This is a genomic window from Arthrobacter sp. B1805 (genome assembly GCF_002929745.1).
GTDB lineage: Bacteria > Actinomycetota > Actinomycetes > Actinomycetales > Micrococcaceae > Arthrobacter_D.
Genome location: NZ_PJIQ01000005.1, coordinates 1 through 57,374 on the forward strand (window position 1 = coordinate 1; position 57,374 = coordinate 57,374).

Genomic DNA, 57,374 nt, shown 5'->3' on the forward strand with positions numbered 1-57,374 from the left:
TCCTTGGAGAGCTTCGGGATGGTGCCGAACTGGCCTGTCGCGCGGGCTTCTGCCAGCTGCGCGAGGGCGTCGTTGGCACCCTTGACGTAGGTGGCCTGATGCTTGGAGTGGTGCAGCTCCATGATCCGGCCCGAGATGTGCGGCTCCAGGGCCGCGTAGTCATAGTCAAGATCCGGCAGTACGTATTCGCTCACGTAGTCCTCCATGTAGTGATCACAGCGCCCGCGCAGCCCGTAGCCCTTTCGGGGCCCGGACCGCAGGCGTCCCCGCTCGATCAGAAGCGGGCTTGTTGTTCCATCCTATGCACTCATTCACTCGTCGAGCATGTCCGGGGTCACATTCGCATCGGTTCCCGGGATGCCGATGTCCGACGCCCGCTTGTCGGCCATGGCCAGCAGCCGCCGGATCCGTCCGGCGATGGCGTCCTTGGTCATCACCGGGTCCGCGAGGCGGCCGAGTTCGTCGAGGCTCGCCTGTTTGTGGGCGACCCGCAGCTCCCCTGCGTAGCGCAGGTGCTCGGGCACCGTCTCGCCGAGGATCTCGAGCGCTCGTTCCACGCGTGCTCCGGCGGCGACTGCGGCCTGGGCCGACCGGCGGAGGTTCGCGTCGTCGAAGTTGGCGAGGCGGTTCGCCGTCGCGCGCACCTCCTTCCGCATGCGGCGTTCCTCCCACACCATCAGCGCGTCATGCGCACCCATGCGCGTCAGCAGTGCGGCGATGGTGTCGCCGTCCCGGATGACCACGCGATCGACTCCGCGGACCTCCCGCGCCTTCGCGGCGATGTCGAGCCGCCGGGCCGCCCCCACGAGCGCGAGCGCCGATTCCGGCCCGGGGCAGGTGACCTCGAGGGAGGATGAACGTCCCGGTTCGGTCAGCGAGCCATGTGCGAGGAAGGCTCCGCGCCAGACGGCCTCGGCGTCCGCCGTCGAACCGTTCACGACCGCCGAGGGCAGCCCGCGGACGGGACGGCCGCGACTGTCCAGCAGTCCGGTCTGGCGAGCCAGGGATTCGCCGTCACGCACGACGCGCACGACGTAGCGGTTGCCGCGCTTCAGGCCACCACCCGTGACGACGATGATCTCGCTGTTGTGGCCGTAGACCTCCGCGATGGCCGCGCGCAGGCGGCGCGCCGTCGACGCGAGGTCGACCTCCGCCTCGATCACGATCCTGCCGGAGATGATGTGGAGACCTCCGGCGAACCGCAGCAGCGCGGCCACCTCGGCCTTGCGGACCGAGGACTTCTTGACGTCGAGGTGGGAAAGCTCCTCTTTGACGTCGGCGGTCAGGGCCACAGATACACTCCTAGTTCTCCCCAAACATGTCGTTGTAGGACGTCGCCAGCCGCAGCGGATCATGCACGGGCTTACCGGTCGAAACCCCCACTGTACCGAAGACCGCGCGTCCGCCCATGCCCGCGACGGCGGTCTCGAACTCCGAACGGTCCCCGATGACGGCGGGGTCGGCGAGTACGACGTCGACCGTGAAGTCGGGCGCGTACCGCGAGATCACGTTGAGGTGGTCGACGGCGCTCATGCCATGGGTCTCCTTCGTGTCGTTGCTCAGGTTCATCGTGAGGCAGCGCTTGGCCGACGTACGGCACAGCGCACTGCGGAGCTCCGGAAGCAACAGGTGGGGTAGCACCGACGTGTACCAGGAGCCGGGCCCGAGGATCACCCAGTCCGCGAGCTCGATGGCTTCCAGGGCGTCCTGGCACGCGGGGGCGGCGGCGGGGAGCAGGCGCACATTGCTCACGTTGCCGGTCTCCGCCGCGACCGCGAGTTTCGCCTGCCCGGTGACCGTCCTGACGCGCAGTGAGCCCTGGACCTCGCTGAGCACGTCACCCTCGATCGTCAGGGGCACGCTGGCCATCGGGAGGACCCGGCCACGTGCTCCGAGCAGCGCACCCGCCCACTGCAGGCCGGCCACCGGATCACCGAGCAGTTCCCAGAGGGTGACGATCAGCAGGTTGCCCATCGCATGGTCGTCCAGCGAGCCCTCGATCCCCTCTCTGGACGTGAACCGGTGCTGCATCACGTCACGCCAGGTCCTGCCCCAATCGGTGTCGTCACACAGTGCGGCGAGAGCCATGCGGAGGTCTCCGGGAGGCAGCACCCCGAGCTCGTGGCGGAGCCGACCGGAGGAGCCGCCGTCGTCCGCGACTGTCACGACGGCCGTCAGCTCCTGCGTCAGGAGGCGCAGCGCGGACAGGGAGGCGGAGAGACCGTGCCCACCCCCGAGTGCCACGACGGACGGGGCAGCGCCCTGTCCCTCACCCCTCGTCCGGGCCGCCGGTGGGATGAGGGGCAACGGACCCGAGAAGAGGGCCACTACTCACGCCCGAGGTCGCGGTGGTGTGCGGCGACCTGCACTCCCGGCAGCTGGGCCAGCCGCTGCGCGATCTCCTCCGTCACCGCGACCGATCGGTGCTTTCCGCCCGTGCATCCCACCGCGATGGTGGCGTAGTGCTTGTTCTCCCGCCGGTAGCCGTCGAGGACAGGAACAAGGGCGTGCACGTAGCGGTCGATGAAGTCGCTCGCTCCCTGGGCACCCAGGACGTAGTCGCGCACCGGTGCGTCGAGTCCCGTCTGGGGCCGCAGGACGGGAACCCAGTGCGGATTGGGGATGAAACGGACGTCCGCCACGTAGTTGGCGTCCACCGGCAGCCCGTACTTGAACCCGAAGCTCATGACGTTGAGGCGGAGGACGATGGGGCCGGACTCGGAGAACAGCTCAGTGACGCTGGTCGCCAGGGCATGCACGTTGAGGTCGGAGGTGTCGATCACGACGTCGGACGATTGCTTCAGTTCCTTGAGCACCTCGCGTTCCGCTGCGATGCCGTCGAGGATGCGGCCGTCACCCTGCAGCGGATGCGGTCTGCGGCCCTGCTCGAAACGCCTCACGAGCACCGTGTCGTCCGCGTCGAGGAAGAGCACCCTGTAGTCGACGCCCGCGGCCCGGAGCCCGGCGAGGGAGGCCTTGATATCGCTGAAGAGCTCCTTGCCGCGCACGTCGATCACGACGGCAAGCTTCGGGATGGACTGTGGCGTCCGCGCCACGAGCTCGGTCAGCGTGGTGAGCATCTGCGGCGGCAGGTTCTCGACGACGTACCAGCCGTGGTCCTCGAGCGCGTTCGCGGCCGTGCTGCGCCCGGCACCCGACATGCCGGTCACCACCAGCAGCTCCGACTCGGTGGGCTTGACCGGAGTCAGGCTCGTGGCCTCAGTCATCGTGGTGCATCCGTTCCGGCTCGTCGGGGTGTCCCGGGTCTCCCGGGTGCCCTGGTGTGTGCGTCTCGACGGCGCGCCTGCGGCCGCGCCTTCAGCCTAGCTAATCTTCGATGATCTCGCCCGTGGTCATGTTCACGGCAGGGGCGGGTGCATCGGCGGATTCGACGGCGAGTGCGGCCCGGATGGTCTCGGCGAGGGCCGGACCCACCCCTGGAGCCTCGACGAGCTCCTCGACGGTGGCTGCACGGATCTTCTTGACGGAGCCGAACTGCTTGAGGAGGGCCTTGCGCCTGGCCGGACCCAGCCCTGGAATGTCGTCGAGCGCCGAGGCAGTCATCGACTTGCCGCGCTTCTGGCGGTGGAACGTGATCGCGAAGCGGTGCGCCTCGTCGCGGATCCGCTGCAGCATGAAGAGACCCTCGGAGGCCCTCGGCAGGATCACCGGGAACTCGCTGTCCTGCACCCACACCTCCTCGAGGCGCTTGGCCAGACCGATCACGAAGACATCGTCGATGCCGAGGTCCTCGAGCGCGCGGGCTGCGGCGGCCACCTGGGGCGGCCCGCCGTCGACGACGACCAGGTTCGGCGGGTAGGCGAACCGGTTGCGCGCGATAGCCGTCGTCGTGTCCTTCATCGGCTCCCCCTGCTCGTCCACGTCCGGGTGCTCGAGGACCGACGCCTCGTCATCGACGGGATCCACGTCGGGATCCGGCGCTGCGGCGTCGCGCTGCTCCCCCGACTTGCCGGCGAGGTAGTTGCGGAAGCGCCGGTAGATGACGTCGTACATGGAGGCGGTGTCGTCGCGCGCCGCGTCACCGGCGATGGAGAACTTCCGGTATTCGGACTTGCGCGGGAGGCCGTCCTCGACGACGACCATCGACGCCACGACATTGGTGCCCTGCACGTGCGAGATGTCGAAGCACTCGATGCGCATGAGGGGCTGCGGGAGGTCGAGCGCTTCCTGCAGCTCCTGGAGGGCGGCGGAGCGGGTCGTGATGTCGCCCGCACGGCGGCTCTTGTGGAGGCGGAGGGCGTCAGCGGCGTTCTGCTCCACGGTCCCGAGGAGCGTGGCCTTGTCACCCCGCTGCGGTACCCGCACATCGACCCTGGCGCCGCGCAGCCCCCGCAGCCACTCGAGCATCTGATCCTCGTTGCTGGGCATGACCGGGACGAGGACCTCGCGGGGAATCTGGTCGTTGCTGCTGCTGCCCTCGCCGTAGACCTGCTGGAGCAGGTGTTCCACGAGGTCCGCCGTGTCCATGTCCTCGACCTTCTCGACGACCCAGCCGCGCTGGCCGCGGATCCTGCCGCCGCGGACGTGGAAGACCTGGGCCGCGGCCTCGAGTTCGTCCTCCTTCAGCGCGAAGATGTCCGCGTCGGTGTCCTCGCTCAGCACGACGGTGTTGCGTTCGAACACCCGGCGGAGCGCGGCGATGTCGTCGCGCAGGCGCGCTGCGGACTCGTAGTCGAGCTCCGCGACCGCCTCGCCCATCTTCCTCTCGAGCCCGGAGATGAACTTCTTCGCCTCCCCGCCCATGAAGTCGCAGAAGTCGCTTGCGAGAGCTTTGTGGTCCTCAGGGCTGATACGACCGACGCACGGCGCGGAACACTTGTCGATGTAACCGAGCAGACACGGCCTCCCGGTCCGTTCGGCGCGCTTGAAGACGCCGGCGCTGCAGGTGCGGACGGGGAACACCCGGATCATGGTGTCGACCGTCTCGCGGATGGCCTTCGCGGGATAGAACGGGCCGAAGTAACGGGTGTCCTTCTTCTTGTCCCCACGCATGACCTGCACGCGCGGGTACTTCTCCCCCATCGTGACGGCCAGGTACGGGTAGGACTTGTCGTCACGGAACATGATGTTGAAGCGGGGATCGAATTCCTTGATCCACGTGTACTCGAGCTGGAGCGCTTCGAGTTCGCTTCCCACGACCGTCCACTCGACGCTCGCCGCGGTGAAGACCATGCTGCGTGTCTTGGCCAGCAGACCCTGGGGGTTCGCGAAGTACGAGTTCAGTCGGGACCGGAGGTTCTTGGCCTTGCCGACGTAGATGACCCGGCCGTGCTCGTCGCGGAAACGGTACACGCCGGGCTCGGTCGGGATCTCGCCTGTCTTCGGCCGGTATGTTACTGGGTTCGCCACACCTTCAATCCTAGGGCTGGGCAGTGACTCACCCTGACGCCCGAGTGGGTTTCCGCTCACCGCTGACGCAGCTTCCTGCCGGCTCGCGGACCGCCGTGCAGGGCGGCCTATTCGGCTGCAGGGCTCTGGTTGTAGTGCGGCACGCGCTCCTGGCGGGTCAGGGCAGCGATGCTGTCCATGATGGTGTCCGTGGCACTTCGGCGAGCGGGCAGCGGATGCCCGGGCCCCGTCTTCGCGAAGACGAGGGGCTCACCGATGCGCATCGTGAAGTGCTGCGGCCGGATGCCCTTCTTGCCCGCGGGTTGCAGGGCATCCGTTCCCACCAGTCCGACGGGCACCACGGGCGCACCTGTCGTCAGCGCGAGCCAGCCGACGCCTGTCCTCCCCCGGTACAGCCGACCGTCCCGCGACCGGGTGCCCTCCGGATAGATGCCGACGCCGTCACCCTGTTCCAGCAGATCGAGCAGCGTCTTCAGCGCCTGGACGCTCGCAGCCTGCTGGCCACGCTCCACGGGGATGGATCCGACGCCCTCGAAGAACGATCTCATGAGGGTGCCCTTCACCCCGGAGCCCGTGAAGTACTCCGCCTTTGCGAAGAACGCAACGGGACGAGGCATGAGTGCCTGTACCAGCACGCTGTCGAGGAAGGACAGGTGATTCGGCGCGACGATGAAGGGCCCGTCCACCGGCACGTTCTGCAGCCCTTCGACGGTGGGCCGGCAGAGACCGGCGATCAGGCCGCGCGTCGTGGTCCGCGTCAGGTCATAGACCCCCACGGAGCACCTCCAGCAGCTCATCCGCAGTGTGCACGACGGCGGTGGCTCCGGCGCGCTCCAGCTCGCCTGCGGCCGCGAACCCCCATCCGACACCGATGCACTCGAGGCCGTTCACGCGCGCACCCTCGACGTCGTGGTGCCGGTCGCCGACCATGATCGCTCGGTCGGTCGCCGCCCGGTGGTGCTCCAAGGCGGCGCGGATGATGGGTCCCTTTCCGCCGCCGGCTGCGGTCTCGTCGCGTGGGGAGCCGTGAACCGACGCGAAGAGGTGCCGGAGACCCTGCACCTCGAGCAGTTCCTCGGCGAGCCATTCGGGTTTCTGGGTAGCGACAGAGACCACGGCTCCGGCGTCCGCCAGGGCCTGCACGCACCGCGCGATACCCGGGTACGGACGACTCTGCGTCAGGCCCTCCGCGAGGTAGCCCGACCGGTAGGTCGTGACCACCTCGTTCACGCGCGACGACGGCACCCCGCCCAGCTTCGTCAATGATTCGAGCAGCGGTGGCCCGACCATCGCCTGCAACGATTCGTCATCGGGCACCGGGAAGCCGTGGCTCCGCAGCGCGGCGCTGATACCTCCGGTGATCGCTCCTGCGGGGTCGACGAGGGTCCCGTCGAGGTCGAAGAGTATCAGCGAATGCATATTTGCCACCGGGCAAGCTTGCCATAGCACCGGGAGGGCATGCATCACGCATGCCCTCCCGGTTATATTCGACGGGCGGCGGCAGCTAGACGGCAGCCTTCTCGAAGATTTCCCTGAGGAAGGTGCCGGTGTAGCTGCGCTCGTTCTTGGCCACCTGCTCCGGAGTGCCGGTCGCGATGATCCGCCCGCCGCCCGAACCGCCGTCCGGCCCCAGGTCGATGACCCAGTCCGCGCTCTTGATCACGTCGAGGTTGTGTTCGATGGTGATCACGGTGTTGCCCTTGTCCACGAGGCCCTGCAGGACCAGGAGGAGCTTGCGGATGTCCTCGAAGTGCAGACCCGTGGTCGGCTCGTCGAGTACGTAGATGCTGCGTCCGTTCGAACGCTTCTGCAGTTCGCTGGCGAGCTTCACGCGCTGCGCCTCGCCGCCCGAGAGGGTCGTAGCGGGCTGGCCGAGGCGCACATAGCCCAGGCCGACCTCCACGAGGGTGTTCAGGTGCCGGGCGATCGGGCTGAAGGCGGCGAAAAACTCGGCGCCCTCCTCGATCGGCATGTCGAGGACGTCGGCGATGGTCTTCCCCTTGTAGTGCACCTCGAGCGTCTCGCGGTTGTAGCGCGCGCCGTGGCACACCTCGCACGGGACGTAGACGTCGGGCAGGAAGTTCATCTCGATCTTCAGGGTCCCGTCGCCGGAACAGGCTTCACAGCGCCCGCCCTTGACGTTGAAGGAGAACCGGCCCGGCAGGTACCCGCGGACCTTCGCCTCGGTGGTCTCGGCAAAGAGCTTCCGGATGTTGTCGAACACACCCGTGTAGGTGGCCGGGTTCGACCGGGGCGTGCGGCCGATAGGGCTCTGGTCCACGTGGATGACCTTGTCCAGATGCTCGAGCCCGTCGATGCGCTTGTGCCGTCCGGCTACCTGCTTCGCGCCGTTGAGCTTGTTCGCCAGCACCTTGTACAGGATGTCGTTCACCAGGGTCGACTTGCCCGACCCGCTGACGCCGGTGACGGCGGTCATCACGCCGAGCGGGATCGTGGCATCGACGTTGGTCAGGTTGTGTTCGCGCGCGCCGACGACCTTGAGCTGGCGGGATCGGTCGATCTTGCGCCGCTTCGTCGGGATCTCGATCTTCCGCCGGCCGGAGAGGTAGTCGCCGGTCAGGGACTTCTCGTTGGTGAGGAGGTCCTCGAGGAGACCCGAATGCACCACCTCGCCGCCGTGCTCGCCGGCACCGGGTCCGATGTCGACAATCCAGTCGGCCTCGGCGATGGTGTCCTCGTCGTGCTCGACGACGATGAGCGTGTTGCCCAGGTTCCGCAGGCGCGTGAGGGTCTCGATGAGCCGCCGGTTGTCACGCTGGTGCAGGCCGATCGACGGCTCGTCGAGGACGTAGAGAACACCGACGAGGCCCGAGCCGATCTGCGTAGCGAGCCGGATGCGTTGCGCCTCTCCGCCGGACAGCGTTCCCGAGGCGCGCTCGAGGTTCAAGTACTCGAGCCCGACGTCGAGGAGGAAGGTCAGGCGCGCCTGGATCTCCTTGAGGACCTGGTTGGCGATCTGCGCCTCGCGACCGGTGAGCACGAGGTTGTCGAGGAACTCGGCGCAGTCGCGCATCGGCATCGCGGAAACCTCCGCGATGGAACGGCCGTTGATCAGCACCGACAGCGACGCCGGGTTGAGGCGCGCGCCGCCGCACGTGGGGCACGGGATCTCCCGCATGTACTCCTCGTAGCGGTCGCGCGCGTTGTCGGATTCCGTCTCCGCATGCTTGCGCTGGATGTACTGGATGGCACCCTCGAAGCCCGTGCTGTACTTCCGCTCGCGGCCGAACCGGTTCTTGTACTGCACGACCACCTTGTGGTCCTTGCCGTAGAGCGCCGCTTCCCGGGCACGGTCCGGCAGCTTGCGCCAGGGCGTGGTGATGTCGAAGTTCAGCTCGGAGGCGAGTCCCTCGAGCAGGCGGGTCCAGTACTCGAGCGTCGCCGTTCCGAGCGACCACGGCGCGATCGCGCCCTCGGCGAGGCTCAGGTCCGGGTTGGGAACCACGAGCTCCTCGTCGACCTCGAGCTTCGTGCCGATACCGGTGCAGGCCGGGCACGCACCGAAGGGATTGTTGAAGGAGAACGAGCGCGGCTCGATCTCGTCGATAGCCAGGGGATGCTCGTTGGGACACGCGAGGTGCTCGGAGAAGGCGTGCAGGCGCTTCGCGTCATCCTCCGGAAGGTCGACGAACTCGGCGAGGACGCGTCCGTCGGCGAGCTTGAGCGCGGTCTCGACGGAATCCGTGAGCCGCTGCCGGATGCCGCCCTTGACCACGAGGCGGTCGATGATGACCTCGATGGTGTGCTTGTACTGCTTGCCCAGCTTCGGGGGATCACTCAGCTGGACGAGCTTGCCGTCCACGCGGGCACGGGAATAGCCCTTGGCCGTGAGCTCCTGGAAGAGGTCCACGAACTCGCCCTTGCGCGCCCTGACCACCGGGGCGAGGACCTGGAACCGGGTACCCTCATCGAGTTCGAGCAGCTGGTCGACGATCTGCTGGGGAGTCTGCTTGGCAACGGGTTCGCCGCACACGGGGCAGTGGGGGCGGCCGACGCGCGCCCACAGGAGGCGCATGTAGTCGTAGATCTCGGTGATGGTACCGACGGTCGACCGCGGATTCTTGCTCGTCGACTTCTGGTCGATCGAGACGGCGGGTGAGAGACCCTCGATGAAGTCGACGTCGGGCTTGTCCACCTGCCCCAGGAACTGGCGGGCATAGGCGGAGAGCGACTCGACGTAGCGCCGCTGTCCCTCCGCGAAGATGGTGTCGAATGCGAGGGACGACTTGCCGGACCCGGACAGCCCGGTGAAGACGATCATGGCGTCCCGCGGGAGGTCGAGGTCGACGTTCCGCAGATTGTGTTCGCGTGCGCCCTTGACGATCAGCCGGGACAGGTCCTGGGGAGCGGGCTCCGGATTGCGGGCGTGCTGCTCAAGAGAATTTGCTATAGACACCAGACCACTGTAAGTGAAATGGCGTTCGAAGACATATTCGAATAGCGGCCCAGCCGCACCGTTCTGGCGCGCGCGCGGCTGCCGTTCACGCTCGGCGCAATGCCGCGCGCACTATCGCGACCGCGTCGCTCTCCGGAAGGCCGGTGGCAGCCACGACGGCGGCGAAGTCGGCAGCCGCGGCGGCGACCCGCAGACGGGCGTCGTCGCCCCCGGCGGTGATGATGGTTCCCGCTCTGCCCCTGGTCTCGACGGCACCGGCCTGCTCGAGTTCGCGGTAGGCGCGGGCCACGGTGTTGGCTGCGATACCGAGGTGTGCGGCCAAAGTCCGCACCGGCGGCAGCCGGGTGCCCGCGGCGGCCTTCCCCGAGTTCGCGGCGGCCAGGATCGACTGCTTGATCTGCTCGAACGGAGGAACGGAGCTCGTACCGTCGAGCCTCAGCCACCGCGGAACGTCCTGCTCCACGCCTCACCCCTCCCACGTCGTCGCACACCGGGCCGGGTGGTCCGGGTGTACCTGCACCCTACCGCCGTCCCGTTTTCCCGGGCGCCTGTGCCGGCGCGGGCTGTTGCAATCACGCGGCGTGCGGCACGGTCGCATTGCCTAGACTTGGCTCATGCATGACCTCAGCGAAGTCACCATCCGCAGTATCTCCGTGTCCGAGATGGACAACAACGTCTACGTGCTGACCTCCAAGTCGAGCGGTGCCCAGGTACTGATCGACGCCGCCGACGACGCCCCCGCGATCCTCTCGCTCCTCGCGGACGCTCAGGCGGACACCGATGCCGAGGCCCGCGTGGCGCTGATCGTCACGACGCACTCGCACTGGGACCACGTCCGGGCCCTCGCCGAGGTCAAGGACGTCACGAGGGCGCGCACCGCCGCCGGGGAGGACGACGTCGCGGACATCGAGGTTCCCACGGACGTCCCGCTGCGGCACCACGACGTCGGGTCCTTCGAGGGCTTCGAGCTCGAGGCGATCCACCTGCGCGGGCACACTCCGGGCTCCGTGGCGCTGCTCTACCGCGATCCGCACGGCCCGGCCCACCTCTTCACGGGCGATTCGCTGTTCCCCGGGGGCGTCGGCAACACGCAGGGCGATCCGGACCGCTTCGCGTCGCTCTACGACGACGTCGTGACCCGCGTCTTCGACTACCTACCGGACGACACCGTCGTCCACCCCGGTCACGGCAACGGGACCACGCTCGGAGCAGAACGCGGCTCCCTCGAGGAATGGAAGCAGCGCGGCTGGTAGGAGCACGGACGACGGCCAGGAGGGCCGGACGGGCCGTTCAGGCAGCCCGGTGCCCGACCGCGAAGATGCGGCGGAAGCCGAACACCGTGCCTATCGCCGTCCGGGGGTACGCGCGGCGCAGCATGTCCCCGTATCCGGCCTCGAACTCCTCCGCCTCCCCGGCTGACAGTACGTCCAGGATCGGACGCAACCCTGTACCGCGCACCCAGTCCAGCACGGCGTCCTCACCCTGGAGCACCTGCTGGTACGTCGTCTCCCAGACATCGGCGTCCAGACCGGCGGACAGCAGGATCCCGAGGTAGTCGGAGGGTTCGCCCACGGCATCGTCGTGACGCAGCACGCCCTGCAGGAGGGGCGCCCACCGGGCGCTCGCGGCATGCTCGCGCATCAGGGCGTGGGACGGGGCCGAGAAGTTGCCGGGAACCTGCAGCGCGAGCCATCCCCCCACCGGGAGCGCCTCCGCCCACGCGGCAATGAGTTCCTGATGTCCGGGGATCCACTGAAGGGCTGCGTTCGTCACGACGACGTCGTCGCCACCGGGCAGGTACTCCCGGAGGTCCTGCAGCTCGAACGTCAGGTTGGCGGGCGCCTGCCGCTGCCGGGCTGCGCCGATCATGTCGGCACTCGAATCGACGCCGACGACCGCGGCGTCCGGCCACCGCAGCGCGAGCGCCTCGGTCAATGCGCCGGTCCCGCACCCGAGGTCCACGACGCTCCGCGGCGACGGGTGGTCGATCCTCCCCACCAGGTCGAAGAACGGCCGGCCCCGAAGGCCAGCATGGCGGAGGTACGTTCCAGGGTCCCAGCGCATGATCCACCCTAACGCCGCCGGAGCGCGGCCGCGCCCCGGCCACCGGTAGGCTGAACGGACCATGAGGATTCAAGAGCACCTGCCCCGGCACGACGACGGCCGACTTCCAGCCGATGCCGTGTACGAAGCCTTCTCGGGCTGGGCGACGGCCCGTGGACTCGCGCTCTACCCCGCCCAGGACGAGGCGGCGATGGAGCTCGTGTCCGGCAACAACGTGATCCTGGCGACGCCCACCGGATCGGGCAAGTCCCTCGTCGCGATCGCAGCGCACCTGAAGTCCTTCGCCGAGGGCCGCACGAGCTACTACACCGCGCCGATCAAGGCCCTCGTGTCCGAGAAGTTCTTCGCGCTCTGCGACATCTTCGGGCCCGAGAACGTCGGCATGATCACCGGGGACTCCGGTGTGAACCAGGACGCACCGATCATCTGCTGCACCGCCGAGATCCTCGCGAACCTCGCCCTGCGCGAGGGCGCCCAAGCGGACGTCGACACCGTGGTGATGGACGAATTCCACTTCTATTCCGACCCGCAGCGGGGTTGGGCGTGGCAGGTCCCGTTGCTCGAACTGCCCCAGGCACAGTTCCTGCTGATGTCCGCGACCCTCGGCGACGTCACGCGCTTCGAGAAGGACCTCACGGACCGCACAGGACGTCCGACGGCGACCGTCACGTCCGTCGAACGCCCCATTCCGCTCCACTTCTACTACGTCGAGACGCCGGTGCAGGAATCCCTCGAGGAGTTGCTGTCCACCCGGCAGGCTCCTGTCTACGTGGTGCACTTCAGCCAGGCCGAGGCCATCGAGCGCGCCCAGAACCTGATGAGCGTCAACATCTGCACGCGCGAGGAGAAGGACCGTATCGCGGAGCTCATTGCGACGTTCCGGTTCTCGTCCGGGTTCGGCAAGACCCTCAACAGGCTGGTGCGTCACGGCATCGGCGTACACCACGCGGGCATGCTGCCGAAGTACAGGCGTCTGGTCGAGCAGCTCGCGCAGGCCGGTCTGCTGAAGGTCATCTGCGGTACCGACACTCTCGGGGTCGGGATCAATGTACCCATTCGCACAGTGCTCCTGACTGCCCTCAGCAAGTACGACGGCGTCCGCACCCGCCTGCTCAACTCCCGCGAGTTCCACCAGATCTCGGGCCGCGCGGGTCGTGCGGGCTACGACACCGCGGGCACTGTCGTCGTACAGGCCCCCGAGCACGTCGTGGAGAACGCCAAGGCCATGGCGAAGGCCGTGTCCAAGTTCGGCGACGACCAGAAGAAGCTGCGTCAGGTGGTGCGGAAGAAGCCCCAGCAGGGATTCGTCTCCTGGGGCAGGCCGACGTACGAACGGCTCGTCGAGAGCATCCCCGACCCCCTGACGTCGTCGTTCACCGTCAGCCACTCGATGCTCCTGAACCTCCTCGAGCGACCCGGCGATCCCTTAATGGCAGCGAAGCGGCTACTGACCGAGAACCACGAGACACGAGCCTCGCAGCTGCGCCTCATGCGCCGTGCGATCGGCATCTACCGCGAGCTCGTCGCGGCGGGGATCGTGGAGAAGCTGCCGGAACCGGAGCCGGACGGCCGGCAGGTCCGGCTCAAGGTGCATCTGCAGGCGAACTTCGCCCTCAATCAGCCGCTCTCGCCTTTCGCCCTGGCAAGCCTCGAGATCCTCGACCCCGAGGCTCCGGGCTACGCGCTCGACGTCGTGTCCGTCATCGAGGCCACGCTCGAGAAGCCACGCCAGGTCCTCAACGCGCAGGAGAAGAAGGCACGTGGCGAGGCCGTGGCGGCCATGAAGGCCGAGGGCATCGACTACGACGCCCGGATGGCCCGTCTCGAGGAGGTCACCTACCCGAAGCCGCTCGAGGAACTGCTGCAGCAGGCCTTCGACGTGTATCGAGCGTCCGCGCCATGGCTCGGCGACTTCGAACTCGCGCCCAAGTCCGTGGTGCGTGACATGTACGAGCGGGCGATGAGTTTCGGTGAGTACGTCGCGTTCTACGCACTGACCCGTTCCGAGGGCATCCTCCTGCGGTACCTCGCCGACTGCTACAAGGCGCTGCGTCACACCGTTCCGGTCGAGGCGCTCCGCGAGGACCTCAGCGACATCATGGAGTGGCTCGGCGAACTCGTGCGTCAGGTGGACAGCAGCCTCCTGGACGAGTGGACCCAGCTGGCGGCCGGAATACCACCGGGTGCAGCGGCGGACGCCGTCGACCTGCCGGAGGAGCCACCGTCGGTGACGTCCAACGAGCGGGCGTTCCGGGTCATGGTGCGCAACGAGATGTTCCAGCGCGTGAAGCTGTTCGCCGATGAGCAGGACGAGGCACTCGGTGCGCTCGACGCCGACTCGGGATGGACGGCGGACCGCTGGGCCGATGCCATGGACGGGTACTTCGGTGACTACGAGGACATCGACGACGGCCCCGAGGCGCGCGGCCCCGACCTGCTGCTGATCACCAAGGTGCCGGGAGCCTGGAAGGTGCGCCAGATCCTGAAGGACCCCGAGGGCAACGGCGACTGGGGTATCAACGCCGAGGTTGACCTCGCCGCCTCCGACGAGGCGGGCACTCCTGTGATCCGGATTCTCGGTGTCGGGGCGCCGGTCGCCGCCTGATTTCTCGAGTCGCTGCGCTGTCCGTCCCGTGGAGTCTGCAGACCCCTGACTAGGCTTGAGGCATGAACACTATTCGAGAAGCACGTCCCGCAGACGTACCGGTCATCCTCCAGCTCATCCATGATCTCGCGATCTACGAACACGAGCCGGACGCCGTGAAGAACACCGTCACCTCCCTGCAGGACGCGCTGTTCGGCGACCGGCCCACCATCTACGCGCACGTCGCCGAGGCACGGGGTCAGGTCCAGGGATTCGCCCTCTGGTTCCTCAACTACTCGACCTGGGAGGGCGTCAACGGCATCTATCTCGAGGACCTCTACGTCCGCCCGGAGGCGCGCGGAGCCGGCGTGGGCAAGGCGCTCCTCGCCAACCTCGCGAAGATCGCGACCACGCGCGGCTATGCCCGGGTCGAGTGGTCCGTGCTCAACTGGAACGAGCCATCGATCCGTTTCTACGAGAGCCTCGGCGCGCGCGCGCAGTCGGAGTGGAGCACCTTCAGGCTGACGGGTGATGCCCTCGCCGACGTAGCCGCCCTGTGAAGCCACCGGCGGCGCAGTCCGCGGACGAGACCCGAGCGGATCAGCATCGCGGCGGCGCGGCGGGTGACACGGACCCCTGCGAGGACCACATCATGGGCCGGACGGCGGTCATGCGCGGACTGCGCGCGACGGCGCACCGCTTCCGTGTGCCGCTGGACCATGCGGACCGCCACTCCCCCACGATCGAGGTGTTCGCCCGCGAGTACTCCTCCCTCGATCACAGCGACGACGACGTCGCAGCCCTCCCCTGGCTCCTGTTCCTCCAGGGCGGGCCGGGCGGGCGAGGCGTCCGCGCGACGCAGCTCTCCGGCTGGATGAAAGCGGCGGCGCGAGAGTTCCGCATCCTGATGCTCGACCAGCGGGGCACCGGTCTGTCGACGCCCGCCGATGCCGCGACGCTGGGCTCGCTGCCTTCGGCCGAGGCGCAGGCGGAGTACCTGACCCACTTCCGGGCGGATTCGATCGTGGCCGACGCAGAACTCATCCGGGAACGTCTCGGTATCGGCCGATGGACCGTCTTCGGTCAGAGCTACGGCGGCTTCTGCACACTCACCTACCTGTCGCTCGCGCCGCAGGGAATCGAGCGCGCACTGATCACAGGAGGGCTCGCGCCGCTGTCCGGGCGGCCGGACGAGGTCTACCGTGCGACGTTCGCCCGGGTCGAGGAACGCAACGACGAGTACTTCGCGATGTACCCGGAGGACCGTGAACTCGTCACCCGCATAGCCCGCCACCTGGACGGCGTCGAGGAATACCTACCCGGCGGGGAGCGGCTCACGGCGCGGCGGTTCCAGATGGTGGGTTCCTTCCTCGGCGGCAACACCAGGATCCACGGACTGCACTACCTGCTCGAGGACGCCTTCATCCGGACTGCCTACGGCCCCCGACTCTCAGCGGCGTTCCTCGAGCAGGTCCACGCGGTCGTCAGCAGGGCGTCGCAGCCGCTCTACGCCCTCCTGCACGAATCGATCTACTGCCAGGGCTTCGCCTCATCGTGGTCCGCGCAGCGTGTGCTCGGCGAGTACCCGCAGTTCCGCGAGGACGCCGGTCAGGTCCTGCTGACCGGCGAGATGGTCTACCCCTGGTACTTCGAGGAGGACCCCGCCCTGCGGCCCCTTCGGGCCGTCGCCGATATCCTCGCGGACAAGGACGACTGGGGCCCGCTCTACGACACCGATGTGCTGGTGACCAACACCGTTCCCGTTGCGGCCGCGGTCTACCGCCACGACATCTACGTGGACAGGGACCTGTCACTGACGACGACGGCGGCTGTTCGAAACCTCGAGGTATGGGAGACGGACGAGTTCCACCACGACGGCATCGCGGACGACGGCGAGGCGATCTTCGATCGCCTGCTCTCCATGACGCGCCGCTAGCGGCTCCTCAGCAGTCGCGCGGAGCACTCCAGAGACAGCCCCAGAGACAGAAGGACCCCGCACGATGTGCGGGGTCCTTCTGTCTCTCACGGCGAGGAAGGAACTCCTCGTCGGCGTCCACGACTAGTGACGCGGATCCTTCGCGCCTGCCTCGTCAGCAGCCTGGTCGAGCCCTTCGTCGACAGCGGAGGACGAGCCGTCAGTGGCCTTACCCGAGCGTGCCTCGGCCTGCTCGAGCGACCTGGACCGGATGAGGCTGGCGATGACGGCGACGACGATGGTCGCGATGATCACGGCGAGTGACACGAAGGTCGGGATCTCGGGAGCCCACCCGATGTGCTGGCCACCGTTGATGAAGGGCAGCTCGTTGACGTGCATCGCATGGAGGATGAGCTTCACGCCGATGAAGGCGAGGATGACGGAGAGGGCGTGCTTCAGGTAGATGAGGCGCGTCATCAGGCCGCCGAGCAGGAAGTACAGCTGGCGGAGTCCCATGAGGGCGAAGATGTTCGCGGTGAAGACGATGAAAGCGCTCTGGGTGAGGCCGAAGATCGCCGGGATGGAATCCACGGCGAAGAGCAGGTCGGTCAGGCCGATCGTCACGAAGACGATGAGCATCGGCGTGAAGACCTTCTTGCCGTCGACCACCGTGCGCACCTTGTTGCCGTCGTACGACTCGGACATCGGAAGCACCGAGCGGAGCTTCGAGATGAGCTTGTTGTCGCCCGCGTGTTCCTCGTCCTCGCCGGAGTCCGTGGCCTGCTTGTAGGCGGTGTACAGGAGGAAGGCGCCGAAGATGTAGAAGATCCAGCTGAAGTTCTCGATGACGGCGGCACCGAGTGCGATGAAGATCCCTCGCAGGATCAACGCGATGATGATGCCCACCATCAGCACCTCCTGCTGGTACTTCCTGGGTACCGAGAAGCGCGCCATGATGATGATGAAGACGAACAGGTTGTCGATACTCAGGCTGTACTCCGTGATCCAGCCTGCAACGAACTGCCCCCCGTATTCCGGTCCGGTGAAGGCGAACATCAGCGCCGCGAACACCAGCGCGAGGCCGACGTAGAACGCGACCCAGAGACCGGCTTCCTTCATCGAGGGCTCATGTGGCCGCTTGACCACGAGCAGCAGGTCGAACAGCAGGATGATCCCGAGCACGACGAACGTGCCGATCTCGAATGCGAGGGGTAATGCGGGCATGGAGTACCTTCCGAAGGGTGCCGAGAATTGCCGTAAGTCTCTCCGCCGCGGCTTCCAGCCGGCCGACCGCTATGTCCGGCAGGGCGACGATGCCCTGCGTGCTGACGTCCATAGCGCGTGGGATACTCCCCTACGTTCGGTCAATGGTACCCGGGCAGCACAGAAGCCGACGAATGTGCCTGACCGCTGGACACATTCGCCGGCTTCCTTGACCTTTCGGTCTGCTCCTCGCCCGGTCGGCGGCGAGGCGTGCTACCGCAACGGTCAGGCGTGCCCCGCGGACTGCATCTGCCGCAGTTCCTTCTTGAGGTCGCCGACCTCGTCGCGCAAGCGGGCTGCGAGCTCGAACTGCAGTTCGGCCGCTGCGGTGTGCATCTGGTCCGTGAGTTGCTGGATGAGGTCCGTCAGGTCCTCGGCGGGCACCGAGGCGAGCCCTTCGCGATGCCCCGCGCCCTTCTTCGGCTTCCGGCTCTTGCCGGCTTCCTCGAGAAGCGCACGCGTGTCGGCATCCTCCCGGTTGATGGTGTCCGTGATGTCAGCGATCCGCTTCCGCAGCGGCGTCGGATCAATCCCGTGCGCGAGGTTGTGGGCGACCTGGATGGCGCGACGCCGGTTCGTCTCGTCGATGGCACGCTCCATCGAATCGGTGATGCGGTCGGCGTACATGTGGACCTGCCCCGAGACGTTGCGGGCGGCACGGCCGATGGTCTGGATCAGCGACGTCGTGCTTCTCAGGAAGCCTTCCTTGTCCGCGTCCAAGATGCTGACCAGTGACACCTCGGGAAGATCGAGGCCCTCGCGGAGGAGGTTGATGCCGACGAGGACGTCGAACGTCCCCATGCGAAGCTCCCGCAGGAGCTCGACGCGGCGCAGCGTGTCCACGTCGGAGTGGAGGTACTCCACCTTGACGCCGTGTTCCAGGAGGTATCCCGTGAGGTCCTCGGCCATCCGCTTCGTGAGGGTGGTCACGAGTACCCGCTCGTTGACGGCGACGCGCTGGCGGATCTCCCCCAGCAGGTCGTCGATCTGTCCCTTCGTGGGCTTGACGACGATCTCCGGATCGACCAGACCGGTGGGCCGGATGATCTGCTGCACATAGCCGTCGGCCTTGCTGAGCTCGTACTTGCCCGGCGTTGCCGAGAGGTAGACCGTCTGGCCGATGCGCTCGAGGAACTCATCCCACTTCAGAGGCCGGTTGTCCATGGCGGAGGGGAGCCGGAACCCGTGGTCAACGAGCGTCCGCTTACGGGATGAGTCACCCTCGTACATCGCACCGATCTGCGGGATGGTCACGTGGGACTCGTCGACGACCAGCAGGAAGTCGTCCGGGAAGTAGTCGAGGAGGCAGTGCGGCGCGGAGGCCGGACCGCGCCCGTCGATGTGCCGCGAGTAGTTCTCGATGCCGTTGCAGAACCCCATCTGCTGCATCATCTCGAGGTCGTAGGTGACGCGCATACGCAGGCGCTGCGCCTCGACCAGCTTGTTCTGGGACTCGAGCTCGGCGAGCCGCTGCTGCAGCTCGTCCTCGATGTCCTTGATGGCTCGCGTCATGCGGTCCTGCCCCGCCACGTAGTGCGACGCCGGGAAGACGTACATCTCTTCTTCCTCACGGATCACGTTGCCCGTGAGGGGATCGAGGGTGTAGATGTTCTCCACCTCGTCCCCGAAGAACTCGATGCGGAGGGCGTGCTCCTCGTACATCGGGATGATCTCGACGGTGTCCCCGCGTACGCGGAACGTGCCACGGTGGAAGTCGATGTCATTGCGCGTGTACTGCATGCCGACGAACTGCCGGAGCAGCTCGTCCCTGTTCATCTGGTCACCGCGGCGCAGCGTGACCATCTTGTTGATGTACTCCTCCGGGGTCCCGAGACCGTAGATGCAGGAGACGGTGGCGACCACGATCACGTCGCGGCGCGTCAGGAGCGCGTTGGTGGCGGAGTGGCGCAGCCGCTCGACCTCCTCGTTGATGGAGGAGTCCTTCTCGATGAAGGTGTCCGTCTGGGGGACGTACGCCTCAGGCTGGTAGTAGTCGTAGTAGGAGACGAAGTACTCGACCGCGTTGTTGGGCAGCAGTTCCCGGAACTCATTGGCGAGCTGCGCCGCGAGTGTCTTGTTCTGCACCATGACCAGGGTGGGGCGCTGGACCTGCTCGATGAGCCACGCAGTCGTCGCGCTCTTGCCGGTACCGGTGGCGCCGAGCAGGACGACGTCCTTCTCCCCGGCGTTGATGCGTTCCGCCAGCTCCTTGATCGCCGTGGGCTGGTCACCCGCGGGCTGGTACTCGCTGATGACCTCGAACGGCGCCACGACACGCTTGATATCCTGCGCAAGACTCATGCGTTAAAGGTAGCCCGTGCCGGTGACACTTCTCCGCGGATTTGCTGGCGGCTGAAAGGCGCAGGCGGGCGCTCCTCCGGTCCTCAGTCCGCTGCGGAAGGAACGGCCACGAGCACCGTGACGTCGACCGCGGGATCGGCAGTCCTGTGGACGGCCCAGTCCCCCCGGTGGCCTTCGACAGCGTCGAGGACGCGCGGGAAACCTGCCGAGGTCACCGCCCTGCTCACGGTCACGACATCATCGGCTTCCCCCGGCATGACGCGGACCTCGGCTCGTGACGCGTCGTCGTCGCGCGGGCCGGCGGCGTCGTCACCGCCGAAGGACACACCGCTCGGAAGTGCTGCTGCGAGCTTGTACCGCACGCGGCGCCCGAGTCCGCTCGTACCCGCCAGGCCCGCCGCGTCCGTCGGGACACCGCGGCCGTGGGCAGGCCGGCCTGCGGCGAGGTTTGCCCGGAACGGCTCGATCCGCCCGCTCCACAGGGCATCCGTCGAGGCGAGGAGGTCGCCGAGTCGACGGTCGTTCGGAAGAACGGCGTCGGCTTCGCGCAGCCGCTGGTCGCGCGATGTCTGGGCCGCGACGCGCTGTTCGGCGTCAGGGCGCTCCATCCCCCGTTCGTGCACCATCCGCTCGATCCGCAGGGCATCGGGCGCATCCACGACGACGACGAGGTGGAAACGCGCTGCCTGACCCGTCTCGACCAGGAGCGGAATGTCCTCGACGACGACGGCATTCACGGGGGCCCGCTTGATGAGTTCCGCTGCGCCCCTCCTCACACGCGGGTGCACGATCGCGTTGAGGCGTTCGCGCGCGGCGGCGTCCGCGAAGACGAGTCGCCCGAGGGCAGGACGGTCGAGGGTTCCATCCGCTGCGAGGATCCCGGGACCGAAGGCTTCCATGATCTCGGCGAGACCGTCCGTTCCGGGCGCGACCACTGCGCGCGCCAGCAGGTCCGAATCCACGACGACGGCGCCGAGCTCCCCGAACCGACGCGCGACCACCGACTTCCCGGCAGCGATGCCCCCTGTGAGTCCTATGCGCAGCATGGAGCCAGACTAGTCCGATGCTCCGCTGCGACGTGTCAAGCAGCGGCTGTAGTGCGCTTGCTCCGCCTGATCGTCGTCACCCTTGAATACGCTAAGGGAACTTACCTTTCTCGAGGAGCACTGTGACCATAACCCTGCAGGACCTTCAGGACACCGCCGCTGCGACCTTCGGCTGGAGCGATCTGCGTGACGGTCAGGAGCGCGCCATGACATCGGTCCTGGAGGGCCGCAGCGTCCTGTGTGTCATGCCGACGGGCTCGGGCAAATCCGCGATCTACCAGGTTCCGGCCATGGCGCTACCCGGCGTCGCCGTCGTCATCTCGCCCCTGATCGCACTGCAGCACGACCAGGCGGAGTCCATCAACGAGAGCGCCGGTACCACCCGCGCCTACGTCATCAACTCCGGCATGAGGAAGAGCGAACTCGATGCCGCATGGGAGGCCTCGGCCGACGCGGACCAGACGAAGCGCGCGAAGTTCCTGTTCCTCGCCCCCGAACAGGTTGTGCGCGATGACGTCGCTGCACGGCTCCATGCGCTCGACGTCTCGCTCCTCGTCGTCGACGAGGCACATTGCGTCTCCTCCTGGGGGCACGACTTCCGGCCCGACTATCTTCAGCTCGGCCATCTCGTCAGGGACCTCGCCGTGCCGGTCGTCGCTCTCACGGCCACCGCGTCCAAACCCGTGCAGAAGGAGATCGTCGAGCGGCTGCACCTGTCGGATCCGGTTGTCATCGTCGAGGGTTTCGACCGCCCGAACCTCTCCCTCGATGTCGTCCATCATGTAGAGGGCGCGGACAAGGAGATCGCCGTCCGGGACCAGGTGCTCGACCTGGCCGGCCCGGGCCTCGTCTACGTCGCAACGAAGAAGGCGGCGGACACCCTCGCTGCTTCCCTGCAGGAGCGGGGGCGCAACGTTGACGTTTACCACGCCGGACGCCGGAAGAAGGAGCGCGAAGCCGTCCATGAGGGTTTCCTGGCGGGCAGTATCGACGTCGTCGTCGCCACGACCGCATTCGGGATGGGCATCGACAAGCCCGATGTGCGATTCGTCGTCCACGCGGACGTCGCCGATTCCCTCGACAGCTATTACCAGGAGATCGGCCGGGGCGGGCGCGACGGACTCGAGTCCCGGGCCGTCCTGCACTACCGACCGGAGGACCTCTCACTCAGGCGATTCTTCGCCGCGAAGTCCGCCAATCGCAAGCAGCTGAGCGAGCTGTTCGCCCTCCTGTCCGCCCAGGACAAGCCGATCAAGATGAAGAAGCTGAAAGAGCTCTCCGGTCTGTCGCCCCGGAACCTGACAGGACTCCTGAACCTCCTCGAAGCAGCCGGAGCCGTCAGCGACGGCGCGAAAGGTTACCGCGCCAGGAAGATGTCCGCGGAAGAAGCGGCCAACAGGGCGGTCGAGCAGGCAGAGAACCGCGAGAAGATCGACCAGTCCCGCGTGGAGATGGCGCGACGGTACGCCGAGACGCGAGGATGCCGCCGCCAGTTCCTGCTCGCATACTTCGGCGAGGAACTCCCCGAGCCCTGCGGGAACTGTGACAACTGCGCCCGTGAGGACACCGCGGGCGTGGATCCGCAGGCGGAGGACCGGCAACCGGAGCTGCCTGCGGACCTTCCGTTCGCGGTCGATGCCGGGGTCGAGCACCCGGAGTGGGGCCGGGGCACCGTCATGGGATACGAGGACGGAATCATCACGGTCCTGTTCGACACCGTGGGCTACAAGACGCTGTCGCTGGAGCTGATCGAGGAAAAAAACCTGCTCGCAGCTGTGCCGTCCGCTGATTGACGCGGACGGCACAGCCGGGTCGGGCCCGGGTGGAACTAGCGGGGCTGGGCGGGGTTGGTGGGGTCGCCCTGCGACGGAGGATTGATCGGCGGACCGGAGGTAGCCGGACTGACCGGTGAACCGCCGGCAGTGCTGCCGACCTCCGGCAGCGAGCCAGCCGCCCCGTCCGCGAGTTCCGCACCGCCCTGCACCGCCTCCAGACGCTGCTGCAGGACGAGTTTCACCGGCAGACGGTCGCCGTGGCCCTCCTCGTAGTCCAGGAGTGCCCTCAAACCGCCCTCGTCGAGACCCGTGATGCGGGTCGGCAGCGTGCCGAGCGGAATGTGGTCGTAGTCGGGCAGTGGCAGTTCGCCACGTCCTGGCGATCCGGTCATGTCAACTCCTAGCTTATTCAAAGTGTGCTTAGTAATCACACCCTAGGCAGGCCGGAGTCCGGCGAGCAACAGTGTCTTGACCTTGGAGGAGGGGTGGCAGCCGCGTGCGCCATCGCTACACCCTCCGGCCGGAGAGTTATACAGCCCGGAGCCGGCCGCCGCGCGTGTGTATCCTGATACTTTGATTCCGATGCACCCCCTGAATTCGACCCCGCTGCCGAGGCTGTGACCGTGACTTCACCGATGGAAGAGCTGACTTTCATCTTCGCCCAACTCAAAGGGCTCATGCTCACCGAAGTGAACGCCGGTCTGGCGGTGGAGGATCTCGCCGAAGCGGTGAAGAAGTCCGTTCCCGGATCGCTGGGGGCCGGCGTATCCCTCATCGACGATCAGGGGCGCAAGCGCAGCACCGGATACACCGACGACGTCGTAGCGGCAGCAGACGCGCTGCAGTACGAGCTCGGACAAGGCCCGTGCCTCACCGCGTGGGCCGCGGAGACGACCGTACAGGTCGACGACGACAGCGCCCTGCGGCGACTCCTGTCCGAGGCCTCGACCACGAAGAACGATCTGCGAGCCGTCGCCCTCCTTGTGATCGACGGCGCCACCGGTAGCTCGCGCTGAGGCCCAGCCGTGGAGAACCTTCCGAATCACGAGTATCAGCGGATCCACCTCCTCCGAGCCATCTGCCACGCCAAGATCGAGTCGAGTGAACTCTGGCTGCATTATTTCGGTCTCGGGGGCGACGCCGGCGAGTACGAGGTGGAAGCGTACCTCCATGGATCATTCACGCTCCCGCCGCTGCAGCGCGATCTCCTGGCTCAGGCGGCGAACGAACTCATCGACAGGATCCCACCACCGCCGCGGGCGCCCTACAGCACGGACCCGGAGGGCACCGGGACAACGCGTGAACCAGGCGGGCAGGTCGAAGAAGCGGCTCCGGACGGTGCTGGTTCCGCGCTGACATGGCTGTTCGACCACCGGCCCGCGAGCGAGTCCGGTGGTTCGGGCACCGACAGCGACGGCGCCAGCCCGCCGCACCCCACCGACTCGTGACGGTGCGTGACGACGGAACCGGGACTGCCAGGACCCCGGACACACCAGGAATGGCACACTTCCCATGTCCGGGACAGTGCGCATGATGCCGTTCGATCTCGGGTCCCTGCGCCGTGCTCCCGACGTCGAGACACCGGAACTGGTAGCGGTCGATGCCGCCGACCGCCTACTTCTCGACACCGTCACGGCACGTCTCGAGTCTCCGGGCGGCCTCGCCGTCATCAACGACTCCTACGGCGCCCTGACGCTCGGTGTCGCTCAGATCGCGGGCCGGACAGACATCAGGGTCTTCCAGGACGGTGTCGTCAATGAGCGGGCGCTCGCCCTGAATGCCGCAGCATCGGGCCTGCAGAACGTCTACCGGTCCTACCCGCTGGGCGCCTCCCTGCTCGAGGACGTCTCCACCGTTCTCGTACGGCTCCCCCGCTCATTGGACGAGCTCGACGAGATTGCGCGCACCGTTGCGGCTCATGCCCGTCCGGACGTGCAGGTGCTGGCAGGCGGGCGGCTCAAGCACATGTCCCTGTCCATGAACGGCGTCCTCGGCCGCTCTTTCGGAGAAGTGGCGGCAGGCCTCGCCCGGCAGAAGGCCAGGGTGCTCGTCGCCTCGCAGCCGCGTCTCGTGGATCCGCCCTCCTCCCCGCGCGCGGCCCGGTACGACGTCGGGCTCGGCGGACCGCTGGAGGTCAGGGCCTACGGCGCGACCTTCGGCGGTGCCGTACTCGATCCCGGAACCCGCTTGCTGCTTCCACAGCTGCGGGCACTGGCGCGTCGCGGTCCCTCCGCAGCCGGCCACGAGGTGATCGATCTCGGCTGCGGAAACGGCACTATCGCCGCTTTCATCGCCCTCAGCCATCCGGAGCTGAGGGTTCACGCCACGGACCAGTCAGCCTCGGCCGTCGCGTCGACGGCCGCGACGGCTGTGGCCAACGGGGTATCGGACCGCATCAGGGTGAGCAGGGATGACGCGCTGTCCGACGTGCCCGACGCGTCGTCGGATGTGATCGTCCTGAACCCACCGTTCCATATCGGCAGTACGGTGCACGCCGGCATCGCACGCAAACTGTTCCGCGAATGCGCTCGCGTCCTGGTGCCCGGCGGCGAGCTGTGGACGGTATGGAACAGCCACCTCGGCTACCGGCCGGTCCTGGAACGCGTGATCGGTCCGACGCGGCAACTCGACCGCTCCCCCCGCTTCACCGTCACCTGCTCTACCCGGAGGTAGGGCGTGGAGCCACTCGCTCACGTGTATCGGTGCGTGCGTCGGCATCCGAGCCCACATCGGTGAAGCCCCGCGACGCGTAGCTCGCGCGACCGGCCGGGTCCGCGGTGAGGCTTCCTGCATCGCGGGTGCTCATCGCGGTTCCGCATAGAGCGTGGCCATGCTGCTCCGCAGGATCGGTGCGATCTCCGCTGGGTGCGGAGCACTCGACGCGTGCAGGGCGATCTGGCGATTGAGATGAGCCCACAGTTGCCGGTCGTTCCCCAAGGCCGGCGGCCGGCGGACCAGCCACGTCCAGCCCCGCGGCGGCAGGGGAATCCCTGCGTCATCCAGGTAGTACTCGATCGCCTCGTCCACCGCCTCGCGATCGGCCTCGCTGAACGGTTCTGTCCAGGTCCGGACGGTGCCGCCGGGACCCGGCCCGCTGACACTGACGCTCCGGGTGCGATCGGCAGTCGGCGTCTTCCGTACATTGGCGGTTCCGGCCGCCCAAGCCGTCAACACGCCGAGGCCGTTCTCCGTGGTTTCCCACCACTCGGTTCCCGGCGACCCTTCGGCCACGTCGTCCCAGTCCGTGGTGTCCATGGAGTCCCCCCTGATCGTCGTGCCGGCATCGATCTTCCGGCCCGCGACGTCGGTCCTCATGTCGGCGTGCTGTCGACGCAGGGCTGCTTGTTGCAAGACTATCTCCGGTCGTCCGCTAGCGTCGCGTGCGGGTGCCGTCCATAAGTGCCATCAACAGGGAAAGCCCCCATCCGGCGGATAGGGGCTTCCTCTGGTAACGCGGTGATGCCGTGGACTACGCTCCGGTCAGCTTCTCGCGGAGAGCCGCGAGTGCCTCGTCGGACGCGAGCGTACCGGATCCGGTATCGGCGGCGACGGGCTCCGAGGAGTAGCTCGTCGCGTTCGACTCGACAGGCTCGTTCGCTGCAGCGGCGTCGTCGGACGCGTGCTGCACGACCTGCTTCTTGTGGGACTCCCAGCGTGACTGGGCCTCGGCGTACTGAGCTTCCCACGCGGCGCGCTGGGTCTCGTAGCCCTCGAGCCATTCGTTCGACTCGGGGTCGAAGCCCTCGGGGTACTTGTAGTTGCCCTCTTCGTCGTACTCGGCGGCCATGCCGTAGAGCGCGGGATCGAACTCGGTGCTGTCGGCGTCGACGCCCTCGTTGGCCTGCTTGAGGCTGAGCGAGATACGGCGGCGCTCGAGGTCGATGTCGATGACCTTGACGAAGAGCTCGTCACCCACGGAGACGACCTGCTCGGCCAGTTCGACGTGGCGGACAGCGAGCTCCGAGATGTGCACGAGGCCCTCGATGCCGTCCTCGACGCGGACGAACGCACCGAACGGAACGAGCTTGGTGACCTTGCCGGGGACGACCTGGCCGAGTGCGTGCGTACGGGCGAAGGTCTGCCAGGGATCTTCCTGCGTGGCCTTCAGCGACAGCGAGACGCGCTCGCGGTCGAGATCGACCTCGAGGACCTCGACAGTGACTTCCTGGCCGACCTCGACAACCTCGGACGGGTGGTCGATGTGCTTCCAGGAAAGCTCGGAGACGTGCACGAGGCCGTCGACGCCGCCGAGGTCCACGAACGCACCGAAGTTGACGATCGAGGAGACGACGCCCGGACGGACCTGGCCCTTCTCGAGCTTGTTGAGGAACGTGGAACGAACCTCGGACTGGGTCTGCTCGAGCCAGGCACGACGCGACAGAACGACATTGTTGCGGTTCTTGTCGAGCTCGATGATCTTCGCTTCGATCTGCTGGCCGATGTACGGAGCCAGGTCGCGGACGCGACGCATCTCGACGAGGGACGCGGGAAGGAAGCCGCGGAGACCGATGTCCAGGATGAGGCCACCCTTGACGACCTCGATGACGGTACCGGTGACGACGCCGTCCTCTTCCTTGACCTTCTCGATGTCGCCCCAGGCGCGCTCGTACTGCGCACGCTTCTTGGAGAGGATCAGCCGGCCTTCTTTGTCTTCCTTGGTGAGCACCAGAGCCTCGACCTGATCACCCACGGAGACGACGTCTCCGGGATCGACGTCGTGCTTGATGGAAAGCTCGCGGGAAGGAATGACACCCTCGGTCTTGTAACCGATGTCGAGCAGGACCTCATCGCGGTCGACCTTGACGACCGTACCCTCGACGAGATCTCCGTCGTTGAAGTACTTGATGGTGGCGTCGATCGCTGCGAGGAAGTCCTCAGCGGTGCCGATGTCGTTGATGGCGACGACGGGGGCACCTTGCTTCTCGGTGGTGGTGATGGTCATGTAGTTGGGGCTCCGTTGTGGATGATTACTTGCTCCGGTCATGGCGGACACCGCGGTTCCGACTGGGCCGGGAGCGGGTTCCGTAGTCCGGATGTGGACGAAATGGAAAGAACCTCGAAGAGATTCAGGAGTGGTATCGCACTCGGAAGACCGTCGGCTTGCACCGGGACCCGCCAGAGCGCACTACGCGCCTGTCTAGTCTAGCCTCGGGGTCCAACACCGTCAAAGTGCCGGGCCCACCTAGAAGTGCGTGATGCAGTACGGCTCCTGCGTGCGCCCGAAGAGCGCGTCCAATAGGCCGACGGCGTCGTCGTCGTGCGCGGTCAGTGCTCCCGCCGACCGGAGCACGGAAGCGGAGACACCGCCGAGGTACAAGGAACCGAGCGCGTTGACGGTGAGCGTGACATCCGGCGCCGTCGCTGCCTCTACGTGGGCAACCTCCTCCGCCACGCCCTCGACGACGGTCAGGACGTAGGAACCACCCACGATGTCGAGATCGTCGGTCACGCGCAGGACGATCCTCCCGGTACCTTCGTACGAACGTCTCGCGAGGGCGTCCTGCACATCGAGCATCCGGACCCACAGCACGTCATCGGTGCCCTTGACCTGGTAGCAGCGGCGGTCACGGAGCGCCCAGGGCAGCGGGTCGTCGCGCCGGGCCCCGTCCCACGTCACGAGCTGCACGAGGTCGAGCGAACCGAGGTAGCGCCACAATTCGAGGTACGCAGAGGGGGTCGCGGCGACGAGATCGACGATCTTCATGGTGTACGGCGTCGTCTCCCACCCGGCGAAGCGGTACGACACGTACCCCACGGGCGTCCCCCCGGCGTCGTAGTGGACGGCCATGCGGACGGCCCGGTCCTCGACGGGGCGCTCACGCCCCCACTCGCCGGAGGCCCGGCGCGGGTAGGCGTACTGACGATCGACGGAGCCGAACGTCGATGCCTGGAATCCGGCGAAGACCTGCTCGGCGAGGCGGACCGCGTGCTCGCGGGCCACCAGCGTCGTCGTGCCGGTCCTGGGCGCCGTGACCTCGAAGCGCTCACGCACGTCGACCTCCACCGACTGCGTGAACGTGGCGCATCCGAACCCGAACCGGCCGTAGATGGTGGCTTCCGAGGCCGTCAGGATCGCCAGGGGAAGGCCCCGCTCCTTCGCCTCCCGCAGGTCCCTCGTCATCATGGAACGGAGGATGCCGTTGCGTCGGTGGCTGGTTCGCACGGTCACGGCCGTGATCTGGTGGACGTCGATCTGCGCCGCACCGACATTGAGCGCGTGCACCATGGTGCCGTAGGTGGCGACAGGATGGTCCGCGCCGAGAGCTTCGGCGGGCTGGGCCCGGTCGTGGACGCCCCACAGGACGCGCTGATCGGCTTGATAGGCGGCCAGGTATCGCGGGACGTCCTCAGGATCGAACGTGCCCTCGTGGAATCCGATGCCTTCGGCGTCGAGCCACTTCACGAAGCGGCCGTCCGCTGTCGCGCTCTCCTCGGCGTCGAGGGAGAAGATCTCGGTGTGCAGGTCTGGGGTCGTGTAGTCGCTCACACCTCACCACCCTAGCCGGGGGCGTCCGGGGCGGACCAGGGTCGCGTCCCGGTCCGCCGAGTACCGAGGGGTAGAACGGCGTCGCGCCCCTCGTGCCTCCCGGTGCCCCTCGTGTCTTCTAGTGCGCGGCGTCGTGCCAGCTGGTACCCGTGCCCACGGAGACGTCCAGCGGCACGGAGAGGTCGGCCGCGCTGCCCATCTGTTCGCGGACCAGCGCCTCGACCTCCTCCGACTCCCCCTCCGCCACCTCGAGCACGAGTTCGTCGTGGACCTGCAGCAGCATGCGCGATGCAAGACCACGACGCGTGAGGGCGTCATCGACACCCAGCATCGCCTTCTTGATGATGTCCGCCGCTGATCCCTGGATGGGCGCGTTGAGGGCAGCCCGTTCGGCCATCTCACGCAGTTGCCTGTTGTCGCTGGACAGGTCCGGCAGGTAACGGCGCCGGCCCTCGATCGTGGAGGTGAAGCCGTCCTTCCGTGCCTGCTCGACGATGCCGCGAAGGTAGTCGCGCACGGCCCCGAAGCGCTCGAAGTAGTCGCGCATCAGCGTGCGCGCCTCGTCGACCGAGATGTTGAGCTGCTTCGAGAGGCCGAAGGAACTCAGCCCGTAGACCAGACCATAGGACATGGCCTTGACCTTGGAACGCATCGCATTGGTGACATCCTCCGGCGCGACACCGAAGATGTGCGAGCCCACGAAGCGGTGGAGGTCCTCGCCCTCCTGGAAGGCGGAGATCAGGCCCTCGTCGCCGGAGAGGTGCGCCATGATGCGCATCTCGATCTGCGAGTAGTCGGCCGTCATCAGGCTCTCGTACTTCTCCCCGTTGCGGCCCTGACCGACCACGAACACCTCGCGGATCCGGCGGCCCTCCTCGGAGCGCACGGGGATGTTCTGGAGGTTCGGGTTGGTGGAGGAGAGGCGGCCCGTCGCGGCGACCGTCTGGAGGTAGGTCGTGTGGATGCGGCCGTCATCACCCACGGACTTGCGGAGACCCTCCACGGTCTGCCGCAGCTTCAGCGCGTCACGGTACGAGAGGAGCTGCTCGAGGAAGGGGTGGCCGGTCTTCGTGATGAGATCAGTGAGGGCATCGGCGTCCGTGGAATAACCGGTCTTGATCTTCTTCGTCTTCGGCAGCCCCAGTTCGTCGAAGAGGACGGTCTGGAGCTGCTTCGGCGAACCGAGATTGATCTCCTTGCCGATGATCCGGTAGGCCTCGGCACCGGCGGCACTGATCGTCTTCGAGAAGTCGTCGAGCAGCCGGTCCAGTCCGTCGACCGAGACGGCCACCCCCGTGAGTTCCATCCGGGCGAGCACCTCCGCCAGTGGCAGCTCCAGTCCGCCGAGCAGCTGGTTCGCTCCCCGCTCCACGAGCTGGCCGGCGAAATGCTCGCTCAGGCGCAGCGCCGCATAGGCGGCGACCACGGCTGGTGACGCGACGTCGTTGCCCCCGAGGTCGAGGGCCTGCTGGCCGGAGGAATCGTTCGCGGACGCCGTGATGGACAGGCGCAGGTGGTACTGGGCGAGATCGGCGAGATCGTAGCTGCGGCGGTCCGGCTGGATGAGGTACCCCGAGATCGCTGTGTCGTCGACCTCGCCCGCTAGCAGGAAACCCCGGGCGGAGAGCAGTTTGAACGCGGCCTTGAAGTCGTGGACGATCTTCGGCGCATCCCTATCGCCGAGCCAGTTCCCCAGTACCTTCTCGGCCTCCGCATCCAGGGGTTCGAGCGGGATGTAGGCCGCGCTCAGGGTGGTGACGACGGCGATCCCGACGACGTCGGTGGCACCCCCGGTCGTCTCGGTCGCAAGGGCCACGGATGCCTGGGCCTGGTTCGTCGCCCTGAACCACTGCGACAGTTCCGCGGCGCTCCCGAGCAACGCGTGGGCAGGAGCGCTCTGCTCATCCCCTGTGTCCTCCGACTCCTCCTCAGGGAAGAGGTCGAACAGGCGCTTACGCAGCGTGTTGAACTGCAGCGAGTCGAACAGGTCCTCGACGGCGGCGCGGTCGGGGTGCTGCGAGACCATCGCCTCGAGGTCCACGGGCAGGTCCAGATCGGTCAGCAGCCGGTTCAGGCGCCGGTTGCGCTTCACGTCCTCGATGTTCGCCCGGAGCGAGTCTCCGACTTTGCCGCCGATCTTGTCGAGGTTCTCGAGGATGCCCTCGAGTCCCCCGTACTGCTTGATCCATTTCGCCGCTGTCTTGGGGCCGACCCCGGGCACGCCGGGCAGGTTGTCCGCGCTCTCCCCCACCAGTGCCGCCAGGTCGGAGTACTGGTGCGGCGGGACGAAGTACTTCTCCTCGATGGCCTGCGCGTCCATCTGCGGGATGTTGGTCACGCCCTGTTTGGGGTACAGCACCGTCACCCGGTCGTTGACGAGCTGGAAGGCGTCCCGGTCCCCGCTGACCACCTGCACGTCCCAGTCGGCGGCAGCGGCCTGGTAGGCCAGCGTCGCGAGGATGTCGTCCGCCTCGTAGCCGTCCAGGGATATGGTCGGGATGCGCATCGCCTCCATCACCTTGATGATCAGGTCCACCTGTCCGTGGAACTCCTCGGGCGTCTTCGAGCGGCCTCCCTTGTACTCCGTGTACTCCTCGGAGCGGAAGGTGGGGGTGTCGAGGTCGAACGCCACGGCGACGTGGCTCGGCTTCTGGTCCTTGATGAGGTTGATGAGCATGGCGGTGAAGCCGTAGACCGCGTTGGTGTGCTGGCCCGTGTCGGTCGAGAAGTTCTCCGGAGGAAGCGCGTAGAAGGCGCGGAACGCCATCGAGTGCCCGTCGATGATCAGGAGACTGTTGCGTGAGCCGTCGCTGCGCCGGGCCGGTGCCGGAGTGCCGGCAGGCGCCTCGGAACCCTCGGTGGTGCTCTCGGAAGACGGGGCCATGGTCAGGGTCGCGGCAGGTTTGGTTGTTTCACTCACAGGTGCCAGCCTAGTTGCCATGACAGACAACCGCACCCAGTCCGACGTCGTCCCGGCACCCGACGAGGAGACGCTGGCGGAGTTGCTCGCCGCCGGGATTCCGCCGGAGATGCATGGCTGGCTGGGCCGCTACGGCGTGGGGGCCCTGACCGTGAAGATGGGCATCGTGTTCCGGGAGATGAGCGCCGAGCGCATGGTCGCGACGATGCCCGTCGAGGGCAACCAGCAGGTTGCCGGTATCCTCCACGGCGGTGCACATGTGGTGCTGGCGGAGACACTCGGCTCCTTCGCTGCCGGGCTCCATGCGGGTCCCGGCCGCCAGGCCATGGGCATCGAAGTGGGCGCGACGCACCACCGCAGCATCTCCTCGGGTTCGGTGACGGGCACGGCGACGGCCATCCACCTGGGACGCACCCTCACGACCCACGAGGTGGTCATGACGGACGACCAGGGCCGGCGGCTCTCGACGGCCCGGATCACCAACATGATCAGGGACGCCCGCGACTGAGGTTCCCCTCCACCCGGACGCACGGGGCGCCCTCCCGCGGCTCGCCCAGATACCCCGCTGATCCCTGCAGGAAAGGACGGGGCGAATGCAAGCCCGCTCCCGCGCTCGTGCAGGTGTTGCCGCGTCGAACGGGCCCTGCCTACCGTGGACGGGACGGAAGCCGTCCAACCCACACCACCTGAGGGAGCACCACCATGGCCGACAAGAAGCTGAAGACCGTTGCCGCCCTCCTGGCCGCGAGCGCGCTGTTCCTCGGCGGCTGCGACCTCGGCAGCAAGGACAGCGACAATTCCGGGACAGACACCGGTAATTACGACGACAACAACGGGATCGACACCGACCTCGGTGACGACAGCCGAGGGAACGATCTCGACGACGCTCCCGAGGGCGGGGACCAGTGACGCGCCGCGGCCCAGCCCTGGCACGGGCTGCCCTCAGGGGCGCAGCGGCCGGCCTCGTGGGCACTGCGGCGATGACGGTGGGCGAACTCCTCGAGCAGCGCATCACGCACCGCCCGGACTCGCACATCCCGGCGAGGACCCTCCGGATCCTCGCGGGCAGGCCGACGGACAATGCCTCGCAGTATCCGCTCTGGAACCATGCGATGCACTGGCTGACGGGCGCTACCCTGGGAGCCCTCCGCGGTGTCTGGTCCGCGACGGGCATCCGCGGAGCGTCCGCGACGGCAGCTCATACCGTCGTTCGCCTCGCCTTCGACCAGACGCTCGAGAACGCGACCGGCGCGGGAGCAGCCCCTTCCCTCTGGCCCGCGGGCGAGAAGTCGGTCGACTATCTGCACAAAGGCGTCTTCGCGGTGGTCACGGGTATCGCCTCCGACAGGATGAATCCGCCCTCGCTGGTGAGCACGGCTGGAGCGAGGAGCCACTGACCCGGCGGCAGCGGGCACGGCGCGCTGTCAGGCGCCGGGCCTCACTGCGGAGCCCTCCTGGATGTAGCGCCGCAGCTCGGCGGGCCGGAAAGGCTTGCGCAGGTAACGGTCAGCGCCCGCGTCCAGCCCGTGGTGTTCATCGGACGGATCCGCCCGGGCCGTCAGCATTACGATGAAGGTCGTCGAGAACCGCCGGATGCGCTGGGCCACCTCGAACCCGTCGATGTCCGGTAGCCCGACGTCCAGCGTGACGACGTCCGGCATCAGCCTCCGCACCATCTCGACGCCGGCCAATCCTGCCGGTGCCGTGTGAACCCGGAATCCCGAGCCGGTCAGAACGGCATGCAGGAGATCACGGACATCGTCATCATCCTCGATGACAACTGCTGTCCGGGTGGGCTCCATGCTCGGCATAGCGCAAGTTTACTCCGCGGCATCGCTGCGCCCGCGCGGGATCTAGGACTCGGGGCGGGCCGTTGCCTCCACGGGCTCTCCGCCGCCGGAAGGTTGCACCGTCACCGTCGACACCGCATCCGGCACCTCGGGGAATGCCCCGATCATGAGCAGCTCGGTGGTCTCCCCCGGTAGTGCGCCTCCACTGTACTGTTCCAGGACACCCACGACCTCGGGCGACGGTTCGCCGCCGTTCGCCGCCGCCCCCCACTCACTGATCACCGTCGAAGCCGGCCGGAATTGCAGGTCCTGGCCTTCGGGTGTTGCGACGGTGACCGTGTCGAGGTCCAGCGGCATCGCCCCGTCCGGGTTCTGCACCGTCACGCTCGCGTAGGTCACCGCGTCCTGGCCGAGCTGGCTGCGCAGGGCCTCGACGTCCTCGGGCGCTTGCGCAGGGATCACGACCTCGCCCGTCGCCTCGTCGATGAGGAAGGAGAACGTCCCGCTGCTCGCATCCGTGAGTCCCTCGACCGACGGGGCCTCCGACGGAGCCGCAGCCTGCTCGCTGGCTGTCTCCCTGGGATCGGGGGTGGGGCCCGCCGGCTCGGCATCGGTGGCGGGGTTGCCACCGCAGCCCGTCAGGAGAAGCAGTAGCAGGGTCGATGACAGCACGGTCTTCTTCATGGGTCTCCCGGCGGCCGGCGCTGGGTCCGGCACGGAGTCAGGCCCGGCTCGTGCCGGGGTGCGGCGATGTTCTTTTTCCGTTCTACCAGCACGCGCTGGACTGCGCGGCTACCGCCTCCACCGGGGCCGGCCGTTGACAGTCCGGTTCAGTCACGGTTACGCGCGCGGCTCGGCTGCACCCTCATCGGCTCACCGGGCATCTTCGGGAAATCGGGCGGGAAGGGAAGCTCGCCAAGGCCGGATTCGGCGTCGCGGTCCCACCACTGGCGCAGGACGTCGATCCGGCCCGGTTCCGCATGCAGGTTCTCCCAGGGATCCCCCACGGTCCTGAGCCGCTCGGGCACCTTCGCGATGGTGAAGGACGCCGGGTCGACGCCGGTCAGCTCGTCCCATGCGAGCGGACAGGACACCGGGGCGTGAGGCAGGGCCCTCGGGCTGTACGCACCGGCCATAGTGCGGTCGCGATTCGCCTGGTTGTAGTCGACGAAGATCCGGGCGCCCCGCTCCTCCTTCCACCACGCGGTCGTCACACGGTCCGGCATCCGGCGTTCCAGTTCACGGGCGGCGGCAATCACGGCCCGGCGCACCTCGAGGAACTCGTGCGTCGGTTCGATCGGGGCGAAGACGTGCAGCCCCCGGTTGCCCGACGTCTTGACGAAGCACGAGAGGTCGGCATCGCGCAGGACAGAACGGAGTTCGTGAGCGGCAGCGACGACGTCGGCAAAGGTCGTACCCGGCTGCGGGTCGAGGTCGATCCTCAGCTCATCGGGGCGATCGGGGTCCGTGGCACGCGACGCCCACGGGTGGAAAACGACAGTATTCATCTGGATCGCCCAGACGGCCGAGGCCGGCTCGTCGAGGACCAGTTGCGGATGCGACCGCCCGCTCGGGTAGACGACGGTCACGCTGCGGACGTAGTCCGGTGCACCCTTGGGTGGGTTCTTGCTGAAGAAGAAGTCCCCGTCCACGTCGCCGCCGAAGCGCTGGAGGGAGACCGGTCTGCCGCCATTCGCGCGCAGGAAGGCCGGCGCGACGTCGACGAGGTACCGGGCGAGGTCCAGTTTCGTCAGCCCGGCCTGCGGCCAGAGCACGCGGGAAGGGCTGGACAGGCGGACCGGCCGTGAGCCGTCCGGACCGTCGACGTCGAGGATCATCGCTTCGCTGGCCATGGCTCAATGTACCCCGGCAACCCGCACGAGGGGTCCTGCCGTGCTCCGGAGACGGCAGCCCTGTCCGCATGCAAGCTCTGCGTGTGTGGGCCTGCATGCCGTGGTGCCCGAAGTGGGACTCGAACCCACACACCTCTCGATACTGCATTTTGAGTGCAGCGCGTCTGCCAATTCCGCCATTCGGGCCGAGCTGCCCCGACTTCCTCCGGGAAGACTGACTTCCCCGCCGGTGCGCGAATCCACTCTACATGCCGATAGGCTGTTTGCGGGAACGGGAGCGAAGCCTCCGCGGACCCATCGGAACGCCATCATCATCAAGGAGCAACAGTGTCTGAACCCACCGAATCCACGCCCACCGGACCTGCACGCCGGGTCATCGTGGCCGAGGACGAGACGCTCATCCGGCTCGACATCATCGAGATCCTGCGTGGGGAAGGGTACGAGGTCGTGGCGGAAGCCGACAACGGCGAGAAAGCCGTCGCTCTCGCGGAGGAACACAAGCCGGACCTCGTGCTCATGGACGTGAAGATGCCCGTCATGGACGGCATCACCGCCGCGGAGCAGATCGTCAAGGCCCGGATCGCGCCCGTCGTCCTGCTGACGGCCTTCAGTCAGAAGGAACTCATCGAGCGCGCGCGTGACGCCGGTGCGATGGCCTACGTCGTCAAGCCCTTCACCCCGGCGGATCTCATCCCCGCCATCGAGATCGCGATGTCGCGTCACGAGGAGATCAAGGCCCTCGAGGCCGAGGTGTCCGATCTCCAGGAGCAGTTCGCCACCCGCAAGCTGGTGGAGCGGGCCAAGAGCCTCCTGACAACGAAGATGGGGCTCACCGAACCCGAGGCCTTCCGATGGATCCAGAAGACCTCCATGGATCGCCGACTGAGCATGCGCGAGGTCGCGGAGACGATCATCAACCAGGTCAACTGAGCATCCCCTCAGCCCTCTCTCTACGAAGGAAGGCCCCCACCCGGTCGGGTGGGGGCCTTCCTGTCTGTCCGGCGGGTCAGGCTACTTCTTCTTGACGGGCCAGGGGCCGACGCCTTCCTTGATGTAGGACGTGTGGCCGTCCGGCAGCTGGCCGGCGTCCGTGATGTCACCGACGCGGTGGACCTTGATCGAATTGGTCGAGCCGGCCTGTCCGGGAGGGGAACCGGCCGCGATAACCACGAGGTCGTCGATCTCGACGAGACCCTGCTCGAACAGGACACGATCGACCTGCGCCGTCATCTGGTCCGTGTGCTCCACGAACTCGACGAGCTTGGGCTGGATTCCCCAGATGAGGGACATCGTATTGAGCGTCGACTGCACGGGGGTGAAGGCGAACACCGGCTTCTTCGGCCGAAGACGGGAGAGGCGACGCGCCGAGTCACCGGACTGGGTGAACGTGCAGATGTACTTGGCATCCAGCTGGTCCGAGATCTCGACGGCTGCGCGCGTGATCGCACCGCCGCGGGTCTTCGGCTTGCTGCCGAGCGGCGGAACGCGCTCGAGGCCGTGGCGCTCCGTGGACTCGATGATGTCCGCCATGGTGCGGACGGTCTCGATCGGGTACTTGCCGACGCTCGTCTCGCCCGAGAGCATCACGGCATCCGCACCGTCCAGGACGGCGTTCGCGCAGTCGGAAGCCTCGGCGCGCGTGGGCCGGGGATTGTCGATCATCGACTCGAGGACCTGCGTGGCGACGATGACCGGCTTGGCCCAGCGGCGCGCGAGCTCGACGGCGCGCTTCTGCACGATGGGCACGTCCTGCAGGGGAAGCTCGACGCCGAGGTCACCACGGGCAACCATGATGGCGTCGAAGGCGTCGATGATCTCCTCGAGGGCATCCACGGCCTGCGGCTTCTCGATCTTGGCGATGACCGGGACACGGCGGCCCTCCTCATCCATGATCTCGTGGACGCGCTTCACGTCTCCGGCGTCACGCACGAAGGACAGCGCGACCATGTCGACACCGATCTGGATCGCCCAGCGCAGGTCCGCCTCGTCCTTGTCGCTCAGCGCAGGCACGTTGACGGCGACGCCGGGCAGGTTGATGCCCTTGTTGTTCGACACCATTCCTCCGACGACGACCTCGGTCGTGACCTTGACGTCGTCGACCGCCGTGGCCCGCAGCGAGACCTTGCCGTCGTCGATGAGCAGCATGTCGCCCACGTTGACGTCCTGGGGCAGGCCCTTGAACGTGGTGGAGGAGATCTCCTGCGTACCCTCGATGTCGTCGATGGTGATAGTGAAGACGTCCCCCGGCGCCAGGGCGTGGGGACCATCGGCGAAGCGACCGAGGCGGATCTTCGGACCCTGCAGGTCGGCGAAGATACCGACGGGCTTCCCGAGCTCCTCGGAGGCACGGCGCACGTTCTCGTAGGTGGAACTGTGCACGGCGTAGTCACCATGGCTCATGTTCATCCGGGCTACGTCGACGCCCGCCTCGAGCACCGCTCGGGTGTTCTCATAGCTGGCAATCGCGGGGCCGAATGTTGCAACAATTTTTGCGCGTCTCATAAACCTAGCCTAGTCGTGTTTGGGTCGAGGAAATGGTTCGGGGGCCGGTCAGAGGACGGCGATGGAGCGATCGGTCGGAGCAACGGGTGCCGGCAGCTTCGTGGAACCCATGAGCCACTGGTCCACCGCTGCGGCACATGCACGGCCCTCCGCGATCGCCCAGACGATCAGCGACTGCCCTCGGCCGGCGTCACCCGCCGAGAAGACGCCCGGCGTGTTGGTCATGTAGTAGCCGTCACGCGCCAGGTTGCCGCGCTCGTCGAACTCGGCCTGCACCTGTTCGGTGATGCCGGCCGGCTCCGCGCCGGTGAACCCGAGCGAGAGGAAGACCAGGTCGGCGGGGATCTCGCGCTCGGTTCCAACCTTGGGCACCCGGCGGCCGTCCACGAACTCCGTCTCCGCGACCTTGATGCCGCGGAGCACGCCGTTGTCACCGACGAACTCGACCGTGGACGCCAGGTAGCGGCGCTCGCCACCCTCCTCGTGAGCGCTCGCGATGTCGAAGAGCGTCGGGAACGTGGGCCAGGGCTGGTCCGGGCGGCGTTCCGTGGGCGGCTGCTGACCGATCGCGAGCGTCGTGACGGACGCGGCCTTCTGGCGGTGCGCCGTGCCGAGGCAGTCCGCGCCGGTATCGCCGCCGCCGAGGATGACGACGTGCTTGCCCTCCGCGTGGATCTGGTCCTCGACCGCCTCGCCGGCCACCACGCGGTTGGCCTGGACGAGGTAGTCCATCGCGAAATGGACGCCCTCGAGGTCCCGCCCAGGAATGGGCAGGTCACGCGGCACGGTTGCACCGGTGGCGACGACGACGGCGTCGTAACGCCGCTTCAGCTGACCCCAGCTGATGTCCTTGCCGACGTCCACTCCCGTGCGGAAACGCGTGCCCTCGGCCTTCATCTGGTCGAGGCGCCGCTCGAGGTGGATCTTCTCCATCTTGAAGTCCGGGATGCCGTAGCGCAGCAGGCCACCGATGCGGTCGTCGCGTTCGTAGACGGCCACGGTGTGGCCCGCGCGTGTCAGCTGCTGGCCGGCGGCGAGCCCGGCAGGGCCAGACCCGACGACGGCGATGGTGCGGCCCGTCAGGCGCTCGGGCGGATGCGGCTCCACCCAGCCCTCCGCGAAGGCGAGGTCCGCGATGGACACCTCGACCTGCTTGATGGTGACGGGCGGCTGGTTGATGCCGAGCACGCACGAGGACTCACACGGGGCCGGGCAGAGCCGCCCGGTGAACTCCGGGAAGTTGTTCGTGGCATGCAGCCGCTCGATCGCCTCGTGGCCCTTGTCTCGGAACATGAGGTCGTTCCACTCGGGGATCAGGTTCCCGAGCGGGCAGCCCTGGTGGCAGAAGGGGATGCCGCAATCCATGCAGCGACCCGCCTGCGACTTCAGGACGCCCTTCTCCTGCGCCTCGTACACCTCTTTCCAGTCCATGATCCGTACCGGAACGGGACGGCGTGGCTGGGTCTGGCGCTCGCGCACCTTCATGAATCCGCGTGGGTCAGCCACCGGTAACCTCCAGGATCTTGGTCCACGCCTCTTCACCGTCGGGATCGAGTCCCTGTTCGACGGCTGTGGCACGGGCGTCCAGTACCGCAGCGTAATCGCGCGGCAGGACCTTGGTGAAACGCTTGATGGTGTCCTCGAAGGACTCGAGCAGGCTCTCCGCGAGGTTCGACTCGGTCTCCTCGACGTGCTGGATCAGCAGCCGCCGCACGATCTCGATGTCCTCGGCGTCGAGCTCCTCGAGCAGGAGTTCGCCGTTCTCGAGGCTCTGCTTGTTGACGCGGGCACGGTCGAGGTCGAGCACGAAGGCCGTTCCCCCGGACATCCCGGCGCCGAAGTTCCGGCCCGTACGCCCGAGGATCAGCGCCTGGCCGCCGGTCATGTACTCGCAACCGTGGTCTCCGATGCCCTCCGCTACCGCCGTGGCTCCGGAATTGCGAACGAGGAACCGCTCCCCGACCTGCCCTCGCAGGAACATCTCGCCGCTCGTGGCGCCGTAGCCGATGACGTTGCCCGCGATCACGTTGTGGTCCGCGCGGAAGACGTTCGCACGATCAGGACGCACGATGATGCGGCCGCCGGAGAGACCCTTGCCCACATAGTCGTTCGAGTCGCCGAGCAGCCGCAGCGTGATACCGGCGGGCAGGAAAGCGCCGAGCGACTGACCGGCCTGACCGGCGAGCGTCACGTCGATGGTGTTGGTGGCAAGCGTGTCCAACCCGAACGTGCGCGTGACCACATGGCCGAGCATGGTGCCCACGGAGCGATCGGTGTTCACGACGTCCACGGAGATCCGCACGGGTGAGCGGTGCTGCAGCGCTTCCGCACTCATCTCGATCAGCTTGTTGTCGAAGTGCTCGTCGAGGTCGTGGTTCTGCGGAAGCATGTTGCGCATCGGCTCGCCCGAGTCGAACTCATTGCCCCGCAGGATCGGATCGAGATCGAGCCCGTCGGCCTTCCAGTGCTCGATCGCCTCGCGGGCGTCGAGCAGCTCGCTGTGACCGATCGCCTCTTCGATGGACCTGAAGCCGAGTTCGGCCAGGATCTCCCGGACCTCCTCCGCGATGAACTCGAAGAAGTTGACGACGAATTCCGGCTTGCCCGTGAAGCGGCTGCGCAGCTCCGGGTTCTGCGTCGCGACGCCCACCGGACAGGTGTCGAGGTGGCACACGCGCATCATGATGCAGCCCGAGACCACGAGTGGCGCGGTGGCGAAACCGAACTCCTCACCGCCGAGCAGAGCCGCGATGACGACGTCGCGCCCGGTCTTGAGCTGGCCGTCCACCTGGACCACCACGCGGTCGCGAAGCCCGTTCAGCATGAGCGTCTGCTGCGTCTCGGCGAGACCGAGCTCCCACGGGATACCGGCGTGCTTGAGCGAGTTGAGCGGGCTCGCGCCGGTTCCGCCGTCGTGCCCGGACACGAGCACGACGTCGGCCTTCGCCTTCGTGACGCCCGCCGCGACCGTGCCGATCCCGACCTCCGATACGAGCTTGACGTGGACGCGTGCGCTCGGGTTCGACCTCTTGAGGTCGTAGATGAGCTGCGCGAGGTCCTCGATGGAATAGATGTCGTGGTGCGGCGGCGGCGAGATCAGGGCGACGCCCGGAGTGGAATGCCGTGTCCGGGCGATCCAGGGGTACACCTTCTGGCTCATGAGCTGACCGCCCTCGCCGGGCTTCGCTCCCTGTGCCATCTTGATCTGGATGTCGTCGGCGTTGGTCAGGTAGAGGCTCGTCACGCCGAAGCGGCCCGATGCGACCTGCTTGATGGCGGAGCGGCGCTCCGGATCCATCAGGCGCTCGACGTCCTCGCCGCCCTCACCGGTGTTCGACTTCGCGCCGAGGCGGTTCATCGCGATGGCGAGCGTCTCGTGCGCTTCCTTGGAGATGGAGCCGTAGCTCATCGCCCCCGTCGAAAAGCGCTTGACGATGGACGAGACGGGTTCGACCTCGTCGATGCTGATGGGCGCACGGGCGTCCCCGCGCAGCTTGAGCAGCCCGCGCAGCGTCATGAGTTCCTTCGACTGGTCGTCCACACCCTGCGTGTACGCCTTGAAGATGTCGTAGCGCCGCTCACGCGTGGCGTGCTGCAGGCGGAAGACGGTCTCGGGGTTGAAGAGGTGCGGCGGGCCCTCGCGGCGCCACTGGTACTCGCCGCCGTTGTCGAGGCCGCGGTGCGGATCCTCGATGCCGTCCTGCGGGTACGCGCTCTCGTGGCGTGCGGCGGTCTCCGCCGCGATGACATCCAGACCGACGCCGCCGAGTTGCGTCTGGGTGCCGTGGAAGTACTCGTCCACGAGTTCCTGCGACAGGCCGAGCGCCTCGAAGGTCTGCGCGCCACAGTAGGAGCTCACGGTCGAGATGCCCATCTTGGACATGATCTTCAGGACGCCCTTGCCGAGGCCCTTGATCAGGTGTGCGACGGCGGCCTCGGCGGTGACTCCGGTGATGTCACCGTTGCGGACCAGCTCCTCGCAGCTCTCCATCGCCAGGTAGGGGTTGACCGCGGAAGCGCCGTAGCCGATCAGCACCGCGACGTGGTGGACCTCGCGCACGTCGCCCGCTTCGACGACGAGGGACGTCTTGGTGCGGTTGGCGCTCTTGAGCAGGTGGTGGTGCACCGCACTGGTCAGGAGCAGGGACGGGATGGGAGCCCACTGCGCGTTCGAGTCGCGATCGGACAACACGACGTACTCGACCCCGCGGTTGAGTGCGCTCGACACCTGCTCGCAGATCTCGGCGAGGCGCGCCCGCAGGGCAGCCTCACCGCCGTCGTGACGATAGAGGCCACGGACACGGACCGTCAGCCGGTCGCCATCCTCGGTCTCGAGGTTCGCGATCTTGGCCAGCTCGTCATTCGTGATCACGGGGAACTTCAGGGCGATCTGCTTGGAGCGCACCTGTCCCATGGACAGCAGGTTGCCGTCGGGTCCGATCGTGACGCCCATCGACGTGACGAGCTCTTCGCGAATCGAGTCCAGCGGCGGATTGGTGACCTGGGCGAAGGACTGCACGAAATAGTCGAACAGCAGGCGCGGACGCTTGGACAGCACGGCGATCGGCGTATCCGATCCCATGGCGCCGAGTGGCTCGGCACCATTCTTCGCCATGGGGCCGAGCAAAATGCGCAGCTCCTCCTGCGTGTACCCGAAGGTGCGCTGGCGGCGGTTGATGGAGGCTTTCGTGTGGATCACGTGCTCGCGCTCGGGAAGGTCCTCGAGCTGGATCAGGTTCTCCTTGACCCACTCCCCCCACGGGTTGGCGGCAGCCACTTCCGCCTTGATCTCCTGGTCCTCGATGAGGCGGCCTTCCTCGGTGTCGACGAGGAACATCTTGCCGGGAGAGACGCGGCCCTTCCGGACCACCCGGGAGGGCTCGACCTCGAGCACGCCGACCTCCGATGCGAGGATGACGAGGCCGTCCTCCGTGACCCAGTAGCGGGCGGGGCGCAAGCCGTTGCGGTCGAGTACAGCGCCGACCAGGCGCCCGTCGGTGAAGGACACTGCGGCCGGTCCGTCCCAGGGCTCCATGAGCATCGAGTGGTACTGGTAGAAGGCGCGGCGGGCGGGATCCATGGTGGCGTGGTTCTCCCACGCCTCCGGGATCATCATCATGATCGAGTGGGTGATCGGTCGCCCCGACAGGGTCAGCAGTTCCGCGACCTCGTCGAAGGACGCCGAGTCGGAAGCACCCGGGGTGCAGATCGGGTACAGCTCCTCCGGCGCATCACCGAGCAGTGGATTGGACAGCTGCGACTGGCGCGCACGCATCCAGTTCCGGTTGCCCTTGACCGTGTTGATCTCGCCGTTGTGCGCGATCGTCCGGAATGGCTGGGCGAGGGGCCACGAGGGGAAGGTGTTCGTCGAGAAGCGCGAGTGGACGATGCCGAGGCGCGTCTTGAAGCGCTCGTCGGACAGGTCCGGGTAGAACGGCTCGAGCTGCGCGGTCGTCAGCATGCCCTTGTAGACGATGGTCTTCGAGGACAGGGAGGGGAAGTACACGCCGTACTTGTTCTGGGCGCGCTTGCGCACCCGGAAGGCTTTCGCGTCGAGATCCGACGCGTTGCCGTTCGCCGGTGCCAGGAAGAGCTGCACGAAGTGCGGCATGCAGGCACGCGCCATCGCACCGACGAGGTCGGCGACCACAGGCACGACACGCCAGCCGAGGACCTCGAGGCCCTCGGACTCGGCGATCGACTCGAGCCCGGCACGCGCGGTCTCCTCCTCCTTCGCCTCGGCCGGCAGGAACGCTGTTCCCACGACGTAGGACCCGACGGGCGGGAGCTGGAAGTCGACGACTGCGCGGAAGAACTCGTCGGGGATCTGCGTCAGCAGACCGGCGCCGTCGCCCGTACCCTCGTCGGCACCCACGGCACCGCGGTGCTCGAGGTTCCGCAGCGCCGTCAGTGCGGCGTCGACGATGTCGTGGCCGGGTTCACCGCGAAGGGTCGCGATCACGGCGAGACCGCATGCGTCCTTCTCGTTGTCCGGATTGTAGAGGCCTGTTGCTTCCGGGAGGGAGGCGAACCGCGTGAAGGGCGACTCCACGGCGGCTGCGGTGGATGGCGTCGTTTCCGGTTCTGTCCCGGTCGGCTTTCCTGGCATCAAAGCAGTCATCGAAAGGATCCTTCCCCCATGATGGAGCGTCGGGAGGGGACAGCCTTGGCCCCGCGGCACCGCTGTCTGGAAGCGGGCACCGTCTGTTGTTCTCTTGCACACCACCTGCACCGGCGCTGCCCGGCGCTCTTGGCGGGCAATCGCTGCAGTCATCCTGCGCCGGGTGGAGGTGGTGTCGGTGCGAGCAGGAAGGTGATCCGGCCGTCGCACCTGTGGTCCACAACTGTGTGGTGTTGCGTCCTTTAGGGGCGGTGGCCCGGGGACTGCTTTCGGGGACCGAATCCCGCGGCTCCGCTTTCGCGGGGTCCCAGGAACGCGGATCGTTACTCAGGAGCCGTTTGTTTCGGAAAGATTACCACGATCATTCCGCGGTCAATGACCCTTGTCCGCGGAGTGGCTGCCTGTGGCTGAAGCGTTATCGGTCGGGCTGCCCGCACCCGCTTCCGGCGCGGAATCCGGCTCCGACTTGGACGCCGTGGACGAGGCGGCCGACTGGTCCGCTTCTGTACTGGGGGTACCGTCCTTCGCCTCGCTGCCGGAACCGGCAGCGGCGGTGTTCTCGCCTTCGCTGTCCTCGGCATCCACCACTGGGTCCTCGTCCTTCGGTTCACGGCCGGGAAGGTACACCGAGGGCGCATCGACGGGACCGCGCTTCAGGGAGAGGAACACGAGGATGGCCAATGACACGAGGAACACCGCGATGCTCGTCCAGACGTTGAGCCGCTGCGTCACGCCGAAGAGCGTCACCATCTCGGCGTCGTCGATCCGGAGTGTCTCGATCCAGACGCGCCCGAGGGTGTAGTAGGCCGCGTAGAGCCAGAACATGCGCCCCCCGCGGAGGCGGAACTTCCGGGCGAGCAGGAGCAGGATGGCGACGCCCGCGAGGTTCCAGAGGAGCTCGTAGAGGAACGTCGGGTGGAACAGCGTGCCGGGTTCCTGGTCGAGCGGGAAGTTCGCATTGTCCGCGTCGATCTCGAGGCCCCACGGAAGGGAGGTGGGCGCACCGAAGAGTTCCTGGTTGAACCAGTTGCCCAGCCTTCCGACGGCTTGTGCCAGCAAGAGCCCGGGTGCGGCTGCATCGGCGAAGGCCGAGAGCTTGATACCCGCTCGACGTGCGCCGATCCACGCACCGACCGCTCCGAGTGCGACGGCGCCCCAGATACCGAGGCCGCCCTGCCAGATCTGCGGGATCCGCGCCAGATCCCCCTCCGGACCGAAGTACGCGTCCGGCGAGGAGAACACATGGTAGAGCCGTCCACCGATGATGCCGAACGGGATGGCCCAGATCGCGATGTCCCAGACAGCGTCAGCGTTGCCACCGAAGGAGACGAAGCGCTTCTGGGTGAGGATGAGTGCCAGGACGATGCCAGCGAGGATGCACAGCGCGTAGGCGTGGATGGTGATGGGGCCGAGGCTGAAGCTGGCCCATTCCGCGGGTGGGCTCGGGATAGCGGCCGCGAGGCTGCCGCCGATCATGCCGAGGCCTTCGCTGTTCCCGTGCTGAGCTCACGCGTCAGCTCGGCTACTGCTTCCACTCCGCCGTCGCGGAGCGCAGCGACCAGTGCGGTACCGACGATCACGCCGTCGGCGTACGCGCCGATCTCCCGGACCTGTGCCGAGGAGGACACGCCGAGCCCGACGCAGACGCGCTCGGCTCCGGCCTCATGGGCGGCGTCGACCACGGCCCGGGCAGCTGCTCCGACGGAGGACCTGGCGCCGGTCACGCCCATGACGGACACGGCATAGACGAAACCCCTGCTCGCGTCCACGGTGTTCTGCATGCGCTGCGGCGAGGTGGACGGGGCCACGAGGAACACCCTGTCGAGTCCGAGCTCCTCGGAGACCTCGAGCCATTCGGACGCCTCGTCCGGGATGAGGTCCGGTGTGATGAGTCCTGCGCCGCCCGCTGCCGCAAGGCGCTGGGCGAAGTCACGTACTCCCATGCGCATGACGGGATTCCAGTAGGTCATGACGAGCACGGCGGCGTCGCTCGCGCTGGTGATGCCTTCGACGACGTCGAAGATCTGCGGGACGGTGAAGCCGTTGGCCAATGCCTCGACCGTGGCTTCCTGGATCACGTGCCCGTCCATCACGGGGTCGGAGTAGGGAATCCCGATCTCGATCAGGTCGACGCCGTTCTCGGCCATGGCGATGCCGGCCTCGATCGTGGTCCGGACGTCGGGGAAACCGGCCGGAAGGTACCCGATGAGTGCCGCGCGGCCTTCGCTGCGCGCTTTCTCGATCGCGGCGGCGGCCTTGGAGACCGCTCCGCCTTGCCCGCTCGTGTCTCCGGCGGCATGCCTGCCGGTGGAATGTGTGATCACAGCTGTTCACCCTCCTGGGCGATTTCCTGCTCCGCGCTGTCATCGGGAAGCAGGTCGAAGTAGCCCGCGGCGGTCGCCACGTCCTTGTCGCCGCGACCGGAGAGGTTCACGATGACGATCTTGTCCGAGGCCTGCTCTCCGGGTGCGAGGCTGTCCGCAAGGCGCCGCCCGACCTTCATCGCGCCCGCGAGTGCGTGCGCGGTCTCGATGGCGGGGATGATGCCCTCGGTCTGGCTCAGGATCCTGAAAGCCTCCATCGCCTCCGCGTCGGTGATCGGCTCGTAGTTGGCGCGTCCGATGTCGGCCAGGTAGGCATGCTCGGGACCGACGCCGGGATAGTCCAGGCCGGCGGAGATGGAGTGGGACTCCATCGTCTGGCCGTCCTCGTCCTGCATGAGGTAGGAGCGCGCTCCGTGCAGCACTCCCGGGCGTCCCAGGGTGATCGTGGCGGCGTGGCGACCGCTCTCGACGCCGTCACCGCCGGCCTCGAAGCCGTACAGCGCGACGTCGCGGTCGTCGAGGAACCCGTGGAACAGGCCGATGGCGTTCGATCCGCCGCCCACGCACGCGCACACGGCGTCGGGGAGCCTGCCCGCCTGCTCCAGGATCTGCTCGCGCGCCTCCTCTCCGATGACCTCGTGGAAGTACCGCACCATCGCGGGAAACGGGTGGGCACCCGCGGCGGTCCCGAGGAGGTAGTGCGTGGTCTCGACATTGGCGACCCAGTCGCGAAGGGCGTCGTTAATGGCGTCCTTGAGCGTCTGGGACCCGTTGGTGACCGGGACGACCGTTGCCCCGAGCAGCTGCATGCGTGCGACGTTGAGTGCCTGCCGGCGCGTGTCCTCGGCGCCCATGTAGACGACGCATTCGAGACCGAGCAGGGCGGCTGCGGTCGCGCTTGCGACTCCGTGCTGGCCCGCGCCGGTCTCGGCGATGACGCGCGTCTTGCCCATGCGCTTGGCGAGCAGTGCCTGCCCCAGCACGTTGTTGATCTTGTGCGAACCGGTGTGGTTCAGGTCCTCGCGCTTGAGGAAGATCCGGACACCCCCGCAGTGCTCCGCGAAGCGCTGTGCCTCCGTGAGGAGGGAGGGCCTGCCCGCGTAGTTCCTGTTCAGGTCGGCGACCTGCGCGGTGAACTCCGGATCCGCCTTCGCCTTCTCGAACGTGTCCTGCAGTTCGTCGAGGGCGGCAATGAGCGACTCCGGCATCCAGCGCCCGCCGTAGGACCCGAAGTAGGGACCGGGCGCATGGCGGAGGCTCTCGTCGTGGCTGAGGAACGCCTCTGCCGTTCCGGTGTCGACGGCGTCCGCTGCTCCGGTGTCCGTGGCGTGGACGCCCGTGCCGTGGTGCGTATCGGTCATGACTTCAGCATTCCTGTCCTGTTGGTCCTGGCCCGGGCGGCGCTGCCGTCCGGTCCCTGGCGGACAGGTGGTGACCTGCCCGCTTCCTGCTCCGTGCCGAATCCGTGCTGCGGGTCCTGGCCCCGCCGGTGCCGGGCCGTCGTCGTCGGCCCGAGCGCACCGCGGCGTCAGCTGAGCGCTGGTGCGCCGACGCTGTGCCCACCGGTGAGCCCGGCCCGCTTGAACTCCTGGATCGTTCCCGCAGGATCACCGGACCGGACGAGGGCCTCCCCCACCAGAACCGCGTGCGCGCCGTTCCCCGCGTAGTCGGCGACATCAGCGGCGTCGCGCACTCCTGATTCTGCGATGACGACCGTCCCGGCCGGAACGAGGTGCGCGAGCCCTCCGAAGACGCCGCGGTCGATGTCGAGCGTCTTCAGGTTGCGCACGTTCACGCCGATGATCGGGGCCCGGGCGGCGACGGCCCGCCGAACCTCCTCCGCTGTGTGCGTCTCGACGATCGCGTTCATCCCGAGCTCGTGCGTCAGCGCGAGGAAGGAGGACAGCTCCTCGTCGGTGAGCGCCGCGACGATCAGCAGGACGACGTCGGCCCCGTGTGCGCGCGCCTCCCAGATCTGGTACTCGTCCACGGTGAAGTCCTTGCGGAGGACCGGGAGTCCGACGGCCGCACGGACGGCGTCGAGGTCGGCGAGGGAACCGCCGAAGCGCCGCTCCTCCGTCAGGACGGAGATGACGGAGGCTCCGCCGTCCTCGTAGGAAGCGGCAAGAGACGCCGGATCGGCGATGTCGGCAAGCGCGCCCTTCGACGGACTGCTCCGCTTGACCTCGGCGATGACGGCGAGGGTTCCGCCGCGTCCTGCGCCGAGCGCCTCGAAGGCATCGAGCGGGGCGGGAGCCGCGAGGGCAGCTGCGCGGACGTCCTCCAGGGATCGCCCACGGCGACGCTCCGCGAGATCCTCGCGGACGCCCTCGATGATGTCGTCGAGGACGGTCATCTAGTGTCCGTTGTTCTTGAGCTTCGAGCCACCCACGCCGTAGCCGATCTTGCGCAGGATGAACCCGACGATCAGGCCGACGAACATGATGCCGATGCCGACCCAGAAGAGGAGGGTACCGAAGTCGTGGTTGCCCTCGGTGCTGGCGAGGATGTACGCGAAGGAGGCGAGGGCTGCGCCGGCCAGCATGATGAGGACACACGTCCACGCTGCCGGGCTGTTGCCGTGGCCGATGGTCTCGTCACCCATCGACGCGTGGTTCTGGGGGGTGTTGCGGCTAGCGGAGGTGCTGGTCTCGGATGCCATGGTGAATCTCCTTCGAACGGGTCTCGTTCCATTCTGCCATTGATGGGACGGGCCAGCGGAACGCGGACGCGCCCAGTCCCGACTGGTGCTACCGAGGTCCGGGGTAGGCAGCAGCAGGCCCCGGTTCCGGCGTCAGCGCGTCGGGTCGTTGCCGCGCGACAGTTCGTCCCAGTTGTCGATCTCGTCGGCGTGGGCGCTCGCGCCGCTCCGTCCGCCTCGCGCTCCACCGGTGCCGCGGTCGGTGTAGCCGCCACGATCGGTGCCGCGGTCGGTGTAGCCGCCACGATCGGTGCCGCGGTCGGTGTAGACGTCACGATCGGTGTCGGTGTCGGTGTCGCTGTCACGGACGGAGTCGCCATCAACCGTGTCCGGCACGACACCGGGGGGCACATCGCCGATCGACGGCTCCGGCGCTCCCGGCTGCAGGCCGCCCTCCGGAGACCGGGCTGCACGGCCCGGCCGGGCTGCGCCGGCGTCGTAGCGCCTGTTCACTCCCCACGTGCGCCCCGCGAGAACCACCCAGGCGGCAGCGAGGACCAGCAGTACGCCGGCCACGACGGCGAGCCACGGCATGGCGGTGGCCGCCGCCCTGGCTCCGTCGAGACCGCTGACACCTATTGCCGCGCCGATCGCGGGCTCGGCTGCCGAAGCGGGATCGCTCGCCACCGACAGACTGGACAGCGCGATCCCCGTACCGGAGAGCACGAGGATCACTGCGATGACCCAGCGGGCTATCCTGCCGGCGATCGAGACCGCGAGGGCTGCAGCCAGCGCGACGAGCGCGAACGCAGTGACGGGGGTTGCCGCATCACTGCCCGCAACGGTGAGGTCCGGCGTCTGGACGGCCTCCTGGGGCAGTCGGACCGTGAGCCACGTCTGCGTCGTCGAACCGAAGGCGAGCAGCGCGAGAACCACGATGCCCATCACCACGATGCCGCGACGCGTGAAGCGGCCCGGGGTGGGCTGCCCGGCGCTCACGGGGATTCCGCCGTCACAGGACGCAGGCCTGCGGCCGTCAGGGCCGCCCGGAGCGGAGCAGCGGCCTTGTTGACGGTCTCGAGCGCTTCCGTCTCGAGGACCGAATCGGCGACGATCCCGCCACCGGACTGCACATACGCCGTTCCGTCCCGCAGCAGGGCGGAACGGATCGCGATCGCCATGTCCATGTCACCCGCGAAATCCAGGTACCCCACCACTCCTCCGTAGATGCCCCGCCGGTGCGGCTCCACCTCGTCGATGAGCCGCAGGGCCCGGGGCTTCGGCGCGCCGGAGAGCGTACCAGCGGGGAAGGTGGCGGCCAGGACGTCGTACGCGCTCTTCGAGGGCGACAGCGTGCCGACCACCGTGGACACGAGGTGCATGATGTGGCTGAACTTCTCCACCTCCATGAACTGCGTGACGTCGACGCTGCCCGGCAGGCAGACCTTCGACAGATCATTGCGGGCCAGGTCGACGAGCATGAGGTGCTCCGCCTTCTCCTTGGTGTCCGCGCGGAGTTCGACAGCGAGGTCGCGGTCCTCCTCGGTGGTCCTCCCGCGGGGCCTCGACCCGGCGATGGGGTGGGTGATCACCTCGTTCCCCGTCACGGTGACCAGGGCCTCCGGTGAGCTGCCCACGATCGAGTAGGCGCGCCCGTCGGCGTCCTCGAGGCTGAAGAGGTACATGTAGGGGCTGGGGTTGGTTGTACGGAGGATCCTGTACACGTCCAGGGCGGAGGCGTCGCACTCGATCTCGAAGCGGCGGCTGATCACGACCTGGAAGACATCGCCGTTGACGATCGCCCGCTTGCCGCGCTCGATCGCCGTCAGGTAGTCGGGTTCGAACCAGGACTCGCGGACCCGATGCATCGACTCCTCGGCACTCGGGGCGTCCGCGGCCATCACCGACACCGCCAGCTCGGCAGGCGCGACGAGTGTTGCCAGCATCGCACGGACCCGCGCGACGGCGTCGTGCCATGCCTCGTCCACCCGCTCGTCGGTGCCGTCGAAGTTGATCGCGTTCGCGACGAGGGTGAGCGAGCCCTCGGAGTTGTCGTGGATCGCGAGGTCCGAGACGAGGCACATCGCGAGCTCGGGCAGAAGGAGGTCGTCCTCGGGCGGGCTGGTCAGCCGCTCCCAGTGCCGCACCGCCTCCCATCCGACGAAACCCACCATGCCCGAGGTGAACGGAGGAAGTTCACCGAAGCGCTCGGTCCTCAGGGCTTCGACCGTCCGCCGCAGGGCCTCGACCGGATCGCCGTCCACGGGGACGCCCGCAGGCGGCTCGCCCAACCAGTGCGCCTGGCCGTTCCGCGTGGTCAGTGTCGCCCTCGAACGGGCGCCGATGAACGAGTAGCGCGACCAGACACCGCCGACGGCGGCGGATTCCATCAGGAACGTACCCGGCTGCCCCGCCGCGAGCTTCCGATAGACACCGATCGGCGTGTGCGAGTCGGCGAGGACCTTCAGGTGCACGGGGACGACGCGGCGGGCCTTGGCGAGCTCACGGAACTCCTCGAGGGTGGGGCTGATGGTGCCCAGTTGCTGCATGGAGTCAGAATCCTTCGGCATCGGAACGGTCGGCGGTGACTGCGGGCAGGTTCCGCCCGTCGAAGCATGTGCGCGTGCCGGTGTGACACGCTGCTCCTTCCTGGTCGACCGTGACGAGCAGGGCATCGCCGTCACAGTCGAGTGCCACACCCTTGACCCACTGACGGTGACCGGAGGTGTCACCCTTGCGCCAGTACTCGGAGCGTGACCGTGAGTAGAACGTCACGCGTCCGCTCGTGAGGGTCCGTCGGAGCGCTTCCTCGTCCATCCAGCCGAGCATCAGCACCTCGAGGGTGTCGTACTGCTGCACGACGGCGGCCACGAGGCCCGCGTCGTCCTTCTTGAGGGCATCCGCGATGGCCGGATCCAGGAATGGTTGCGCGTCTCCGGGTCCCTGCGGGGAGGAGGAGGCGGAGTTCTGCGGGGAGGAGGTGGAGGAAGGCATCCCTGCGATTCTAGTGCCGTCCCGGCGAACCGCGGCGCGCCTGCCCCAGCCACCGCGCGACATGCTAGTTTCAGCAGTGATGCGCTACGTAACCCCGTCCCGCGAGGTCCTGGCCGAGACACTGCTCGCAGCCGGCCCCGATGCCCCCACCCTGTGTGAGGGGTGGCTGACGCGCGACCTCGCCGCACACCTCTACCTCCGCGAGCACAAGCCCGCCCTGGGCCTCGGAATGGTCGTGAAGCGCTTCGCGCCACTGACCGAGCGCGCCACGAAGGAGGCGGCGGCCCGTGCGGCCTCCCCTGCGGGCTACGAGGCCCTGGTCAACCGCTTCCTCGCCGGTCCCCCGGCGCTCTCACCGATGAGGATCAATTCCATCGACAGGAGTGCCAACCTCACCGAGTACTTCGTGCACACGGAGGACGTCCGCCGGGCCACGACCCGCTGGGCACCCCGCGCGCTCGACGAGGACTATGCGAATGCCCTCTGGGAGGAGCTCGTCAAGCGAGCCGCGATCCTCTACCGCGGCGTGGACCTCGGGATCGTGCTCGTGCGCCCGGACGGTCCGCGGCATGTCGCCAAGCGTGCGCCGGTCTCGGTGGCGATCGTCGGCGACCCGGGCGAACTACTCCTGCACGCACACGGCCGACGACGGCAGGCCCTGGTCACGTTCGAGGGCCAGCCCGATGCCGTAGCGCTGCTGGAAAGTGCCGACGTCGGACTCTGAGCGCCTGTTCCTCTTCGTCACCCCGACGGGGCGGCACACCCGCACCAGCGCCGCACGTTCTCCGGCGCCGTTACCAGCGGCGGACGTTCTCCGCCCCGTCATCAGCGGCGTTACCGGCGCCGGAGAAACCGCCTCACACCCCCGCGGTCGCGCGACCCTTCAGCGGACTGGGAAGCCCGCGTCCCGGATGGCTGCCTTGACCTGGGCGATGGCGTCCACCGGTCCGAAGTGGAACACTGACGCCGCGAGCACGGCATCCGCGCCGGCCTCGACGGCTGGGGGGAAGTGCGACGGCTCGCCGGCTCCGCCCGAGGCGATCAGGGGCACACCCACGGCCGCGCGCACGGCGCGGATGAGTTCGAGGTCGAAGCCCTCCTTGGTGCCGTCCGCGTCGATCGAGTTGAGCAGGATCTCGCCCACACCCCGCTCGGCGGCTTCCCGAGCCCAGGCGACGGCGTCGATCCCGGTACCCTTGCGGCCGCCGTACGTCGTCACTTCGAAGCCCGAGGGCGTACTGGCGTCCCTCGTGCGGCGTGCGTCGAGGGAGAGCACGAGAACCTGGGCGCCGAAGTGCTTCGTGATCTCGTCGATGACGGCAGGGCGTGCCACGGCCGCGGTGTTGATGGACGCCTTATCGGCGCCGTAGCGCAGGAGGCGGTCGACGTCGGAGATCTCGCGCACGCCGCCGCCCACCGTCAGCGGGATGAAGACCTCCTCGGCCGTGCGGGCGACGACGTCGAAGGTCGTCTCCCGGTTGCCGGAGGAGGCGGTGACGTCGAGGAAGGTCAGCTCGTCGGCGCCCGCCCGGTCGTAGCGGTGCGCGAGCTCGACCGGATCTCCGGCGTCGCGCAGGTCCTCGAAGTTGACGCCCTTGACGACGCGACCGGCGTCGACGTCGAGGCAGGGGATGACGCGGATGGCGACCGACATGCCCCTCCCCCTAGATCCGGCAGGCGTGGATCGTGCTGACGAGGATGGCGCGCGCGCCGAGCTCGTACAGCTCGTCCATGATGCGGTTGGTCTGGTTGCGCTTGACCATCGAGCGGACGGCGACCCAGTCGGAATCCCGCAGCGGGGAGACCGTCGGGGACTCGAGCCCGGGGGTCAGGGCTGCGGCCTCGTCCACGAGGTCCTTGCGGATGTCGTAGTCCATCATCACGTACTGGCGGGCGACGAGGACGCCCTGCAGCCGTCGCAGCAGCACGTCGAGGCCCGCCGGAGCCTCCACTCCGACGCGACCGATCAACACGGCCTCGCTCTGCAGGATCGGGTCACCGAAGATCTCCATGCCGGCGGCACGGAGGGTATTTCCGGTCTCGACGACGTCGGCGATCGCATCGGCGACGCCCAGGCGGACCGAGGACTCCACGGCGCCGTCGAGCCTGACCACACTTGCGTCGATACCGCGCTCGGCGAGGTAGTCCTTGAGGAGTCCCTCGTAGCTCGTCGCGAGGCGCTTGCCCTCGAGCTGTTCGACGGAGGAGAAGTCGCCGACCGGTCCGGCGAAGCGGAAGGTCGAGGCGCCGAAGCCGAGCTGCATGAGCTCCTCGGCCTTCACCTGCGCATCGAGGAAGAGGTCGCGCCCCGTGATGCCGACGTCGAGCGTTCCGGATCCGACATACACCGCGATGTCGCGGGGACGGAGGAAGAAGAACTCGATCTCGTTCTCGGGGTCGACGAGCACGAGCTCGCGCGGGTCGCGGCGCTGGCGGTAGCCGGCCTCGGCGAGCATGGACGAGGCGGCCTCGGACAGGGCGCCCTTGTTGGGAACTGCTACACGGAGCATGGGAGAGTCTTTCGCTGGAGGGGGAAGGGCAAGCAGGGGCCGCGGGCTGGAGCGCCGGCGCGGCTACAGATGCTTGTAGACGTCCTCCAGGGTGAGACCCTTCGCGATCATGAGCACCTGCAGGTGGTAGAGCAGCTGGGAGATCTCCTCGGCGGCGTCCTCGGTGGACTCGTACTCGGCGGCCATCCAGACCTCGGCGGCCTCTTCGACGACCTTCTTGCCGATGCCGTGCACGCCTGAGTCCAGCTCCGCGACGGTCCGCGAACCGGCCGGCCGCTCCACGGCCTTCGCGCTGAGTTCCTCGAACAGGGAATCAAAGGTTTTCACACCCCCTAGGCTATCGGCTCGGGGGGCGGACCCGTTCCGCGGGTGCGCCTGTGTGACGGAAGCCTCCAGGCTCATCGCTTCCATGACCGGAGGACCCCGGCGGTGGCAAGCGCGGCCGAGACCGCCTCGTGCCCCTTGTCCTCGGAGGAGCCGGGCAATCCGGCGCGGTCCAGGCCCTGCTGCTCCGTGTCGCACGTCAGCACACCGAAGCCCACGGGTACGCCCGTGCGCACACTCACCTCCGTGAGGCCGGACGTCGCCGCCTGGCAGACGTACTCGAAGTGCGGAGTACCACCGCGGATGACGACGCCGAGGGCTGCGACGGCGTCGAAGTGTGGTGCGAGGCGCGCTGCGGCGACGGGCAGCTCGAAGCTGCCGGGGACGCGGATCTCGGTCACCTCGGCTCCGGCTTCGGCTGCAGCTCGGCGGGCGCCGTCGAGCAATCCGTCCATGATCTGGGTGTGCCAGCTCGCGGCGATGATCGCCAGGCGCAGCGGCGCCCCCTCCTGCGAGGTCAGTCCGCTGATGTCGATGCTGGGTGCTCCGTGGCCGCTCATGGTTCTCCTTCGGTCGTGCTCGTCGGTCGTGCTGGTCGGTCGTGCTGGTCGTCGTGGTGGTCGTCGAGGTGGTCGTCGGGGTGGTCCTCGAGGTGGGCGACGAGGTCCTTGATCGAGATGAGTGGAACCGCGTGGTCGTCCGCGAACCGGCGCAGCGCGGGCAGTCGCATCATGCTGCCGTCGTCGTGCACGAGTTCGGCGATGACCGCAGCGGGCCGTTTGCCCGCGAGGACGCTGAGTTCCACGCCCGCTTCCGTATGGCCGGGCCGTTCGCGGACCCCGCCGGCAACCGCCCGCAACGGGAAGACGTGACCGGGCCGGGTGAGGTCGGCGGGCACGCTGGACGCATCGGCGAGCACCCTCGCGGTGCGCGCGCGGTCCGCCGCGCTGATGCCCGTGCTGACACCCGTCGCGGCATCGCACGACACCGTGTACGCCGTGCCCTTGGCATCCTCGTTGACCGCTGTCATCGGCGGGAGGACGAGCCGCTCGGCGTCGGCGGCCTGCAGGGGCACGCACAGCACGCCCGATGTCCAGCGGACGGTCCAGCCGACCAGTTCCGGCGTCGCGTCCTCGGCGGCGAAGACGATGTCCCCCTCGTTCTCCCGGTCCTCGTCATCGACGACGATGACGGCCCGACCCGCGGCGATCGCGTCGACGGCGTCCTGGACCGGGTCGAGCGGGATGGTCCCCGTCATCGCGTACCGCCGGTGCCAGGGCCCTGGCGTGCGTCGACAGCAGCGAAGCCGAGGAGGCGCTCGGCGTACTTGGCGAGCACGTCCATCTCGAGGTTGACCGCATCGCCGATCGACTTCGCCCCGAGGCCGGTCTCCTTGAGCGTGGTGGGGATCAGCCCGACCTCGAACCACTGCTCCGGCTCGGCGGGGGGACTGACCGCGGTGACCGTCAGGGAGACGCCGTCGATCGCCACGGATCCCTTCTCCGCGGCATAGCGGCCGAGCTTCGCGGGCAGCCCGAAGCGGAGGCGGTGCCAGGCACCGAGATCCTCGCGCTCGAGCAGCACGCCGACGCCGTCCACGTGCCCCTGCACCACATGCCCGTCGAGCCTGCCGCCCGCCGGGACGCAGCGCTCGAGGTTGACGGGCGCCCCCGGCTGCAACTCGCCGGTAGTGGTCCGCCGGAGGGTCTCCCCCATGACGTCCACGCCGATGCGGGGCCCGTCGAGCGTGACGGCCGTCAGGCACACCCCGTTGACGGCGATCGAGGCTCCGGGTGCCAGGCCCTTCCCGGTCTCGGGCGCCTCGAAGACGAGGAGACCGCTCTCACCGTCGGGTGTGAGTTCGAGTGAGACGACGCTGCCCTGCTCGGACACGATTCCTGTGAACACGGGTACTTCCTTCGGACGATCGGGCTTCGGATGTGCCGACGCGTGCTGTCGGCGTGCAACGGGTGGTGGATCAGGGGGCGGATGGCGGGGGCCGCAGGTGCAGCCGGACATCCGCGCCCAGCTGCTGCACACCCGGACCGCCGGCGTCGTCGAGCATCCACCGGATGGCGTGGTCGAGCGTGGCCACGCCGAGTTCGGGGAAGGCGGGTGCGCCGTCCCCGAGGACCAGCGGGGCGACGAAACTGACGAGTTCGTCCACGACTCC

The 57,374-nt window shown here is 67.8% G+C and carries 51 protein-coding genes, 1 tRNA gene and 1 pseudogene (1 of these 53 running past the window's edge); 13 read left to right on the plus strand and 40 right to left on the minus strand.

The genetic code is table 11. The annotated features are described in order from the left end of the window. The 9 genes and pseudogenes from CXQ96_RS06880 to CXQ96_RS06920 all read right to left on the minus strand — a co-directional run. Positions 1 to 194, minus strand: a pseudogene (locus CXQ96_RS06880) (superoxide dismutase); the annotation flags it as partial. 117 nt (positions 195 to 311) lie between these two features. Beyond that, positions 312 to 1,292, minus strand: coding sequence for a DNA-binding protein WhiA (whiA, locus tag CXQ96_RS06885; protein WP_104117315.1), 981 nt, complete (start codon positions 1,290 to 1,292; stop codon positions 312 to 314). A gap of 10 nt (positions 1,293 to 1,302) precedes the next feature. After that, on the minus strand, positions 1,303 to 2,328 hold the full coding sequence (gene yvcK / locus CXQ96_RS06890) for a uridine diphosphate-N-acetylglucosamine-binding protein YvcK (RefSeq protein ID WP_104117316.1): 1,026 nt from the start codon (positions 2,326 to 2,328) through the stop codon (positions 1,303 to 1,305). Next, positions 2,328 to 3,227 carry an RNase adapter RapZ gene (gene rapZ, locus CXQ96_RS06895; RefSeq protein ID WP_104117317.1) on the minus strand — a complete coding sequence of 300 codons (900 nt, stop codon included), beginning with the start codon at positions 3,225 to 3,227 and terminating at the stop codon, positions 2,328 to 2,330. The genes yvcK and rapZ overlap by 1 nt, the downstream gene beginning before the upstream one ends. Positions 3,228 to 3,327: 100 nt before the next feature. Next, a complete protein-coding gene (gene uvrC / locus CXQ96_RS06900) occupies positions 3,328 to 5,370 on the minus strand; it encodes an excinuclease ABC subunit UvrC (protein ID WP_104117318.1) in 2,043 nt (680 codons plus the stop codon). Between the two features lie 107 nt (positions 5,371 to 5,477). Next, the gene (locus CXQ96_RS06905; protein ID WP_104117319.1) at positions 5,478 to 6,146 is read right to left on the minus strand and encodes a 1-acyl-sn-glycerol-3-phosphate acyltransferase; all 669 of its coding nucleotides are present in this window, start codon (positions 6,144 to 6,146) and stop codon (positions 5,478 to 5,480) included. Beyond that, positions 6,133 to 6,789 (minus strand): HAD hydrolase-like protein, encoded by a 657-nt coding sequence (locus CXQ96_RS06910; protein ID WP_258058952.1) that lies wholly within the window; start codon positions 6,787 to 6,789, stop codon positions 6,133 to 6,135. The genes CXQ96_RS06905 and CXQ96_RS06910 overlap by 14 nt, the downstream gene beginning before the upstream one ends. A gap of 85 nt (positions 6,790 to 6,874) precedes the next feature. Further along, on the minus strand, positions 6,875 to 9,787 hold the full coding sequence (gene uvrA / locus CXQ96_RS06915) for an excinuclease ABC subunit UvrA (RefSeq protein WP_104117321.1): 2,913 nt from the start codon (positions 9,785 to 9,787) through the stop codon (positions 6,875 to 6,877). 85 nt (positions 9,788 to 9,872) lie between these two features. Beyond that, positions 9,873 to 10,250 carry a GntR family transcriptional regulator gene (locus tag CXQ96_RS06920; protein WP_104117322.1) on the minus strand — a complete coding sequence of 126 codons (378 nt, stop codon included), beginning with the start codon at positions 10,248 to 10,250 and terminating at the stop codon, positions 9,873 to 9,875. A 151-nt stretch (positions 10,251 to 10,401) separates the two neighbouring features. On the opposite strand from CXQ96_RS06920, the gene CXQ96_RS06925 reads away from it, so the two are divergent. Then, the gene (locus CXQ96_RS06925; RefSeq protein ID WP_104117323.1) at positions 10,402 to 11,040 is read left to right on the plus strand and encodes an MBL fold metallo-hydrolase; all 639 of its coding nucleotides are present in this window, start codon (positions 10,402 to 10,404) and stop codon (positions 11,038 to 11,040) included. A gap of 37 nt (positions 11,041 to 11,077) precedes the next feature. On the opposite strand, the gene CXQ96_RS06930 is transcribed toward CXQ96_RS06925, so the two are convergent. Beyond that, positions 11,078 to 11,851 (minus strand): trans-aconitate 2-methyltransferase, encoded by a 774-nt coding sequence (locus tag CXQ96_RS06930; protein ID WP_104117324.1) that lies wholly within the window; start codon positions 11,849 to 11,851, stop codon positions 11,078 to 11,080. A gap of 61 nt (positions 11,852 to 11,912) precedes the next feature. Here CXQ96_RS06930 and CXQ96_RS06935 point away from each other — a divergent pair, with 61 nt between their 5' ends. From CXQ96_RS06935 to CXQ96_RS06945, 3 genes are all read left to right on the plus strand, one after another. Then, entirely contained in the window at positions 11,913 to 14,456 is a 2,544-nt protein-coding gene (locus CXQ96_RS06935; protein ID WP_104117325.1) for an RNA helicase, read from the plus strand. 62 nt (positions 14,457 to 14,518) lie between these two features. Continuing rightward, complete coding sequence (locus CXQ96_RS06940; protein ID WP_104117326.1) at positions 14,519 to 14,995, plus strand: GNAT family N-acetyltransferase; 477 nt, start codon at positions 14,519 to 14,521, stop codon at positions 14,993 to 14,995. 92 nt (positions 14,996 to 15,087) lie between these two features. After that, positions 15,088 to 16,371 carry an alpha/beta fold hydrolase gene (locus tag CXQ96_RS06945; RefSeq protein WP_104117519.1) on the plus strand — a complete coding sequence of 428 codons (1,284 nt, stop codon included), beginning with the start codon at positions 15,088 to 15,090 and terminating at the stop codon, positions 16,369 to 16,371. A gap of 123 nt (positions 16,372 to 16,494) precedes the next feature. Here the strand turns inward: CXQ96_RS06945 and CXQ96_RS06950 are convergent, their stop codons facing one another. The 3 genes from CXQ96_RS06950 to coaE form a co-directional block, all read right to left on the minus strand. After that, the gene (locus CXQ96_RS06950) at positions 16,495 to 17,574 is read right to left on the minus strand and encodes a TerC family protein (protein ID WP_104117327.1); all 1,080 of its coding nucleotides are present in this window, start codon (positions 17,572 to 17,574) and stop codon (positions 16,495 to 16,497) included. Positions 17,575 to 17,838: 264 nt separating this feature from the next. Beyond that, a complete protein-coding gene (gene uvrB, locus CXQ96_RS06955) occupies positions 17,839 to 19,914 on the minus strand; it encodes an excinuclease ABC subunit UvrB (RefSeq protein ID WP_104117328.1) in 2,076 nt (691 codons plus the stop codon). Between the two features lie 83 nt (positions 19,915 to 19,997). After that, a complete protein-coding gene (gene coaE / locus CXQ96_RS06960; RefSeq protein WP_104117329.1) occupies positions 19,998 to 20,960 on the minus strand; it encodes a dephospho-CoA kinase in 963 nt (320 codons plus the stop codon). A gap of 122 nt (positions 20,961 to 21,082) precedes the next feature. Between coaE and CXQ96_RS06965 the strand changes: the two genes are divergently transcribed. After that, positions 21,083 to 22,753: an ATP-dependent DNA helicase RecQ gene (locus tag CXQ96_RS06965; protein WP_258058926.1), complete on the plus strand. Its 1,671-nt coding sequence runs from the start codon at positions 21,083 to 21,085 to the stop codon at positions 22,751 to 22,753. 35 nt (positions 22,754 to 22,788) lie between these two features. Here CXQ96_RS06965 and CXQ96_RS06970 read toward each other — a convergent pair whose 3' ends face one another. Next, positions 22,789 to 23,127, minus strand: a complete 339-nt coding sequence (locus tag CXQ96_RS06970; RefSeq protein WP_104117330.1) for a hypothetical protein — start codon at positions 23,125 to 23,127, stop codon at positions 22,789 to 22,791. 243 nt (positions 23,128 to 23,370) lie between these two features. Between CXQ96_RS06970 and CXQ96_RS06975 the strand changes: the two genes are divergently transcribed. The 3 genes from CXQ96_RS06975 (at position 23,371) to CXQ96_RS06985 (ending at position 25,408) form a co-directional block, all read left to right on the plus strand. Further along, positions 23,371 to 23,751: a hypothetical protein gene (locus CXQ96_RS06975; protein WP_104117331.1), complete on the plus strand. Its 381-nt coding sequence runs from the start codon at positions 23,371 to 23,373 to the stop codon at positions 23,749 to 23,751. A 9-nt stretch (positions 23,752 to 23,760) separates the two neighbouring features. Then, positions 23,761 to 24,183 (plus strand): hypothetical protein, encoded by a 423-nt coding sequence (locus CXQ96_RS06980; protein WP_104117332.1) that lies wholly within the window; start codon positions 23,761 to 23,763, stop codon positions 24,181 to 24,183. 64 nt (positions 24,184 to 24,247) lie between these two features. Beyond that, positions 24,248 to 25,408, plus strand: coding sequence for a class I SAM-dependent methyltransferase (locus CXQ96_RS06985; protein WP_258058927.1), 1,161 nt, complete (start codon positions 24,248 to 24,250; stop codon positions 25,406 to 25,408). Between the two features lie 129 nt (positions 25,409 to 25,537). Here CXQ96_RS06985 and CXQ96_RS06990 read toward each other — a convergent pair whose 3' ends face one another. The 4 genes from CXQ96_RS06990 to polA form a co-directional block, all read right to left on the minus strand. Further along, entirely contained in the window at positions 25,538 to 26,050 is a 513-nt protein-coding gene (locus CXQ96_RS06990) for a DUF5956 family protein (protein WP_104117333.1), read from the minus strand. A 154-nt stretch (positions 26,051 to 26,204) separates the two neighbouring features. Next, positions 26,205 to 27,677, minus strand: coding sequence for a 30S ribosomal protein S1 (gene rpsA, locus CXQ96_RS06995; RefSeq protein ID WP_104117334.1), 1,473 nt, complete (start codon positions 27,675 to 27,677; stop codon positions 26,205 to 26,207). Positions 27,678 to 27,917: 240 nt separating this feature from the next. Next, positions 27,918 to 29,222 carry a GNAT family N-acetyltransferase gene (locus CXQ96_RS07000; protein ID WP_104117335.1) on the minus strand — a complete coding sequence of 435 codons (1,305 nt, stop codon included), beginning with the start codon at positions 29,220 to 29,222 and terminating at the stop codon, positions 27,918 to 27,920. 118 nt (positions 29,223 to 29,340) lie between these two features. Then, positions 29,341 to 32,163, minus strand: coding sequence for a DNA polymerase I (gene polA / locus CXQ96_RS07005; RefSeq protein WP_181036390.1), 2,823 nt, complete (start codon positions 32,161 to 32,163; stop codon positions 29,341 to 29,343). On the opposite strand from polA, the gene CXQ96_RS07010 reads away from it, so the two are divergent. The 3 genes from CXQ96_RS07010 to CXQ96_RS07020 all read left to right on the plus strand — a co-directional run bounded on the left by CXQ96_RS07010 (position 32,162) and on the right by CXQ96_RS07020 (position 33,539). Next, positions 32,162 to 32,650 carry a hotdog fold thioesterase gene (locus CXQ96_RS07010; RefSeq protein ID WP_181036391.1) on the plus strand — a complete coding sequence of 163 codons (489 nt, stop codon included), beginning with the start codon at positions 32,162 to 32,164 and terminating at the stop codon, positions 32,648 to 32,650. The two genes, polA and CXQ96_RS07010, sit on opposite strands and share 2 nt — an antisense overlap. A 194-nt stretch (positions 32,651 to 32,844) precedes the next feature. Next, positions 32,845 to 33,051, plus strand: coding sequence for a hypothetical protein (locus CXQ96_RS07015; RefSeq protein WP_104117337.1), 207 nt, complete (start codon positions 32,845 to 32,847; stop codon positions 33,049 to 33,051). Next, entirely contained in the window at positions 33,048 to 33,539 is a 492-nt protein-coding gene (locus CXQ96_RS07020; protein ID WP_219816105.1) for a hypothetical protein, read from the plus strand. Before CXQ96_RS07015 ends, CXQ96_RS07020 begins: the two co-directional genes overlap by 4 nt. Before the next feature lie 27 nt (positions 33,540 to 33,566). Here the strand turns inward: CXQ96_RS07020 and CXQ96_RS07025 are convergent, their stop codons facing one another. From CXQ96_RS07025 to CXQ96_RS07040, 4 genes are all read right to left on the minus strand, one after another. Beyond that, positions 33,567 to 33,953, minus strand: a complete 387-nt coding sequence (locus CXQ96_RS07025; protein ID WP_104117338.1) for a response regulator transcription factor — start codon at positions 33,951 to 33,953, stop codon at positions 33,567 to 33,569. A gap of 42 nt (positions 33,954 to 33,995) precedes the next feature. After that, a complete protein-coding gene (locus CXQ96_RS07030; RefSeq protein ID WP_104117339.1) occupies positions 33,996 to 34,616 on the minus strand; it encodes a hypothetical protein in 621 nt (206 codons plus the stop codon). A gap of 146 nt (positions 34,617 to 34,762) precedes the next feature. After that, a complete protein-coding gene (ligD, locus tag CXQ96_RS07035) occupies positions 34,763 to 35,785 on the minus strand; it encodes a non-homologous end-joining DNA ligase (protein WP_104117340.1) in 1,023 nt (340 codons plus the stop codon). Between the two features lie 101 nt (positions 35,786 to 35,886). Continuing rightward, positions 35,887 to 35,971 (minus strand) — tRNA-Leu (locus CXQ96_RS07040). Positions 35,972 to 36,112: 141 nt separating this feature from the next. Here CXQ96_RS07040 and CXQ96_RS07045 point away from each other — a divergent pair. Next, positions 36,113 to 36,715 carry an ANTAR domain-containing response regulator gene (locus tag CXQ96_RS07045; RefSeq protein ID WP_104117341.1) on the plus strand — a complete coding sequence of 201 codons (603 nt, stop codon included), beginning with the start codon at positions 36,113 to 36,115 and terminating at the stop codon, positions 36,713 to 36,715. Positions 36,716 to 36,796: 81 nt separating this feature from the next. Here the strand turns inward: CXQ96_RS07045 and pyk are convergent, their stop codons facing one another. The 11 genes from pyk to hisI form a co-directional block, all read right to left on the minus strand. After that, on the minus strand, positions 36,797 to 38,287 hold the full coding sequence (gene pyk / locus CXQ96_RS07050; RefSeq protein WP_104117342.1) for a pyruvate kinase: 1,491 nt from the start codon (positions 38,285 to 38,287) through the stop codon (positions 36,797 to 36,799). Between the two features lie 48 nt (positions 38,288 to 38,335). Continuing rightward, positions 38,336 to 39,793 (minus strand): glutamate synthase subunit beta, encoded by a 1,458-nt coding sequence (locus CXQ96_RS07055; protein WP_104117343.1) that lies wholly within the window; start codon positions 39,791 to 39,793, stop codon positions 38,336 to 38,338. Beyond that, positions 39,786 to 44,408: a glutamate synthase large subunit gene (gene gltB, locus CXQ96_RS07060; protein ID WP_104117344.1), complete on the minus strand. Its 4,623-nt coding sequence runs from the start codon at positions 44,406 to 44,408 to the stop codon at positions 39,786 to 39,788. Before gltB ends, CXQ96_RS07055 begins: the two co-directional genes overlap by 8 nt. Before the next feature lie 372 nt (positions 44,409 to 44,780). Beyond that, positions 44,781 to 45,884: a prolipoprotein diacylglyceryl transferase gene (gene lgt / locus CXQ96_RS07065; protein WP_104117345.1), complete on the minus strand. Its 1,104-nt coding sequence runs from the start codon at positions 45,882 to 45,884 to the stop codon at positions 44,781 to 44,783. Next, positions 45,881 to 46,729 carry a tryptophan synthase subunit alpha gene (gene trpA, locus CXQ96_RS07070; RefSeq protein WP_104117524.1) on the minus strand — a complete coding sequence of 283 codons (849 nt, stop codon included), beginning with the start codon at positions 46,727 to 46,729 and terminating at the stop codon, positions 45,881 to 45,883. The genes lgt and trpA overlap by 4 nt, the downstream gene beginning before the upstream one ends. Further along, entirely contained in the window at positions 46,729 to 48,093 is a 1,365-nt protein-coding gene (gene trpB / locus CXQ96_RS07075; RefSeq protein WP_104117346.1) for a tryptophan synthase subunit beta, read from the minus strand. Before trpB ends, trpA begins: the two co-directional genes overlap by 1 nt. A 167-nt stretch (positions 48,094 to 48,260) precedes the next feature. Further along, a complete protein-coding gene (trpC, locus tag CXQ96_RS07080; RefSeq protein WP_104117347.1) occupies positions 48,261 to 49,088 on the minus strand; it encodes an indole-3-glycerol phosphate synthase TrpC in 828 nt (275 codons plus the stop codon). Continuing rightward, on the minus strand, positions 49,089 to 49,337 hold the full coding sequence (locus CXQ96_RS07085) for an HGxxPAAW family protein (RefSeq protein ID WP_104117525.1): 249 nt from the start codon (positions 49,335 to 49,337) through the stop codon (positions 49,089 to 49,091). 189 nt (positions 49,338 to 49,526) lie between these two features. Continuing rightward, a complete protein-coding gene (locus CXQ96_RS07090) occupies positions 49,527 to 50,372 on the minus strand; it encodes a Trp biosynthesis-associated membrane protein (protein ID WP_104117348.1) in 846 nt (281 codons plus the stop codon). After that, entirely contained in the window at positions 50,369 to 51,922 is a 1,554-nt protein-coding gene (locus CXQ96_RS07095) for an anthranilate synthase component I (protein WP_104117349.1), read from the minus strand. Before CXQ96_RS07095 ends, CXQ96_RS07090 begins: the two co-directional genes overlap by 4 nt. A gap of 4 nt (positions 51,923 to 51,926) precedes the next feature. Further along, positions 51,927 to 52,367: a phosphoribosyl-AMP cyclohydrolase gene (gene hisI, locus CXQ96_RS07100; RefSeq protein ID WP_104117350.1), complete on the minus strand. Its 441-nt coding sequence runs from the start codon at positions 52,365 to 52,367 to the stop codon at positions 51,927 to 51,929. A gap of 79 nt (positions 52,368 to 52,446) precedes the next feature. Here hisI and CXQ96_RS07105 point away from each other — a divergent pair, with 79 nt between their 5' ends. Continuing rightward, positions 52,447 to 53,091 (plus strand): TIGR03085 family metal-binding protein, encoded by a 645-nt coding sequence (locus tag CXQ96_RS07105; protein ID WP_104117351.1) that lies wholly within the window; start codon positions 52,447 to 52,449, stop codon positions 53,089 to 53,091. 159 nt (positions 53,092 to 53,250) lie between these two features. Here the strand turns inward: CXQ96_RS07105 and hisF are convergent, their stop codons facing one another. From hisF to ribD, 7 genes are all read right to left on the minus strand, one after another. After that, positions 53,251 to 54,021, minus strand: coding sequence for an imidazole glycerol phosphate synthase subunit HisF (gene hisF / locus CXQ96_RS07110; protein ID WP_104117352.1), 771 nt, complete (start codon positions 54,019 to 54,021; stop codon positions 53,251 to 53,253). A 10-nt stretch (positions 54,022 to 54,031) separates the two neighbouring features. After that, a complete protein-coding gene (hisG, locus tag CXQ96_RS07115) occupies positions 54,032 to 54,877 on the minus strand; it encodes an ATP phosphoribosyltransferase (RefSeq protein ID WP_104117353.1) in 846 nt (281 codons plus the stop codon). A gap of 63 nt (positions 54,878 to 54,940) precedes the next feature. Continuing rightward, entirely contained in the window at positions 54,941 to 55,204 is a 264-nt protein-coding gene (locus CXQ96_RS07120) for a phosphoribosyl-ATP diphosphatase (RefSeq protein WP_087073332.1), read from the minus strand. A 71-nt stretch (positions 55,205 to 55,275) separates the two neighbouring features. Next, entirely contained in the window at positions 55,276 to 55,761 is a 486-nt protein-coding gene (gene ribH / locus CXQ96_RS07125) for a 6,7-dimethyl-8-ribityllumazine synthase (RefSeq protein ID WP_104117354.1), read from the minus strand. Then, complete coding sequence (gene ribB / locus CXQ96_RS07130; protein WP_104117355.1) at positions 55,758 to 56,459, minus strand: 3,4-dihydroxy-2-butanone-4-phosphate synthase; 702 nt, start codon at positions 56,457 to 56,459, stop codon at positions 55,758 to 55,760. The genes ribH and ribB overlap by 4 nt, the downstream gene beginning before the upstream one ends. Continuing rightward, positions 56,456 to 57,109 carry a riboflavin synthase gene (locus tag CXQ96_RS07135; protein WP_104117356.1) on the minus strand — a complete coding sequence of 218 codons (654 nt, stop codon included), beginning with the start codon at positions 57,107 to 57,109 and terminating at the stop codon, positions 56,456 to 56,458. Before CXQ96_RS07135 ends, ribB begins: the two co-directional genes overlap by 4 nt. Before the next feature lie 70 nt (positions 57,110 to 57,179). Continuing rightward, positions 57,180 to 57,374, minus strand: partial view of a bifunctional diaminohydroxyphosphoribosylaminopyrimidine deaminase/5-amino-6-(5-phosphoribosylamino)uracil reductase RibD gene (ribD, locus tag CXQ96_RS07140; protein ID WP_104117357.1) — the 3' portion only. 870 nt of this gene lie beyond the right edge of the window; the window shows 195 of its 1,065 coding nt (coding positions 871–1,065); its start codon lies beyond the right edge, outside the window; it ends in the stop codon at positions 57,180 to 57,182.

Coding starts and splice junctions, on each gene's coding strand:
- CXQ96_RS06970 (WP_104117330.1), bottom strand. CDS start 23,127: ATGACCGGATCGCCAGGACGTGGCGAACTGCCACTGCCCGACTACGAC.
- CXQ96_RS06975 (WP_104117331.1), top strand. CDS start 23,371: ATGGAAGAGCTGACTTTCATCTTCGCCCAACTCAAAGGGCTCATGCTC.
- CXQ96_RS06925 (WP_104117323.1), top strand. CDS start 10,402: ATGCATGACCTCAGCGAAGTCACCATCCGCAGTATCTCCGTGTCCGAG.
- ribB (WP_104117355.1), bottom strand. CDS start 56,459: ATGACGGGGACCATCCCGCTCGACCCGGTCCAGGACGCCGTCGACGCG.
- CXQ96_RS06935 (WP_104117325.1), top strand. CDS start 11,913: ATGAGGATTCAAGAGCACCTGCCCCGGCACGACGACGGCCGACTTCCA.
- hisF (WP_104117352.1), bottom strand. CDS start 54,021: ATGTCGGTCGCCATCCGCGTCATCCCCTGCCTCGACGTCGACGCCGGT.
- rapZ (WP_104117317.1), bottom strand. CDS start 3,227: ATGACTGAGGCCACGAGCCTGACTCCGGTCAAGCCCACCGAGTCGGAG.
- CXQ96_RS07030 (WP_104117339.1), bottom strand. CDS start 34,616: ATGAAGAAGACCGTGCTGTCATCGACCCTGCTACTGCTTCTCCTGACG.
- CXQ96_RS06945 (WP_104117519.1), top strand. CDS start 15,088: ATGGGCCGGACGGCGGTCATGCGCGGACTGCGCGCGACGGCGCACCGC.
- ligD (WP_104117340.1), bottom strand. CDS start 35,785: ATGGCCAGCGAAGCGATGATCCTCGACGTCGACGGTCCGGACGGCTCA.
- hisG (WP_104117353.1), bottom strand. CDS start 54,877: ATGCTCCGTGTAGCAGTTCCCAACAAGGGCGCCCTGTCCGAGGCCGCC.
- pyk (WP_104117342.1), bottom strand. CDS start 38,287: ATGAGACGCGCAAAAATTGTTGCAACATTCGGCCCCGCGATTGCCAGC.
- CXQ96_RS07095 (WP_104117349.1), bottom strand. CDS start 51,922: ATGCAGCAACTGGGCACCATCAGCCCCACCCTCGAGGAGTTCCGTGAG.
- CXQ96_RS06985 (WP_258058927.1), top strand. CDS start 24,248: ATGTCCGGGACAGTGCGCATGATGCCGTTCGATCTCGGGTCCCTGCGC.
- CXQ96_RS07015 (WP_104117337.1), top strand. CDS start 32,845: ATGGCCGACAAGAAGCTGAAGACCGTTGCCGCCCTCCTGGCCGCGAGC.
- CXQ96_RS07085 (WP_104117525.1), bottom strand. CDS start 49,337: ATGGGTGACGAGACCATCGGCCACGGCAACAGCCCGGCAGCGTGGACG.
- CXQ96_RS06930 (WP_104117324.1), bottom strand. CDS start 11,851: ATGCGCTGGGACCCTGGAACGTACCTCCGCCATGCTGGCCTTCGGGGC.
- CXQ96_RS07025 (WP_104117338.1), bottom strand. CDS start 33,953: ATGCCGAGCATGGAGCCCACCCGGACAGCAGTTGTCATCGAGGATGAT.
- CXQ96_RS06950 (WP_104117327.1), bottom strand. CDS start 17,574: ATGCCCGCATTACCCCTCGCATTCGAGATCGGCACGTTCGTCGTGCTC.
- CXQ96_RS06940 (WP_104117326.1), top strand. CDS start 14,519: ATGAACACTATTCGAGAAGCACGTCCCGCAGACGTACCGGTCATCCTC.
- coaE (WP_104117329.1), bottom strand. CDS start 20,960: ATGCTGCGCATAGGACTCACAGGGGGCATCGCTGCCGGGAAGTCGGTG.
- trpC (WP_104117347.1), bottom strand. CDS start 49,088: ATGACCGTCCTCGACGACATCATCGAGGGCGTCCGCGAGGATCTCGCG.
- hisI (WP_104117350.1), bottom strand. CDS start 52,367: ATGCCTTCCTCCACCTCCTCCCCGCAGAACTCCGCCTCCTCCTCCCCG.
- CXQ96_RS06990 (WP_104117333.1), bottom strand. CDS start 26,050: ATGAGGACCGACGTCGCGGGCCGGAAGATCGATGCCGGCACGACGATC.
- CXQ96_RS06910 (WP_258058952.1), bottom strand. CDS start 6,789: ATGCATTCGCTGATACTCTTCGACCTCGACGGGACCCTCGTCGACCCC.
- trpB (WP_104117346.1), bottom strand. CDS start 48,093: ATGACCGATACGCACCACGGCACGGGCGTCCACGCCACGGACACCGGA.
- rpsA (WP_104117334.1), bottom strand. CDS start 27,677: ATGACCATCACCACCACCGAGAAGCAAGGTGCCCCCGTCGTCGCCATC.
- polA (WP_181036390.1), bottom strand. CDS start 32,163: ATGGCAACTAGGCTGGCACCTGTGAGTGAAACAACCAAACCTGCCGCG.
- lgt (WP_104117345.1), bottom strand. CDS start 45,884: ATGATCGGCGGCAGCCTCGCGGCCGCTATCCCGAGCCCACCCGCGGAA.
- ribH (WP_104117354.1), bottom strand. CDS start 55,761: ATGAGCGGCCACGGAGCACCCAGCATCGACATCAGCGGACTGACCTCG.
- CXQ96_RS07010 (WP_181036391.1), top strand. CDS start 32,162: ATGACAGACAACCGCACCCAGTCCGACGTCGTCCCGGCACCCGACGAG.
- uvrB (WP_104117328.1), bottom strand. CDS start 19,914: ATGAGTCTTGCGCAGGATATCAAGCGTGTCGTGGCGCCGTTCGAGGTC.
- gltB (WP_104117344.1), bottom strand. CDS start 44,408: ATGACTGCTTTGATGCCAGGAAAGCCGACCGGGACAGAACCGGAAACG.
- CXQ96_RS07105 (WP_104117351.1), top strand. CDS start 52,447: ATGCGCTACGTAACCCCGTCCCGCGAGGTCCTGGCCGAGACACTGCTC.